We start from the raw sequence: 57,671 nt of genomic DNA on the forward strand, positions 1-57,671 counted from the left end.
CGCCATGAATCAAATCTACAAAGTAATCTGGAATGTCAGTCGCCAAGTCTGGATGGCGGTGGGAGAACTCAGCAACTCACGCGGCAAAAGCAAAAGTGCTGTCACTGCCATAACATCCCCCCAAAAGCATTTAACACTAGTCGCATCTGCATTGGCACTGGCCTTAAGTGTGGGGCCGGTATGGGCGGTAGTAGAAACAACTGGAGATACGAATCCTTCACTGTCTGGCCCACTCACTGGAAGCTGGAACGCTTCGGTAGTTGATCTAATTATTGGAAATAACGCTGTCGGCACACTGGCCATAGATAGTGGAAGTACGGTGAGTAATAAAAACGGCTACATTGGTCAATCTTTAGTCGGCGATGGTAGCGTGACAGTTGACGGCACGGGCTCCAGCTGGACTAATAGCAGTGGTTTGTTTGTGGGTGATAACGGCACTGGTAGCCTGTCCATTAGCAATGGCGGCGTGGTGAGTAATACTTTAGGCTACATTGGTAGGGGTTCTGACAGCACCGGCACAGTGACTGTGGATGGCACGGGCTCCAGCTGGGACAATAGTCTTAGTTTGTGGGTGGGCGAGAGTGGCACCGGTAGCCTCACCATCAGCAATGGCGGCGCAGTGAGTAATGCCACCGGCTACATTGGCAGGTTTTCTGGCAGTAATGGCAGCGTGACAGTGGACGGCGTTGGCTCCAGTTGGACTACTAACAGCAGTGATTTGTATGTAGGCTACGATAGTACTGGCAGCCTTACCATCAATAATGGCGGTACGGTAAGCAGTAATCTTGGTTTCATCGGCAATAATGCTGGCGGCAATGGCACGGTGACGGTGGATGGCACAGGCTCCAGCTGGTCTAACAGCAATAATTTGTATGTGGGGCGTTCCGGCACTGGCAGTCTCACCATCAGCAATGGCGGTGTAGTGAATAATGGTATTGGTATCGTTGGCGCTTCTTCTGGCAGCACCGGCAGCATGAGCGTGGATGGTGCAGGATCAAGCTGGATTAACAGGAGTAATGTGTTTGTGGGCTCTGCTGGCACCGGCAGTCTTAGCATCAGCAATGGCGCAGTGGTCGAGACGAATTCTGGCGCTGGCACACTAACGATAGCGAATCAGGCTAGTGCCACCGGCACCGTAAATATCGGTGCAGCAGCGGGTGAAGCGGCTGTTGCGGCTGGCACCCTGAGTGCGGCGAGCCTGGTCTTTGGAGCAGGTACGGGTAAGTTGGTGTTTAACCACACGGAGGCAGCGTATGAGTTTGCCCCAACTATATCTGGAGCGGGGAGTGTCGAACTACATTCTGGCAAAACCATTTTTACTGGAGCGAATACCTACAGCGGTGGTACCAGTATCAACGCAGGTACACTGCAAATCGGCAATGGTGGTACCAGCGGCAGTGTCATTGGAGATATCAGTAATAATGGCTCGTTGGTGTTTAATCGCTCCGATTCCGTTACGTATGCAGATGTGATTAGCGGCACGGGCAGTTTGACCCAGAGTGGCGCTGGGTCTTTAACCTTAACTGGAAATAATACCTACAGCGGGGTTACCAACATCAACGCAGGTACACTACAAATCGGCAATGGTGGTACCACTGGCAGCATCAGTGGAGATATCAGTAATAACGGCTCGTTGGTGTTTAATCGTACGGATAGCCAAACTTTTGCTGGTGATATATCAGGAGCGGGCTCGATTAATCTTGCATCTGGTAGTACTCGATTTACTGGCAACTTAAGTTCTTATACTGGTACTTTTAGCAACGATGCGACCTTATCGGTGGCTGATGGCGAGACCTTAACGTTAGGCGGCAACTATAGCCAAACGGCTGATGGTATCTTCAACATGGGTGCCTCTTCTAGCAGCAGTTTCGGTAAACTTTTGGTGAACGGCATAGCGACGTTTGCTGGGGACTCCAAGATTAATGTGGATGTGACTAGCGAAAAAAACCTTGCCAATGGTGCCACATTATCCGGGGTGATTAGTGCTGGCACCCTAGATGCCAGCACCTTCAACGTGACCGATAACTCTGCCTGTTTAATTTTAGTGCGGCAATCAACGGCAATCAGGTGGATTTAAAGGTATCGGCAGCATCGAGCAGCGGCGTCACCAAAAGCGTGACAGCCACCGGCTTTAATCCCGGTCTTGGCGCGGCTCGCGTGTTGGATGGCTTTGTTTCTGGCGGCACCACCGGAACCGATATGGATAACGTCGTGGAAGCATTCGGTCGGCTTTCTACCGACCAACAAATCAGTGATGCGGTTGCCGAAACACTGCCGCTTTTAGTCAGCGGCACCACCCAAGTTGCGACCGGCACGTTACGCAGCACCAACCGCGTGATTCAAGCCAGACAATCGGGCTTTAGCGGCCTGTCTTCTGGCGACGGTTTTTTCACCGACAAAAATGTATGGGTCAAACCGGTGGGAAGCTGGACAACCCAAGATGAACGAAACGGCGTCTCCGGTTACCGTGCAGAAAGTTACGGTCTGGTCGGCGGTATGGATGGAGAGCTCAATGCACAAACCCGTCTAGGTTTTGCCCTCTCTTACATGAGCAGCGATGTCAAAGGTCGCGACAGCGCCTCCGGCAACAAAGTCGATATTGATGCCTATCAAGCGATTTTCTATGGCAGTCGAAGCTTACAAAACCATCCCGATATCGAACTCAACTGGCAAGCCAGCCTTGGCATGAACAAAAATGAAGGTAAACGTACGATGCGTTTTATCGGCCGCACCGCCAAAGCCGACTATGACAGCTACACTGCACAGATTGGCGTAGGCGCCGGCAAACGATTTGAGCTAAATGACACAACGACAGTCATACCCGGTATCCGGTTAGATTATGCCTACATCAAAGATGAAAGCTATACCGAGAAAGGTGCTGATGCCTTAAACATGAAGGTAAACAGCCTCCATGTAGACGAGCTGATTGTCATGGCGCAAGGCCACATAAGTCACCAACTGAACGACACCACCAGCCTCACCGCCAACGCGGGGCTCGGTTATGACTTTATCAACGACACCACCAGCCTCACGGCCAGTTACAGCGGCGGCGGTGCAGCGTTTACCACCAAAGGCATTGACCCAAGCCCTTGGTTGGGCAGAGCCGGTGTTGGTCTGAACTTCATCACCAGTGATACCAGTGAAATCACTGCACGTTATGACGTTGAAGGCAGAGAAGACTTCCTCAATCAGACCGCATCGGTGAAGTTCCGCTGGATGTTTTGATCGTAGGCCCCACGTGATTCGTCGGGATAAGTAAGGCTTTAGCGATTATCCCGATAGCTGTTGCAGGGTATCGGGATTTTAGTTATCTACACCCGATAAGGGATCGAAGAGGGTGGGTTTTAATTGTAAAGGGCCGACGAAGGATCTCTAAACCCTGCTCGCGCGCTAATGCGTGGAAACAGTTATGCTTCAGAAATGAGATTGAGTAAGATCCCCACGCAGGGCCATGGGAATCAGCAGATCATAGCTGCGAAGTTAATCTTAGTAGCGCGAGGCCTGTTCTCGCGCTGCTGTTGCACCCGCTCCATCTCCCGCTTTGAGGCGAATATCGACTAACAATAACCAAAAACGTTTCTGCTCGGCATAATTACCTTGGGCGTAGGAAACGCCTTTTAAAGCGACTTGTTCCGCGAGTCGATAATCTTCCAATTCATAATGTGTTTGGGCTAACTGGTAATAAATTTTTGGGTCTCGCGGCGCAATGCGTTGTGCGCGTTGTAAACGGGACTGGGCTGCTGCCATATTACCTTGTTGCTGATATTTTTCAGCGTCACTCAATAATGCCAATACTGCTGGGTTACTTGGTGTGGGAGCAGGTTGAGTTGCTGGCAGATCGGTCGATGTAGATCCGGGAGGTGGTACTGGCAATGCCTGCGGTGTGGCTGCTTGTGCTGGTTCAGGTCTGGTTTGCGCTGTCTCAGGTGTTTGTGAGCGAGAAGGTATCTCTCTACTTTCACCGGTGGTTTGTAACTGACGGGCGCGGTCGAACAGGCGGATAAAAACATGACCATCAGGGTCATGATAAAAAAGGGTTTTGTTACGTTTTTTAACATTTTGAAGCCTATCTGAATATGTCTTTAACCCAATCTATCGAGCGTTTAATCGGGTTTTCGGTAAATGTTTCTTCCGGCATGGCGCAGGCGGCTGTTTCGGTTGGTTGGGTGCCCGCGATAAAGGGTATTTGAGTTGCATTCTCGCACAAACCATCGGCAAGTTTTCCGCTTAACGGGTCAATCCAAAACATCACAACACCTTCAGGAGTTGCCGGTTCAAACGATTGTAATGGTTCTTGGGCAATATATTTTGTCCAGGCACGTAATGCACCCGATGAGCCGGTAATCGGCATTGGGCTGTTATCATCCAACCCCAGCCAGACAACGGCAAGACGATTGCCGGTAAACCCGGCAAACCAGCTATCACGCTGTTGATCCGAGGTTCCGGTTTTACCCGCAGAGTTAATATTCATCGGTAATTGTTGATAAATGCTACGTGCGGTTCCACTACGAGTGACTTGCTGCAAATTGTATTGCAGCAAATACATTGGTTTTTCATCAATACTTTGCTGCAACTGAAACGGATAACTGGAAAGTGCTTCGCCAGCACTGTCTGTTACTGTTCGAATGGTGCGCGGTGGAATTTGAAATCCAGACGCAGCAATAGTCTGATACATTGCTGCGACTTCTAGTGTCGACAGGCTTTGAGCACCTAACAACAAGGACGGATAAGCATCCATTTGGCGTTCAACACCAAGTCTTTTTAAGGTATGAATGACTTTATCTACCCCCAGCTCCATGCCTAACTGTGCTGTCGATAAATTATAGGAATGGGTCAACGCAGCATGCAGCGGCACCCGGCCATAGGATTTACCATCAAAGTTTTTAGGCGTCCAGGGTGGTTGGTTTGGCAGCGTCAGGCTAAAAGGGGAGTCATCCAATTCACTGATTAAGGTATATCCCTGTTCTAATGCAGTGAGATACACAGCGGGTTTGACCAAAGAACCAATCGGACGACTGGCATCTAATGCGCGATTAAAGCCTTGAAAACGGGTGTTTCGATCACCGATTAATGCCAGCACTTCACCGGTTTGTGGATCGGTAACCACCATACTGCCCTGCAGTTTGGACAGTCTTTCACCATGGGTTTTACTCAGATCATCAATGGTACTGATAAGCGACGTTTCGGCTTTGTGCTGACTAATAGGATCCAGGCTGGTAAATATCTGCAAACCTTCTGAACCCAGATCTTCATCTTTATATTCACGGCGTAACTGACGTTTCACTAAATCAATATAGGCTGGATAAGCCTCTTTCATGGAGCTTCCAGCTGCTACAACTTCCAACTCGGCTGTCGAAGCCAACATATATTCTTCATCGGAAATAGAGCCTTGCTGATGTAAAACACTCAGTACCAGATTGCGGCGTTGCTTGGCGCGCTCCGGATTACGACGCGGGTCATAATAGGAGGGGCCCTGACCAGGCCGGCCAGTAATGCCAATTGATGTAATTTGAGTTCTTGTATCGGCTGAGCAAAATAATGTGCCGCGCCCAAGCCAAAACCGTGGATGGCACGGTTACCGGATTGGCCGAGGTACACTTCATTTAAATAGGCTTCGAGAATTTCCTCTTTGCTGTAATGCCACTCCAGGATCATCGCCATCGGCACTTCAAGCATCTTGCGCATTAACGTGCGATCCGCAGTGAGATAAAAATTCTTTATTAATTGTTGAGTTAAGGTGCTGCCACCTTGTACGAATGCGCCCGCTCGAATATTGGCTAATGTGGCACGAGCAATACCTTTGGGTGAGATGCCAAAATGATCGTAAAAATCACGATCTTCAATCGCGATCAGTGCATCAATAAAAGCTTGTGGCGCATCTTGCAGCTGGATCAAGTCCCGATCTTCGTTATTCAACGGATAAATTCCGCCAATCAGTGCAGGCTCTAAACGAATTAATGTCAGAGCTTGCTGATCGGCTGAACGGATCTGACTTAAGCTTTCGCCACTGAACTCTAAAACAAGCTGTCGAGCCGGTTCATGCTCATCGGGAAAAAGAAAACCTCGTGTTGACAGCGTTGCGCTGGAGGCAGAAAAAGCGACTTGTCCCGGTAGGTTAACCTTATCGACAAATTGATAACCCAAGGCTCTTAATTCAATCTTCAGATCGTTGATAGACAAAGGCGCGCCAATATAAAGTTCGAGTGGTCTGGCATATACTTTAGCGGGTAATGCCCAGCGTTTCCCCTCAAATTCACTGCGTACTCGAAAGTCTAATGTGGCGATGGAGACAGCCGCCGCGACAGTAATCAGCAACAACAAAGTTATAATGACTTTTGCGCTTATCAAGCGGCGAAAAACAGATTTTGATTTTTTGGTTTTGGACGATTTATGTTTGGTCACAATGGGTTCTTAAAGTATTAAGTTTATATAAATAGTATGTAGCTTAGGTCTGCAAAGCTTAATGTAAGTTCGTCACGGTTTTGGTTAATGTGTTCTTGCCATTCTATTTTTGGTTTAAGGCAAATAAGACTTGCTGACAAACTTTGCTGGCAACATATTGTAAACTGATTCGACATTGTCGCCATCTGCTACTAAGTTCTGGTTTCTGCTGAGATTCCTAATTTAGCGTTGTTAAATTTTTTCTGGTACGATCCCGAGTCGCAATTTATTTCCATAACGGTCATTTTCGGCTGAATGTGCGTCGAAAATCTTAAAAAAATCTAACGGAAGCCTATGGTTAGTACAGAAACACCAATATGTGAATTTGGCCAGCCAGCCATCGACTTTTCTTTGCCAGGCACTGATGGCAAGATTTGGACGTTAGACAAATGTCGTGGCGAAAATGGCCTATTGGTTATGTTTATCTGTAATCACTGCCCGTATGTTAAAGCCATCATGGACAGACTGGTTCGCGATACCAACGAACTCAAACAACTTGGCATCAATTCTGTGGCGATTTCTGCCAATGATGTCGCTGATTATCCTGAAGACTCATTCGACAATATGAAACTGGTTGCCGAACAAAACGGGTTTTCTTTCCCTTATCTGTATGACGAAACCCAAGAGGTTGCTCAAGCCTATGGCGCGGTATGCACACCGGATTTTTTTGGATATAACCAAGATCTGACGTTGCAGTATCGTGGCCGCCTTGATGCCAGCCGCAAAGAAGCCGCTCCAGCGGACGTACGCCGTGATTTATTTGAAGCAATGCAGCAAGTTGCTAAAACAGGTCATGGTCCAGAACAACAGATACCAAGTATGGGCTGTTCCATCAAATGGCGGGCAGCTTAATTTTTTTTAATAGGAGAACGTAGATAATGGCTACACGTAGACATTTAGCAAATGCAATCCGTGCGTTAAGTATGGATGCAGTGCAAAAAGCGAATTCCGGCCATCCGGGTGCCCCTATGGGTATGGCGGATATCGCTGAAGTATTGTGGAATGACCACATGAAACATAACCCGAACAACCCGAAATGGGCTGATCGTGATCGTTTCATCTTGTCTAACGGCCACGGCTCTATGCTGATTTACTCATTGTTGCATTTGAGTGGCTATGATTTGCCGATGGAATCCATCAGCACATTCCGTCAGTTGCATTCACAATGTGCGGGTCACCCTGAATACGGTTATGCACCAGGCGTAGAAACCACTACTGGTCCATTAGGTCAAGGTATCACCAACGGTGTTGGTTTTGCGATGGCTGAAAAATTAATGGCTGACCAGTTCAACAAACCAGGCCATGACATCGTTAACCATCACACCTATGTATTCATGGGCGATGGCTGCTTGATGGAAGGTGTTTCTCATGAAGCATGTGCTTTGGCTGGTACTTGGGGCCTGGGCAACCTGATCGCATTCTGGGATGACAACAATATCTCTATCGATGGTCACATTGATGGCTGGTACACCGATGACACCGTAAAACGTTTTGAAGCTTACGGCTGGCACGTTCAATCTGTTGATGGTCACGATGCTGATGCAATCAACAAAGCCATTGCAGAAGCTAAAAAAGTCACTGACAAACCATCTTTAATTTGCTGTAAAACCATTATCGGTTACGGTTCACCTAACAAATGTGCAAGCCATGATTGCCACGGCGCTGCATTAGGTGAAGAAGAAGTTGCACTGACTCGTAAACAATTGGGTTGGGAATACGAGCCATTTGTTATTCCAGAAGATGTTTATGCTGGTTGGAATGCAAAAGATAAAGGCGATGCTGCAGAAGCGGCATGGAATGAAAAATTTGCAGCGTATGAAAAAGAGTATCCAGAATTAGCTGCAGAATTCAAACGCCGTATGGCGGGTGAATTACCTGCTAACTGGAAGCAAGCCACTGATGCATTCATTGCTGAAACCAATGAAAAAGCGGAAAACCTGGCTTCACGTCAAGCTTCTCAAAAAGCAATTGCTGCTTTGGCGCCGATTTTGCCTGAATTCCTGGGTGGTTCAGCTGACTTGACAGGTTCTAACCTGACAAGCTGCTCAAGCTTCAAACATGTTTCTGGTAAAGAGCCAGGCAACTACATTTCATACGGTGTTCGTGAATTTGGTATGTACGCGATCATGAACGGTATGGCGTTGCACGGTGGTTTGCTGCCATTCGGTGGTACTTTCCACATGTTCTCTGACTATGCGAAATCAGCTCTGCGTATGGCTGCGTTGATGAAACAACGTACTATCGCTGTGTTAACGCATGACTCAATCGGTCAGGGTGAAGACGGTCCTACTCACCAACCAATCGAAAACACTGCTGGTCTGCGTTACATTCCTAATATGGATGTATGGCGTCCTGCGGATTCTGTTGAAGTTGCGGTTGCGTGGACATGTGCCGTTGAGCGTATGGATGGCCCGACTAGCTTGGTACTGAGCCGTCAAGGCATTCCAGGTCGTAAACATGAAGCGTCTGACTTTGATGCTATCCGTAAGGGTGCATACGTTCTGTCTGAAGCAAAAGGCGGTAAAGCTGATGTCATCCTGATTGCAACTGGTTCAGAAGTGGATCTGGCTGCTAAAGCTCAGGAAGCTTTAGCAGAAGAAGGCATCAACGCTCGCGTTGTATCTATGCCTTCAACCAACGTCTTTGATCGTCAAGATCAAGCTTACAAAGACAGCGTTCTGACACCAGGTGTAAAACGTGTTTCTGTTGAAGCCGGTGTAACTGACTTCTGGCGTAAATACGTTGGTCTGGAAGGCGGCACTGTTGGTATCGATACCTTCGGTGAATCTGCTCCAGGCGGTGTTTTGATGAAACATTTCGGCTTTACTGTCGAAAACGTTGTAAAAACAGTTAAATCAGTTCTGTAATAAAGAGCTGTTCTTAGCGAAGTAAAAGGAAATGGCCAGTAGATTCATATCTACTGGCCATTTTTATATACAGACCCTAGTCTGTCTGATAACTGTGGTTTTTATTAAGATTGTAGTTATGAGACAGAATAATAAAACTGATTCAGAGGAAATAAGATGACTATCAAAGTGGGTATTAATGGTTTTGGTCGTATTGGCCGTATGGCATTTCGAGCTGCAGCAAAAGATTTTCCTGAGATAGAGATTGTGGCAATCAACGATTTGCTGGACCCGGAATATCTGGCTTATATGCTCAAATATGATTCCGTTCATGGCCGCTTTGATGGCGATGTCGACGTTAAGGATGGCCATCTGGTTGTTAATGGCAAGACCATTCGAGTTACGGCTGAACGTAATCCTGCTGATTTGAAATGGGATGAAGTCGCGCCGATTTGATTATTGAATGTACCGGCTTTTTCCTGACGGAAGAATCCTGCCAGGCGCATATCGATGCTGGCGCTAAGAAAGTGGTGCAATCAGCGCCTTCTAAAGATCACACACCGATGTTTGTCTATGGAGTGAACCATGAGTCTTATGCGGGCGAAGCCATTGTTTCAGCCGCTTCCTGTACCACCAACGCATTGGCACCCGTTGCCAAAGTGTTGCATGACAGTTTTGGTATCAAACGTGGCTTAATGACTACCGTACACGCTGCAACAGCGACCCAAAAAACCGTTGATGGGCCGTCAATGAAAGATTGGCGCGGTGGTCGCGGTATTCTGGAAAATATCATTCCTTCCTCTACTGGCGCTGCTAAAGCAGTTGGTAAGGTGCTGCCGGAATTAAATGGCAAATTAACAGGTATGGCGTTTCGTGTTCCCACATCGGATGTTTCAGTGGTCGACTTAACTGTTGAGTTAAACAGTGACGCCAGCTATGAAGCGATTTGCGCGGCAATGAAAACCGCTGCCGAAGGCGAACTGAAAGGCGTATTAGGCTATACCGACGAAAATGTAGTATCAACCGATTTCCGTGGTCATACCGCTCCATCAAACTTTGATGCAGGCGCTGGTATTGCGCTGGATAGCACGTTTGTCAAAGTAGTTGCATGGTATGACAACGAATATGGCTATACCTGCAATATGATGCGTTTGGTTGAACATGTAGCTGGATAAAACAACGAGCGTCTTTTCGACCACTATTTCAAGGCTTCCTGTAAAGGAAGCCTTTTTTTATGTAACGTGAAGGCTATAATCAGAACTAGTTCACAAAAATTACCTACTAGAGGGCAACACTTTATGTCAGTAATCAAGATGGCCGATTTGGATTTGGCAGGAAAACGCGTGCTAATACGCCAGGATTTGAATGTACCGCTCAAGTCTGGCGTTGTGGCAGATGGCACTCGCATCCTTGCCTCCTTGCCGACCATTAAACTGGCATTGGAGAAAGGTGCAAAAGTGATGATCATGTCGCACCTTGGGCGGCCGATCGAAGGTGAATATGAGCATAAATATTCTTTGGCGCCTGTTGCCAATTTTCTTTCAGCCCTACTGGAAATGCCTGTTCGCCTGGAACAAAACTGGCTAGAACCCGAATTTATTCCGGTTGAAGCGGGTGAAGTCGTGCTTTGTGAAAACGTGCGTTTTAATATTGGTGAAAAAGCCAATGATGATGCGCTGGCAAAACGTATGGCCAAAATGTGTGACGTATTTGTAATGGATGCCTTTGGTACCGCGCATCGTGCCCATGCTTCTACCCATGGTATTGCCAAATATGCTGGTATTGCCTGTGCAGGCCCGTTATTGTCGGCTGAATTGGAAGCGCTATCAAAAGCACTGGATAATCCTGCCAGACCGATGGTTGCTATCGTCGGTGGTTCCAAAGTTTCCACCAAACTTACCGTTCTCGAAACCTTATCGAAAAAAGTTGATCAATTGATTGTGGGTGGTGGTATTGCCAATACCTTTATTGCCGCGGCCGGTCATAATGTGGGTAAGTCACTCTACGAACCTGATTTAATTGATACCTGTAAAAGATTATCTGCAGACGCTATCAGTCGCGGCGGTAATATTCCGGTGCCCAAAGATGTCGTTTGCGGCAAATTTTTTGCTGAAAATGCCGAAGCAGAATTAAAAGCCGTTGATCAGGTGACTGATGAGGATATGATTTTTGATATCGGTCCTAAATCCGCAGCTGAACTGGTTGAAATTATTAAAAACGCTGGTACGGTAGTATGGAATGGTCCGCTGGGTGTATTTGAATTCAGTCAATTCAGCGAAGGCACCAAAGAAATTGCGATGGCGATCGCTGAATCCAAAGCTTTTTCTATTGCTGGTGGTGGAGACACATTAGCCGCAGTGTCGAAATACAAAGTTTGTGATGATGTTTCTTATATTTCAACTGGTGGTGGCGCCTTCCTGGAATTCCTTGAGGGTAACAAATTGCCGGCAGTGGAAATTCTGGAGCAACGTGCCCGCGAGTAATCAATGAGTATTTAATATGTCTGCCCGTCGAAGAACGAAAATTGTTGCAACCTTAGGCCCCGCGACAAAAGATCCTGCTGTTCTTGACGCGATGATATCGGCGGGTATGGATGTGGTTCGCCTAAATTTTTCTCATGGCTCTGCTCAATCACATATTGAGATGGCTGAACGGGTACGTAATCGCGCCAGAGCCTTCGGTCGACAAGTGGGTGTTTTGGTTGATTTACAAGGTCCAAAGATTCGCATTGCTCGCTTTAAGCATGCTGGGGTAAAACTGATTGAGAATGAGATGTTTATCCTCAATGCGGCGCTGGCGGATGATGTAGGTGACAACACTCAGGTCGGGGTTGACTATAAAGCGCTACCCCAAGATGTAAAACGTGGTGATACGCTACTGCTTGATGATGGTCGCATTGTGTTATGGGTGGACTCGGTCATTGACCAGCAGATCCATTGCCGTGTAACAGTTGGCGGTATGCTGACGGATAACAAAGGTATCAACCGTTTAGGTGGAGGTTTGTCTGCCGCAGCTCTGACTCCGAAAGATATGACTGATATGCAAACTGCTGCCGATATGCAGGCAGATTACGTGGCGATATCTTTTCCTCGTTGTGCCGATGATATTCATTTAGCGCGTCGTTTATTGCGTGAGGCCGGTGGTTATGGTGGCATTATTGCCAAAATTGAACGGGCCGAAGCACTTGATGATATTGATGCCATTATTGAAGCATCAGAAGGCATTATGGTTGCTCGCGGTGATTTGGGTGTTGAAATGGGTGATGCGGCATTACCACCTATTCAAAAACAAATAATTGCCAAAGCAAGGCGAATGAATAAGCTGACCATTACGGCGACCCAGATGATGGAGTCGATGATACTCAGTCCAATTCCCACCCGCGCAGAAGTGTTTGATGTTGCCAATGCAGTACTGGACGGTACCGATGCGGTTATGTTGTCGGGAGAAACAGCAGTGGGTCATTTCCCGGTCAAAGTCATCGAAGCCATGGATCGCATTTGCCTGCAGGCCGAACGGCAGCGTGAAATACGTGTTTCACGCCACCGGATGGATTCACAATTTGAACGCATAGATGAAGCCATCGCTATGGCAGCCATGTACACCGCTAATCATCTGGACGTTAAAGCGATTGCCGCATTAACAGAATCCGGCTCTTCAACGTTATGGATGTCACGAGTCAGCTCGGGCATTCCTATTTTTGCATTAACGCCGCACGTCGCAACAAGGCGTAGAGTGACCTTATATCGTGGCGTCTATCCGGTAAGCTTTGTTGTTGAACATACCGATCATGCGACATTAAACAAAGAAGTCATTGAAGAATTGCAACGTCGTGGCGTAGTGAACGATGGTGATATAGTCATCATCACCAAAGGTGATCTTGAAGTGCAAGGCAGTACCAATGCCATAAAAATTGTACGTGTTGGGGAACTGGTAGAACCAAGATCCAAAGCAAATCAAACTGAATAATCAGCTTCAATCGGAGAGCAGCAAATGGCATTAGTTTCAATGAGACAACTATTGGATTATGCAGCAGAGCACCAATTCGCCATACCTGCATTCAACGTCAGTAATATGGAACAGGTTCATGCCATCATGCAGGCGGCTGATGCAGTTGATAGCCCGGTGATTATGCAGGGCAGTGCCGGGGCCCGCGACTATGCCGGCGAACCATTTCTTCGCCATCTTATTCTGGCGGCAATCGAGGCTTATCCGCATATTCCCCTAGTCATGCATCAAGATCATGGTGCGAATCCGGCTATCTGCGCGCGATCCATTCAATCGGGTTTCAGTTCGGTGATGATGGATGGCTCATTGATGGAAGACATGAAAACGCCTTCAGATTTTGACTATAACGTGAACGTCACTCGCAAAGTCAGCGAAATGGCGCATGCCTGTGGTGTATCAGTAGAGGGTGAGCTCGGTTGTCTGGGATCGTTGGAAACCGGCATGATGGGTGAAGAAGATGGTCATGGTGCGGAAGGTAAATTGGATCACAGTCAGTTATTGACTGATCCAGATGAAGCGGTGGAGTTTGTCAAACTCACCCAGGTGGATGCCTTGGCAGTTGCTATTGGAACCAGCCATGGTGCTTATAAGTTTACCCAACCGCCTACCGGCGATGTTCTGGCCATCAGCCATTTAAAAACCTTGCAACAACGTTTGCCGACTACCCATTTTGTGATGCATGGCTCCAGCTCCGTGCCGCAGGACTGGTTGGAAATCATTAATACCCATGGTGGGGATATCGGGCAAACCTATGGTGTGCCAGTCGAAGAAATTGTCGAAGGCATTAAATACGGTGTGCGTAAGGTGAATATTGATACCGATTTACGAATGGCTTCTACCGGTTCTATCCGCAAGTTTTTAACCGATGAAAAAAATGCTGCGGTGTTTGATCCGCGTAAGTTTTACAAAGAAGCGACCAAAGCAATGCAGGCGATTTGTCAGGCACGTTACGAGGCATTTGGCAGTGCTGGACATGCCAGTAAGATCAAACCAATCTCACTACAAAACATGGTCGAACGTTATCGCAGCGGAGAGTTGGCACCCAAGTTAAATTAAGGTTGATTTGCTTGGGATACATTCGCTGCCAGTCTTTATCACGATTCAGGTAAAATACCTCACTTAGTCTTTTCAGGGCTTGTACCGTGTTACAAATTTTCGCTATCGCTGTTGGCGGCGCTGCTGGTGCTCTATTGCGTTTTTTTATGTCCAACGGTGTTTATAAAATGCTCGGCCGTGATTTTCCTTATGGGACATTGGCGGTTAATGTTTTAGGCTCTCTGCTTATCGGAGTACTGTTTATTCTGTTGATTGAAAAATTGGCGGTTGCAGCAGAGTGGCGGGCAGGTTTGATGGTTGGATTGCTTGGCGCATTTACCACCTTTTCCACCTTTTCTCTGGAAACCTTTAGCCTGTTAGAAGATGGTGCATTTCTCAAAGCGGGATTAAATGTGTTTTTAAGCGTGGTGTTGTGCCTTGCCGCTACCTGGGTAGGCATAAGCCTGGGAAGACAGTTATGAACTTGATATTGGTTAGAATTTATTTATCTGATGGACGTAATGAAGTAAGACAAGTCCTTAAATGGCTGGAACAGAATAAAATCCGTTTTACCGTATTCCGGGGAATAGCCGGCTTAGGTTCTGACGGTCTGGTGCATAAAGCATCGTTATTAGATCTGTCATCAGATTTGCCAATGGTTATCGAGTTTTTTGATAAACCAGAACAAATAAACGATATCATCAACACAATAAAAACTATGGTGGAAGCTGATCATATTGTCAGCTGGCCAGTACAAAGCGGAATTTAACATGTTAGACCTCAAATTATTACGAACTGAACCGCAGTTAGTGGCGTCAGGTTTGGCTCGTCGCGGCTTTCAACTGGATGTGAGATTGTTGGAAACGCTGGAAGCTGAGCGCCGTCAGGCGCAGCTGGATGCGCAGACATTGCAAACGGAACGTAATGCGCGTTCCAAAATGATTGGTAAAGTCAAAGCTTCCGGTGAGGATATTGCTCCATTGCTGGCCGAAATTGATGATTTAGGCGATCAGCACAAAGCCGCTGAATTAAGACTTGCCAAAGTGTTGGAGCAATTGAACGAATTGGCGATGGGCATTCCCAATATTCCACAGGACGATGTGCCAGTCGGTAAAGATGAAAATGACAATGTTGAAGTCTCACGTTGGGGCACACCAAGACAATTTGATTTTGCACCAAAAGATCATGTGGATCTGGGCGCTGGTTTGCAGCAGATGGATTTTGAAACGGCGGCTAAGATCACCGGTGCGCGTTTTGTCACCTTAACCGGACAACTTGCAAGACTGCAACGAGCGTTAATTCAGCTAATGCTCGATACTCATATAACCGATCATGGTTATACCGAGACTTATGTTCCTTATCTGGTCAATGCCGACTCTTTACGCGGAACCGGACAGCTGCCCAAGTTTGCCGAAGATTTATTTGCTGTGGATGATGGCCAGCTCTATCTGATCCCTACCGCTGAAGTTCCGGTAACCAATATAGTGCGTGACAGTATTGTTGATGCTGCACAGATGCCATTGAAATTTGTTGCACATACGCCATGTTTTCGTAGTGAAGCCGGATCACATGGCCGTGATGTCCGTGGTTTGATTCGTCAGCATCAATTTGAAAAGGTCGAGCTGGTTCAGATTGTTGCGCCAGAAAACTCTGCTGAAGCGCATGAACAATTGACCGGCCAAGCCGAAAAAATCCTGCAAATGCTCGAGCTGCCTTATCGTAAGATGCTGCTCTGCACTGGTGATATGGGCTTTGCCTCAAGCAAAACCTATGATTTGGAAGTTTGGTTACCGAGTCAGAATACCTATCGTGAAATATCTTCATGCAGTAATTTCGGGGATTTTCAGGCGCGTCGCATGCAGGCACGCTGGCGTAATCCTGAAACCGGTAAGCCTGAACTGGTTCATACGTTAAATGGATCAGGACTGGCCGTTGGCCGGACCTTATTGGCTATTCTGGAAAACCATCAGCAAGCTGATGGCAGCGTGATTATTCCTGAGCCACTTCGTGCTTATATGGGCGGTGTGGATAAACTTCATGGGTGATGAGTTTACACTGATCCAGAAGATCATCATCTGGACATTACCAGTGTTGTTTGCCATTACCGTACATGAAGTTGCTCACGGTTGGGCCGCGTTAAAACTGGGCGATAAAACTGCTCAGATGATGGGCCGTCTGACACTGAATCCAATCAAACATATTGATCCTCTGGGCACGATTCTGGTGCCCGGATTGTTGCTGATGTTTACCGGTTTTATGTTTGGCTGGGCCAAACCGGTTCCCGTTACTTTCCAAAACCTGCGAAATCCAAAAAGAGATATGGCTTGGGTGGCTTTGGCTGGTCCAGGAGCCAATTTAGTGATGGGATTTTTCTGGGCAATGATTGCCAAGATTGGTTTATTGTTGGCAGTGAATGATGTGCTTATTTCCGGACCGATGATTTATATGGGCGTGGCCGGTGTATTGGTCAACGGCATGTTGATGTTATTGAATCTACTGCCATTGCCACCACTTGATGGTGGCAGAGTATTGGTCAGTATTCTGCCGCCGCATTTGGCCTGGCGGGTTGAAAAAATAGAACCTTACGGCTTTTTTATCTTATTGGCGTTACTCTATTTTGGCATCGTTATGATGATTTTATGGCCTATGATGCAGGCGTATATGGGATTGCTGGCATTTATCTTTGATATGCCGATGCAAGTATTTTTTATTCTGTAAAACACTGAATTGAGCAAGCTCATCAGGAGATTATTTTGGACACGGTAGCGTATCAGTCACGTCGCATTGTTTCAGGCATGCGCCCTACAGGGCAGCTGCATTTGGGGCATTATCATGGTGTACTGAAAAATTGGATTAAACTACAACACGAATTTGATTGCTTCTTTTTCGTTGCTGACTGGCATGCCTTAACCACACACTATGAAGATAGTCGGGTGATTGAAGACAGTGTCTGGGAAATGGTGATTGATTGGCTGGCGGCGGGTATTGAGCCTTCATCAGCTTCATTGTTTCTGCAATCTCGGGTGCCTGAACATGCCGAGCTGCATTTACTGTTGTCCATGATCACGCCTTTATCTTGGCTGGAACGCGTACCGACTTATAAAGATCAGCAGGAAAAACTCAAAGAAAAAGATCTGTCGACTTATGGCTTTTTGGGTTATCCCTTACTGCAAAGTGCTGATATTTTGATTTATCGTGCGGGCCAGGTGCCGGTCGGTGAAGATCAGGTGGTGCATGTTGAGTTAACTCGTGAAGTAGCGCGCCGGTTTAATCATATCTATGGCCGTGAAAAAGACTTTGAAGAGAAAGCTGAAGCGGCAGTATTAAAGATGGGTAAGAAAAACGCCAAGTTGTATAACACTTTGCGTAAAGCCTATCAGGAGCAAGGCGATTCAGAAGCTTTACAAACTGCTCGTGAGTTATTGAAAAACCAGCAAAATCTGGCACTTGGCGATATGGAAAGGCTGTTTGGTTTTCTGGAAGGTGGCGGTAAAGTTATTTTGCCTGAACCCAAAGCCCTCCTAACACCTGCTTCGAAAATGCCAGGACTGGATGGACAGAAAATGTCCAAATCTTATGGAAACACGATTTCGTTACGTGAATCAGATCAGTCTGTTGCTGAAAAAATTAAACGTATGCCAACTGATCCTAACCGTGTGCGTCGTACCGATCCGGGTGAACCGGATAAGTGTCCAGTTTGGCAATTACATGAAGTTTATTCTGATGAAGATCAGAAGCAATGGGTTCAACAAGGCTGCCGTACTGCTGGGATCGGTTGCCTGGATTGTAAAGGTCCGCTTATTGATTCGGTTATTGCCGAACTTAAACCTATCCGCGAACGGGCGGATGATTTCAGCCGGCATCCAGAAGATGTACGACGTATTATTGATGATGGCAGTGCTGCAGCAAGAGAAGTAGCTCAGGAAACATTGAGTGAAGTTCGTGCAGCAATGGGTCTGGCTTATAAATAGCCCAAATAAATAGCCTAAGGAAAAATTATCATGGCTGAAAGAATACAAAAAGTACTGGCGCGAGCCGGTTATGGTTCACGTCGATTAATCGAGAGCTGGATCAAAGATGGCAAATTACTCGTTAATGGGGTGGCTGCAACGCTAGGTGATCAAATTTCTGAAAAAGATAGAGTAACGCTTGAGGGCAGGCCTTTATCATCCAAGCGGATCTGGCAACAAAGCATGCCGCAGGTTTTGCTTTATCACAAGCCGGTAGGTGAAGTATGTACCCGCAGTGATCCCGAAGGTCGCAGAACGATCTACCAATCTTTGCCAGTACCGGAAGAAGGTCGCTGGGTGAGCGTTGGCCGACTTGATTTAAATACCAGTGGCTTAATTATCCTGACAACGGATGGGGAACTGGCGAATCAGTTAATGCATCCATCCAACGAAATGGATCGTGAATATGCGGTTCGTGTTCTCGGTGAAGTCACGTCGGAAATGATGCAGACGTTGCGCGATGGGGTCGAGTTGGAAGATGGTAAAGCTCATTTTTCTGATATTCAGCCCGGTGGGGGAGAAGGTGCTAATACCTGGTTTCATGTGGTGATTCAGGAAGGTCGTAACCGTGAAGTAAGACGCTTATGGGAAAGCCAGGGTGTACAGGTGAGTCGCTTGGTTCGTTTGCGTTACGGGCCTGTCATTATGCCTAATAAGCTTAAGCCTGGCCGCTGGATGATGCTGGAAGGTAAAGAGCTGGAATATTTGTATGAAGAGGCGGGATTAAAAGCTAAAGCCACTAAACGCGGAGTTCCAGCAGAAAAGATTTCGGGTAAAAAGGAAGCGCCAGCGCCCGTCGAAAAAGAAAAAGCAGCAAAATCTACAAAGTGGCCGGATAAATCCGCAAAAGCGGCAAAAAAGACTGCTCCAAGATCTGCTGGCAGCGACACATCACCAAGCAAAAGAGGTCCGCGTATTCGTGGACGTAGTGATCGCTAAGCTGTCACTCGGGATGTAACAACCTGATTGCGACCGGCAAATTTTGCCTGATATAACGCTTCATCGGCTTTTAGAAACAAACTATCTGCTGATTCGCCTACGCACAACTCTGCCAGACCAATACTGATTGAAATGGGAAACTTTTGATCGGTATTGGATTGGTTCAATTCGTAAATAGCTGTCCGAAGCCGTTCTGCAGCAAGCAGAGCCGCTTCATGATGGCTGTGGCTTAGCACTATCGCGAATTCTTCACCACCGATACGAAACAGCGCATCGCTACGTCTTAAGCTGGCGAGTAAAGTATCTGCAACACGGCATAAAGTTTCGTCACCGACCTGATGACCGAAACTGTCGTTGATATTTTTAAAGTAATCAATGTCCAGTACTAATAATGACAATGGCAATCGCAAACGATGGGCCAGGTCAATTTCACGTTCAATAGTATTTTTATAGGCTTGGCGATTAGGAAGTTGCGTTAAGGTATCAGTTAATGCCGCATCCAATGCTCGGGCATATTGCAGGCTGTTCCGCAGTGGATAGATAAGTTTGCAAAGCAAATCTTCTAACAGCCGGATCTCATTATCAGAAAAGCGATAAGCACGACTAAAGGTTAATTGCCCAAGATACTCTTGGTCTATCTCGAGCTGATAGTTGCATTTATGGTGGCGGTTGTTTCCCAGCCTGAATTCAAACTTGTTATCAGGGTGGGTAAATTGCAAACCATTGTGGGCGAGTAAGGGTTTTATTTGTTCATCAAACAATCTGAGTAACTGTCTGGTATCGAGCGATGTCTGCAAAATCAATGGCAGTTTGGCTAAAGCATCGTCGCGTTCAGCTGAAATCGGACCTGCTTGGATGACGGAAACAGTGTTTTGCTCTAAACGTCGCAGATTTGTTGTGTCTGAATGCAGTAAATGAACCATATAACACGCTCGTAAATAAGAAAATTTACAATAACCATGCTAAAAATATGCCATGGTGTAAATTGTCAATAAATACAGTGTGTTAGATTGTTACGCCAAAACCTTGACGGGTAATTCCATCTGTGCATTCAAGCATTGGCCATGTAAATGGCCGCTTTGGTCGCTGGCAAGGTAAAGATATGCCGGTATTACAGCAGTCGGTTCTGGTAAATGTTGAGGGTCTGCAGCAGGGTAAACTCTAGCATGCAATTTGGTTTTAACCTGGCCGGGGTCGATACAATTGACTCTGACTTTTCCAGCGGCTTCCATTTCGAGAGATAACTGATGACAGAAACATTCTAAAGCTGCTTTGCTAAGACCATAGGCACCACGGTAGGCCTTATCATGTTGGCTGTCAGTGGTGAAAATGATAAAACTTTGTTGCTCGGTGGATTGTAATAAGTTTAGACAAGCATGCGTCAGCAAATAAGTGGCAGTTAAATTTACCTGCAGTGTCTCGGTCCACTGTCTGATATCTTGGTTGGCAATTGGAGCTAACTGACCCACATCTGCAGCACAATGAACTAATCCATCTAATCGTCCAAAGGTATTTTTGATTGTTTGAGCCAGCTGCTGGTAATCGTCGGCATTTGCGCCTTTGAAGTCCACAGGAAAGATTGCAGGTTCAATACCGGTTTCCTGCAGGATAACGTCGTACAGCTTTTCTAGCTGAGCAATATTTTTATCGAGCAGAATGATGGTTGCACCATGTCTGGCGTAGGCCAAAGCAACTTCGCTACCGATGCCGCCAACGGCACCGGTAACCAAGACAACCTTATTACTGAGTATGGATTGCTCAGCTTGGGACAGCATCACAGACTTTATTCAGATTTAGGAACGATACGACCGTAAGTTACTTTGCCATCTAATAATTGGGCAATGATCAAAGCATCATCATTGTGCCATTCCAGTGTTTCCATATTCATTTGATCTAATGTTCTTTCTTGAGCAATATCAGGTTCGCCGTAAGCTGAGATAAGTTCATCTCTTGTCATACCCGCTTGGATGGCATTTGCACTTTCGTCACCAGTTGCTTCGGTAGCTTCAGGCGCTGATTCGACAGCTGCAGGAGCAGTAGTTTCTGTTTCACTGCTATCGGTAACAGCGTTATCGCTTTCGTTACTGCAGGCAATCAGTGCCATGCTCAGAAAAAGACCGGTAAAAATTAAACGCATACGATTTAACATGACATCCCCTCTTTAGGTTTAAATAGACTAATTGGCGAGTATAACAAGCAATTACAAGTATATCGACAGGTTGTTAGGGTAAATTTCCCACTAAAATATTTTCTGCTGCACGATAACCATTCATCACAGCACTTTCCAAAGTGGCTGGATAAGGATTCTCAGCATAGTCTCCACCGATCCATAGCCCCTGAATGGCTGTTTTGCAGCTGGGTCGCTGGCTGTTTTCAACCACCCCACAACTAAAAGTTGCTCTTTTTTCCCGAATCACATGAGCTGCCAGATAAGTATCAGGTAGATAAGGTAAAACTTTTTTTAAATCGACAATCACCTCATCAATCAGCTGTTGTTTAGTGAAAGATTCATGAGCGCCGGGACCACTTATCACTATCGCGATCATGCCGGGGGATTGTTCAGAGCGATCAAATATCCATTGTGACAGCATGTTACTCAACCCAATAATTGGATGATGAAGTCTTACCTGTGACGGATATTGTAAATACAACGTCGTAATAGGGTATTCCGTTACCTTGGATAAATTAAGCTGCTCAGCTAAAAGTTTATGCAGTGCATTTGGTGCTAAGGCAACAATTATATTTTCTGTGGCAATAAAGTCATCGTCAGCAGTCACAATGCCTGTCACTTTGCCCGCATCGATTACAATCTTCTCAATTCTGGTTTGGATTTTTATGTCGCCGCCATGCTTGAGAATAAATTCCTTGCAGGGTTCTGGTAATACATCACCCAAAGGCTTTTTGGGGATAAGCAAGTCGGCAGAATGACGTTTTGAAAGCAGGCTATCACGTAAGGTGGCTGCAAACACATTGGCAGATGCCTGATTTATAGGCGTGTTCATAATCGCCAGACATAATGGTGTCCACAATTGTGAGATGAGCCGTGAGGATTGTCCTGTTGCGTTGCACCATTGAGACACTGTCAAATTATGCATTTTATCGGGTGAATTCAGTTGCCGAACCAGGGACCAGAAGTTCAACAAGTCCCGCCAGCCAAGACTGGAATACAGTTTAGGTAACATGGCCAATGGCCAGGCTAATAAAGCATGAGCTTTCAAATGTAATGGCTGGAAATGCGGATCGAGGATTTGCAGATCTAATGACTTGCGTTGGAATACTTGGTTTTCTTCTACGCCAACCCGATGCAGAAGATCCAACATTTGTTGATAAGCGCCTATCATCAGATGCTGGCCATTATCAATCTCAATATTTTGCCATTTGACTGTTCGGGCTCGGCCGCCAAGTTGTTTGGCTGCTTCAAACAGTATGGGGTTTTTTCCCGCTTCAGCTAAACGTACTGCTGCCGCAAGCCCACTCCAGCCACCACCGATAATGATGGGTGACATATTACGGGTGACTTTTGGCGAGCTTTTTTTCACGTCGCAAAGTACGCCAGGCTAGCCATAATTTACGGATGGGGGTGAGTGAAATACGCTGCTTCATCACCTGAAAATTATCGCGGGAAATTTCCTGCAAAGTAGTACGGTAGATTTCAGCCATTATCAACGCAGTGCATTGATGATGTCTGTCTTGTGGCGGCAATAGCTGCATAGCCTCCTGATAATACTGCTCCGCACGTTTTGCCTGGAACTGCAGTAATGCGGTTAATTCATCAGTTTGCTGCAAAGCCAGAATGCTTTGTTCGCTAACCCCAAATTGTTGCATTTCATCTAAAGGCAGATATATACGACCACGTTCAGCGTCTTCCCGTACATCGCGGATAATATTAGTGAGTTGAAAAGCGAGACCCAGTTTCTCGGCAAATTTTAAAGTTTGCCGATCTGAGAAACCGAAGATCTGTGCTGAAAGCAGGCCGACAACACTGGCAACACGGTGACAATATAAGGCTAGGTTTTTATAGGCTGGATAACGATGTTGGCTTAAATCCATTTCCATGCCGTCAATGATCTCGTGGAAATATTCTTCATGCAGATCAAAATCTTGCAAGGCATCAGCTAAAGCTTTACCAACCGGATGTGTGGCTTGTCCGTTAAACGTATTGGAGATTTCCTGACGCCACCAAGCCAGAGTTTGTGCTGCAACCAATGGATCACTGATTTCATCGACAGCATCATCTACTTCGCGGCAAAAAGCATATAACGCCATAATGGCGTCACGTTTTTTGGTGGGTAAAAAAAGAAAACTATAGTAGAAACTGGAGCCGCTTTTCGCCGCTTTATCCCGGCAATACTGCTGAGGTGTCATTTTAACAAGCGCTCAACAATTTTACCGTTCACTAAATGGGTGTCGATGATTTCGTCAATATCGGCTTTATCCTGATATTGATACCAAACTCCTTCGGGATAAATCACCATAATCGGGCCTAGTTTGCAGCGATTAAGGCAACCGGAATTATTGACGCGGACTTTTTTTAATTTGAGATCTTTGACCCGTTGCTTGGCGTAGTCGCGCAGCGATTGCGCGCCATGTTCTTCGCAATAATCAGTGCCATCATCACGTTGATGAGTGCAGATGAACATGTGATATTTATATATTTCAGCCATAGTTATTAGCCTAACCAAGCTGGTTCAAATAGACAAAACGGATAAACAATCATAATTCAGCAACTAAAATTGACGTGACACAGCAAAATCGGCCAAACCTACTAAAGCCGCTTTGTACTGTGAATCTGCAACGATATTGAGATTGGCTTTAGCCTGTTCGGCTTCTTTACGTGCCGCTGCCGCTGTGTAATCAATTGCGCCAGTACTGTGGATGATTTCGATAATGTCATTGATTTTATCGCGTTGGCCTTGTTCAATTGCTTCACGAATAATAGCTGACTGATCAGCGGAGCCATGTTGCATCGCATAGATAAGTGGCATGGTCGGTTTACCTTCGGCCAGGTCATCGCCAATGTTTTTACCAATGGTTTCACTAGATGCACTGTAATCGAGTAAGTCATCAACCAGCTGAAATGCACTGCCAAGATGCATCGCATATTGAGCTAAAGCCATTTCGATTTCATCAGATGCATTACTGATTAATGCGCCTAACTGACCCGCAGCTTCAAATAATTTGGCGGTTTTGTGGTGTATCACTTGCAGATAACGTTCTTCAGTGGTGTCGGCATCATGCACATTCAATAACTGTAAAACTTCACCCTCAGCGATGACATTGGTAGTGTGCGACAGGATTTTCATTAAACGCATCGAATCCAATTCCACCATCATTTCGAATGCGCGGGTATAGAGAAAGTCTCCTACTAATACACTGGCTTCATTTCCCCAAACGCTGTTGGCCGTTTCCTGACCTCTGCGCATCGTTGAGTTGTCGACTACATCATCGTGCAGCAAAGTCGCGGTGTGAATGAATTCGATAATGGTAGCAAGATTAATATGCGCAGATGCCTGATGATTACATGCTCTAGCACTTAATAAAGCGATAGCTGGGCGCAAGCGTTTACCACCACTATTAATGATGTAATGTCCGAGCTGATTAATAAGTACAACATCAGATTGCAGCCGATGTTGTATCATTGCATCAACTGCTTCCATATCCTGCTGGATAAGTGCGTAAATGGATTGTATATCCACGGGGCGTTTGTCTGCCTGTCTAGATTAATTAAACGCGTACTTTCTCATGGGTCACGGTGATTCGCAAATAATTCAATTTGCATTTGATCTGTATGTAGAAAGCGGTTAAAATTCCCGGTCTTTTGTTGGGTTACCCACAATAACATTTATTTTTTTGGAGAAAGCGATGTACGCTATTGTCGCGACTGGTGGTAAGCAGTACCGTGTTAAAGAGGGCGAAAAGCTCCGTGTTGAAAAATTGCCAGGTGAAGTGGGTGATACCATTGAACTGGGCGAAGTTTTATTGATCGGTGAAGGCGAAGACATTAAAGTTGGCGCACCCTTCTTAGACGGCGCTAAAGTCACAGCAACAGTGGCCTCAGTTGGTCGTGCGGACAAAGTCAAAATCATCAAATTCCGTCGCCGGAAGCACCATCGGAAACAGATGGGACATCGCCAATCTTATACAGAAATCGAAATCACTGGCATCACTGCCTAAGATTTGACAAATTTAAAGAGGATTTAACATGGCTCATAAGAAAGCTGGTGGTAGTACCCGCAACGGTCGTGACTCCGAGTCGAAACGCCTTGGTGTTAAACGTTTTGGCGGTGAAGCAGTATTAGGCGGCAACATTCTGGTTCGTCAACGCGGCACTCGTTACCATGCAGGTCGTAACGTTGGTATCGGTAGAGACCACACATTGTTTGCGACAGCCAATGGTAAAGTTGTATTCGAAACCAAAGGTGCGAACAATCGCATGTTTGTCAGCGTTATCGCTGAATAAAGAATTTGTTAGCCCGTTGGGGCAAACAGCTGAAAGCCCGCTGATGCGGGGTTTTTTGTTTGTGGCAATTATTAAAAAATTATCTGGTCGGCAGTATGAAATTTGTTGATGAAGCGAAAATAAAAATCAGCGCGGGTGCCGGCGGTAATGGTTGCCTGAGCTTTCGTCGTGAAAAATATATCCCCTTCGGTGGTCCGGACGGCGGTGATGGTGGCGACGGGGGCGATGTGTATTTGCTGGCAGATACACAAGTAAACACCCTGATTGATTTCCGCTATAAACGTAACTTCAAAGCGCAACGTGGCGAACATGGCCGCGGTAAACTTTGTAGCGGTGCCCGTGGCGAAGATTTGATTATTAAAGTTCCTGTAGGAACCGAAGCTTGGGATGAAGACACCAACGAACTGATTGGTGATCTAGCCAAACACGGTGACAAACTGATGGTGGCTAAAGGTGGCTGGCATGGTTTAGGTAATGCCCGCTATAAATCCAGTATCAATCGTGCGCCGCGTCAAACATCCGATGGAACCCCTGGCGAAGAGCGTACTTTGCGTCTGGAAATGAAACTATTGGCCGATGTTGGTTTATTGGGTTTACCTAATGCCGGAAAATCGACATTTATCAGTCAAGTTTCTGCCGCGCAGCCCAAAGTAGCCGATTATCCTTTTACAACTTTGCATCCTAATCTTGGTGTAGTAACACTTAAAGATGTGCGCAGCTTTGTTATTGCCGATATTCCTGGGCTGGTTGAAGGCGCGGCAGAAGGTGCTGGTTTAGGTATCCAATTTCTTAAGCATTTAACCCGCACTCGATTGCTTTTGCATCTTGTTGATATGGCACCAGTCGATGTCAAACAGGATCCGGTTGAAAGCGTTAATATCATTAACCGCGAATTACTCCATTACAGCGAAGCGCTAGGTAAACAGCCGCAATGGTTGATTCTAAATAAAATGGATTTGGTCCCGGATGATATCCGCGACGAACTCACACAAGAAGTGTTGACCCGGCTTAATTGGCAAGGTCCTGTCTACAAAATCAGTGGTCAGACTGGTGAAGGTTGCGCGAAGTTGTGTGAAGATATCATGCAATATCTTGATGATTTACGTCAGAGTGAGCAGCCTCCCGCTAACCCCATTGAGGAATAATTGTGGAACATCCGCATCAGCAACTTTTATCAACCAAGCGTTGGGTGATTAAAATTGGTAGTGCTTTATTAACCAAGCCGGGAGAAGGCTTGGATGTGGATCGTATTCGCTGGTTAAGTGGTGAAATTGCCGAGCTGAGAAGTCAGGGCAAAGAAATCGTTCTAGTCACCTCTGGCTCGGTCGCCGCAGGTATGCAAAGACTGGGCTGGCGTCGACGCCCACATGCTTTGCATCAATTACAAGCTGCAGCCAGTGTGGGTCAGATGGGACTTATTCATGCTTATGCCACTGCTTGTGAGCAACATGGCATTCATACCGCCCAAATTCTACTGACCCATTCTGACTTGGCTGATCGTGGTCGCCATTTGAACGCTCGCAGCGCATTACATACTTTGCTTGAGATGGGTATTCTACCTGTCGTTAATGAAAACGATACCATCGCCACTGACGAAATCCGTTTCGGTGACAATGACACGTTAGCCGCAATGACCGCCAATCTGGTTGAGGCGGATGTATTGGTTATCTTGACCGATCAGGATGGCTTGTTTGATAGTGATCCTAGATTGAATCCTGATGCCAGAATGTTGGCAGCTTCTGCGGCAAATAATCCAAATCTGGATGGTATGGCCGGTGATAGTAAAGGCGAGTTAGGTCGCGGTGGTATGGCAACTAAATTAGCAGCGGCCAGACGCGCGGCACGGTCCGGTGCAACTACGGTGATTCTATCTGGTAAACATCCTTTGAATTTACGTCATCTAGCGGCTGGTCAGGGCGTGGGCACATTATTATGGCCTGATATCAAACCGATTAAAGCGCGTCAGCAGTGGCTTGCCGGACATTTAATTCCTAAAGGTCGATTGATGTTGGATGACGGTGCTGTGGCGGTGATCAAGGAGCATGGCCGCAGTATTTTACCGGTCGGTGTGCGTCAGGTGGATGGCCAATTCACTCGTGGTGAACTGGTTTTATGTACTGATCTGCAGGGTCGGGAAGTTGCTCGTGGTCTGGTAAATTACAGTGCAGATGAAGCAGTACGAATCATGGGCAGCCCAGTCAGGCGATTCAAAGCTTATTGGGATATGTAGATGAACCGGAATTAATCCATCGAGATAATTTGGTGGTGACTGGATAAATGTCAGACATAAAAAACGGCGAGAGCCGGTTTTTTTTAGCTGATTCTATAGAACAGTCAATTACATTGCGCGGACAGCGTTATTTAAACGACTTTTGCCACGAGCAGCTGTATTTTTATGGATAATGCCTTTGCGGGCCATACGATCCAGAACGGGTACAGCAGCTTTAAACGCAGCTACGGCTTGTTCTTTATCGCCAGCAATAATTGCTTTTCTAATTGCTTTTACTTTTGTACGCATCGCAGAACGCTGACTAGCGTTTAACTGACGGCTAACTTCTGCCTGACGGGCGCGTTTTTTTGCTTGTGCTGAGTTTGCCAAAGTATTTCTCCTAAGAATCAGCTATTTGTATATGAACCGGGCATTATCCTGATTTTGCTACCATTTGTAAATGGTATGATGCCTTCTTTTTTCAAGCACGAGTGAATGATGCGAATTATAACAGCGAATTTGAATGGGATCCGAGCCGCTGCACGAAAAGGTTTTTTTGTCTGGTTAGCCAAACAAGACGCGGATGTAGTGTGTATTCAAGAGACTAAAGCGCAAGTACATCAACTGGAAGATAAAATTTTTACTCCCGAAGGCTATCATTGTTATTACCACGACGCGGTCAAAAAAGGTTACAGCGGTGTGGCAATATACAGCCGTCAACAGCCCGATGAAGTTATTACTGGCATGGGCAATGCCGAGTTTGATATCGAAGGTCGTTATATTGAAGCCAGATTTGGCAATTTGAGCGTAATTTCCTTATATCTGCCGTCAGGTACTTCTGGCGATGAGCGGCAACAGGTCAAATATCGCTGTATGGCTTATTTTGAAACCAAGATGCAGGAAATGAAAGATTCAGGCCGTGATTTAATCATCTGCGGTGACTGGAATATCGCCCATAAAAACGAAGATATCCGTAACTGGAAAGGCAATCAGAAAAACTCCGGTTTTTTACCAGAAGAACGCGCCTGGCTGGATAAATTATTTTATGAGATGAATTTTGTCGATGCGTTCCGTGAACTGCCGCAAGCTGAACATGAATACACCTGGTGGTCAAATCGTGGACAGGCCTGGGCTAATAACACCGGGTGGCGCATTGATTATCATATTCTGAGCCCAAGCCTAAAAGGCAAAGTTAAAGCCACCGATATTTATCGTGATGAACGTTTTTCTGATCATGCGCCAATGACCGTGGATTATGATTATTCGATTTCAAAATAATACAAAATAATATATGAACTTTAGCGACGTGATTGCCTCTGAATAGCACATCTATCCAGAGGCAACGTTCATGTTTTCATTTTTAAAATCAGATCCGGTCAAAAAACTAAAAAAGCAACTTGCTGAAAAACAAGAGCAGGCGATGTTGGCGCAGCGTAATGGTGATATGCGAAAGTTTGCTGTGCTTACTGAGGAATCTCAGGAGTTGGTGGATAAAATTAAACGGCTTGAATCCTAATCCAGGGTAGGTTGGGTTGAGGTACGAAACCCAACAATCAGCAATTGAATTTTAAAAGTGCTGGGTTAGTAATAAAGTTTATTTCGACTTAATGTCGAGTCAGGGGAATGCGTGCCCATTCCCCTAACAACCCCAGGGCACCCCTCGTGCTGGCCTGCGGCTCCACTGCGTTGCGTTTTTTGTCAGGGAGACTCACCAAACTCGCTTCGCTCAAACAGGTAAGTCTCTAATCCTGACAAAAAGCCGCTACTCGTCAACACAAAAGGGGGATCCTTTAGCCTCACGTTTTGGGACCTTACCTAAATGCCTTTGTGCGATGCTAGGCTTCGCATAAGGGCACTATCAACGCTTTCCGTAGGTTGGTGCTGAGCTTGCAAAGCCCAACGTTTGGAATTTCACGCAAAAGATTGTTGGGCTTCATTTCATTCAGCCCAACCTACAGCCATTCCCAAATTCCCCTTTTGTGCTGCCGGTAAAATGGTTAACTCAGGATAAGAAATCGGAATGTTTGAGCGCAGCGAGTTTTTTCGATTTCCCTGAGATAACCATTTTTATCGGGGAGCCGCAGGCCAGCACAAGGGGTGCCTTTTCTTTTGGTTCGTTTTCTTTGGGCAAACAAAGAAAATGAACTCGCCTCATAGGGCGAAACCTTCAAAGCCAAACATCTTCAATTGTTAGGCTTCATTGAATTCAATCCAACCTACGGAAAATGTTGATATCGCCGAGTGGTGGCGTATGTGAAAAGTCAGAAGCCAAACAACTTTACAATTAAAAAATTTAATAAATCGAAGCCCTAACACAACGAATCACCCCATAATCATAGGCTTCATCCAATGCTTCAAAAACGTTTTTTAAGCTATCAGCTTCATCACCCAATGATTCAATGGTTGAGATGATTTCATTAAATTCGTTATCTTGCAGATCCAGCACGTTTTTAACATCCAGCAGCCCGGCTTCAATGCCATCTGACAGGTGACTGTATACCGTGCTCACTTTCAATTCGCGGTGTTTTGCAATCTGCTCAGGATTCAAACCTTGTTCATGTAGCATCAACGTTTGATTCACCGTGTCGCGTAAGCCGTTATTTAATAATTCTGATAATGGATGTTGCTGAATGACGGATAAAAACCGCTGACCATAATTTTCCAGTTTTTGTGCGCCAACACCTGAAATACGTGCCATGGCTTGCATATCTTTAGGGCGGGTCTGACACATTTCCTGCAAGGTTGAATCATGAAAAATTACAAAAGGCGGCACGCCATTTTGTTGGGCGATCTCGGTTCGTAACTGACGTAAAGCTTCCCACAGATCATGATCCTGTGGACGCACGCTCGTCTGTTTTTTATCCTTTTTGCTGAGAGTCTGTTTTGCTTGTTGTTTGCGCAGCAGCAATTTTTGTTCACCGCGTAAAATCGCCCGGCATTTTTCTGTAAGGCGCAACGCACCATAGCGATTGATATCAATATCCAGATATCCGGTGGCAATAAGTTGCCGGAAGATACCGCGCCACTGTGTGGCGGTCAGATCTGAGCCAATGCCGAATGTACTGAGCTGATCATGCTGGTTTGTCTTGATGCGTTCATCGTCACTGCCTACCAACACATCAATTAAGTAATTCACCCCAAAGCGCTGGTCGGTGCGATAGACACACGACAAGGCTTTCTGGGCAACTTCGGTGGCATCAAAATGCTCTGGCGGATTCTGACAGTTATCACACTGGCCACAGGTTTCTGGTGACGTTTCATCAAAATAGGCGAGCAGGGCATGCCGCCGGCAACTGATGGATTCGCATAAGCCCAACATCGCATCGAGTTTGTGATGTTCAACACGTTTGATGATCTCCGGTGCATCTGAGTTCTGCATAAACTGCCGCAGTGTGATGACATCCTGCAGTCCATAAGCCATCCAGGCATTGGCTGGTAAACCATCACGCCCGGCCCTGCCGGTTTCCTGATAATAGGCTTCGATATTTTTTGGTAGATTTAAATGCGCGACAAAGCGTACATCAGGTTTATCAATACCCATACCAAACGCGATGGTGGCGACAATAATCACCCCTTCTTCGCGTAAAAAACGCTGCTGATGATGCGCCCGCATTTGTGAGGTTAAACCTGCGTGATAAGGCAAAGCGACTCGGCCCTGATCGGTCAGCCACTCAGCAATTGCCTCGACCTTTTTACGCGACAGGCAATAAACAATCCCGGCATCGTTGGCATGCTGAGTTTCAATAAACTGCCAAAGCTGTTGTTTGGCCTGATTGGCCTCGGCAATGGCATAAAAAATATTGCTGCGGTCAAAACTGTTCAGATACACATTGGCGTCATGCAGATTGAGCTGTTCGATGATCTCAACACGAGTGCGTTTATCGGCGGTGGCGGTCAGGGCAATACGTGGAATATCGGGAAAACGTTCATGCAACATGCGCAGTTGCTGATATTCAGGACGGAAATCATGGCCCCATTGCGACACACAATGCGCTTCGTCTATCGCAAAAAGTGAAACCTGAATCCGCGATAGCATTGCCAGAGTGCGTTCATTTAATAAACGCTCGGGAGCTACATACAGCAAATCTATCTGGCCGGCTTCAAGCTGTGTCTCAACAGCATTGGCTTCAGCAACCGATAAACTGGAATTCAAAAAAGCCGCGTTTACGCCCAGTTGTTGCAACGCCATCACCTGATCCTGCATTAAGGCAATCAAAGGTGAAACCACTACGCCAGTGCCCGTACGAATTAAAGCCGGAATTTGATAACACAAAGATTTACCACCGCCAGTCGGCATCAACACCAGCGCATCACCACCGGCAATCACATGCTCGACGATGGTTTGCTGGTTATGACGAAAAGCATTGAATCCAAAAACGCTTTGTAAAACATTAAGCGCTGTCTGTCCGGTAGTTTCCATGAGAAATTCAGTTAACAAATAAAAGCTATCATTATGGCAAATTGCCCTTGGTCAAACATTGAATGTGGTCGATAAATTCGGTTTATCGATAAAAGGTAGGCAAAATAGGGCGAGCAAAAACGATCTCTCATCTCAGAACCTTCTGATTTGGGAGGTAAATCTAACTTTAGGAATGAAAATGAAAGAAATTACAGTTGATAGCAACCCGAGTGAAGCAGTATTAAAAAAATTGGGCGTTGCTCACTGGCCAACATGGGAAAAAGGCGTATCAGTTTTCCCTTGGGCGTTTGTCACGACAGAAATCGCTTATATCATTGAAGGTGAGTGTGTCATGACGCCTAACGATGGTGGCCCAGCTACGACCTTTAAGGCGGGTGATTTGGTCGTCTTTCCGAATGGGTATAAAGGCACTTGGGAAGTTAAAAAAGCTTTGAAGAAGCAATTCAAACATAAAGACGGCAATTTTGTGAAATGTGCTCTTAGTCGTTTTAAAATTTTAAAAATAAATTAAAATCAAACGCTTAAAATATAATTTGTTGCCTGTTAATTGGGTTGAAGTATGAAACCCAACAATCTGATTGATGTTTTTGACCTTGTCGCTGCCGCTGGGCGTTCATTTATTTTGCTTGCCCAAAATAAACGAACCAAACAAAAGGCAGCCCATGCTCGCCCTGCGGGTCCCCTGCGCTTCTCGATCTGGTCGGGCATGACGGAAACTCGCTGCGCTCAAACAGCCGTCATGCTGTTCCGACCAGCTCTGCGATGCTCGGCTTCGCATAAGGGCGATCAGGGAAGGAATGTTCAGCCAAGTCCCCGAAATCCCCTTTTGTGCTGCCGATAAAAATGGCTCTCTCAGGATCAGAAATCGGAATGTTTGAGCGCAGCGAGTTTTTTCGATTTCCCTGAGATAACCATTTTTATCGGGGAGCCGCAGGCCAGCACAAGGGGTGCCTTTTCTTTTGGTTCGTTTTCTTTGGGCAAACAAAGAAAAAAATGAACTCGCCCCATAGGGCGAAACTTTGTGCCAAAACATTTTGATTTGTTGGGTTTCGCAGGCTCAACCCAACCTACGGGCTTGCCTCCAATGCTTTTCCAACCTCAGTTGCTTGCACCGAAGACAAATACTCTAACGGACACTTCTCCATCCGGCGTTTTCCTCATACCTTCTAAATCTGAAGCTAGGCCGGCAGGGTTAGTCAGTAGGTGAAGTGGGTCGAAGATTACACACCAAAGCCTATTGCACTGGTTATGGCGGCGGTAGTGTTCAATATCAATGATTAACTCGTCACCTATCTTGGCTGCATGCGACTTGTCGCGCACGCGCTTTAATTCTAGGACCAATTTGTGTTCGGGTATAAGAAAATCCATTCTTGTACTAGAACCTGCATAACTTGGAGTATATTCCTCGGGCCGAATATCATTAATCCACGGTCTTAGTTGTGAATGAAGCAAATCTTGAATGTCATATTCAGACTCGAATACAAGGTTTGTTGAGCCCTTTCTGCGATGTGTGAGAGGGTGCATTGCACGTGGTAGGCCACGGATAATCACTTTTAGAAGATCTTCCACATGGGTTGGTTTAACAGGTCCGGCTGTGGGAGTAAGTGGTTCGGGTTCAACATGTATTGGGAGTACGCGTCCACCTCTGAAATAACGGAGCCCATGTTCTTCCATGACTTTGATTAAGCGATTACGTTTGGCTGTATAAATTTCCATTGGATCCGGAAACTTCACTCCTAAAAGCTCGGTCGGCCCAGTCGAAACAGGCTGTAAATCCATAAACTCTTCTATAAGGTTTCCAAGTACCGCAAGACTATCGACTTCAGGATCGTTTCCGGCACGTTGAAGCCAATTTTTCCACTTCGAGTGATGAGCTAGTTCGGGGGGAGGTCCCGGTGCACCCGCGGCTAGAAATAGCTCGTTAAGTACCTCATGGGAACCATTCAATATTTCTGCAACGGCAGCACACACTGCAATTGGAATTCGAATGTTTGTAGAGCTTGAATTATTCATAACGTTTATTGAACATAAGAGACTCTTAATAAGGGCATGATTTTGCCAGATAGTAAGACGATTGCTATGTTCGTTCTTAGCATAAAGTGTGAAACTACAATCATGAAAAACTTCTTTATTTAAAATCAAACATATATTAGTCACTTGAAATACAAAAACAACAGAGTTATTGGCTTAAAACTCATTAATTAGAGCCAAATCCAACTGTGCCTGCCCCTTCTCAACAATAACCCCCAAATCAAACCCACTCAAACTCAACCCCACCAACCTGACCGCTTTATGACCCGCTTCAGTTCTAGCTAACAATTTCGGAATCCATTCCAGCAAATCAGCAAAGCCAATACTGTGATCCAGCGTTTGTGCTCGGGTCACTTGCTGAAAGTCGGCGTATTTCACTTTAACGGTGACGGTTCTGCCTTGCATATTGTGTTTGTTAAGACTGTCGATCACTTGTTCGGCGAGGTCGAGCAGGATGTTGGTTAACTCTGGGACGGACAGAATATCTTCGGCAAAGGTGGTTTCCTTGCCGAGTGATTTGCGGATACGTTGACTGCGGACTGGTCGTTCATCAATGGCTCGGGCGATGTTGTAATAATACTGGCCGGATTTGCCGAAGCGTTCGCTCAGTTCGGCCAATGTTTTCTGCCGTAAGTCATTGCCGGTATGGATGCCGAGGTTTTTCATTTTGGTTTCGGTGGCGGGGCCGATGCCGTGAAATTTGCCGATGGGTAGTTTGTTTACAAATTCCTGGCCCTGTTCTGGGCGGATCAGATAAAGGCCATCGGGTTTATCCATATCGGAGGCAATTTTGGCGAGAAATTTATTGTAGGACACACCAGCCGAAGCGGTGAGTCCAGTCTCGGCGAGGATTTCAGCTTTGATGGCTTTGGCAATTAAGGTGGCAGAGCCGTTAAACGATTCAGTGTATGTGACATCCAGATAGGCTTCATCTAACGAAAGCGGTTCAACTTCTGAGGCATAACGCCAGAATACTTCGCGGATCTGGTTGGATACTTCTTTATAGGCGTCAAAACGGGGACGGACAAAAATGGCTTCGGGGCATAAGCGATAGGCCCGCGATGAGGCCATGGCAGAATGAATGCCAAATTTGCGCGCTTCATAGCTGCAGGCAGCAACTACGCCTCGGCTGTCAGGTTGACCACCGACAATCAGCGGTTTGCCTTTCAGCTCGGGAAAGTCGCGTTGTTCAACCGATGCATAAAATGCGTCCATATCCACGTGAATGATTTTTCGTTGTTTAGCCATTAAGAATTAGTGTTGATGAGTTCTCGGTATTTTCTCATAATCCACATGCAGATGTGCCAGTAGATATTGCTATCTTGATCCGACAGTCATTTCAGAGTGGATTGCAGGCTGCGCCAATGTTACTTTAGCGAATTAAACCCCATCAGTGAGCTTACGTTTGATTGCAAGTATCCGTTCCTGGCAGGAAAGTCTGCGGGCTTTTTTTACCCCCCAAGTTGTCACCATGCTGTTTCTCGGCATTGCAGCGGGGTTGCCGTTATTACTGATTTTTTCCTCCCTCAGCCTATGGTTACGTGAAGCGGGCGTTGATCGCAGCGCAGTTACCTATTTCAGTTGGGCGGCGCTGGGTTATTCCTTCAAATTTGTCTGGGCTCCGCTGCTGGATATTTTGCCGTTACCGATTTTGCATCGGCTGTTAGGGCGGCGACGTAGCTGGTTATTTCTTTCACAGCTGATGATTATTACCTCGATAATAATGATGGCAATGGTTGATCCGGCGACACATTCCTTAACCTTAATGGCTGTCGCCGCAGTATTACTGGGCTTTTCTGCCGCGACGCAGGATGTGGTGATTGATGCCTATCGTATCGAGTCTGCGGATACCCGTTTGCAGGCATTAATGTCTGCCAGTTATATCGCAGGATATCGAATCGGCATGCTGATGGCTGGGGCGGGCGCGTTGATGCTGGCCAGTTATTTTGGCTCGGAAATGGGTGAATATGATTATCTGGCGTGGCGTCAAAGCTATTTAATTATGGCCGCGTTGATGTTGATTGGTGTGGTCACTACCTTGTTAAGCCCAGAGCCGGAAGTAAATAAAAAGGTTCATGAGGATCGCAAGCGTGATTATCTTGGGTTGATGCTGACATTTGCATTGTCGATAAGCGGGTTTATCGGTTGTTTTTATCTCACCGGTGACTGGGCGGTTCAGGCAAGATTGCAATTACTTTCGGTGTTGAATAATGGACCTTTGGCGGCGGTAGCGGTTGAGATGGTGCGTTTGGTGCTGGCAACCATTGTGGCAGTGATTATCGCCAGAATGCTGATATTAATGGGCTGGGTTCAGCAGAGTATTGTGCATCGCAGTTATGTCGAGCCGGTGCAGGATTTCTTCAAGCGTTACGGCATGTCGATGGCGTTGTTATTGTTGTTGCTGATTGGCTTGTATCGTATATCCGATATTGTGCTGGGCGTTGTGGCGAATATTTTTTATCAGGATATGGGCTTTACCAAGCCTGAGATTGCTACCGTGGTGAAAACCTTTGGTTTGTTTATGACCATTGTTGGTGGTTTTCTCGGCGGTATTCTGGCCTTGCGTTTTGGGGTGATGCGCATTCTGTTTATCGGAGCCGTGTTATCTGCACTGACCAATCTGCTGTTTATGTTACTGGCCCAAATGGGTAATGACATTGTGATGCTGTACATCGTTATATCTGCTGACAATCTGTCCGGCGGTATGGCCAGTGCCGCGTTTATTGCATTTTTATCCAGCTTGACCAATATCTCTTTCACGGCAGTGCAATATGCCATTTTCAGTTCGCTGATGACCTTGTTGCCGAAAATACTCGGCGGCTATTCCGGGACAATGGTGGAGAGTATTGGCTATGAGCAGTTCTTTTTGCTGACCGCATTAATGGGAATACCGGTGTTGCTGCTGGTATTCCTGGCTGCCAGGCGTTTTCGAATTGATGGTTAGCTAGGCATCGTTATGTGGCGCTGGCTATTAATTATCGTAGTGATTTTTTTCGGCTGGCGTCATTGTTCAACGGCTGAGATCAGCTATGCCGCTCCTGACAAAGTCATTGATCAAGCCCCTCAGCAATCTGAGGTGTCAGGTTTGCAGCCAATTCCTTTTGATAAGTATGCGATTCAGCCTGTAGCGGAATTTGCTCTGGAGGCCAGAGTCTTGGCTCGGGAAGAATATTGGTTGGGGCGTGAAGCCGATTTATCTCCCACCGATTTGGTATTGGGCTGGGGAGAAATGGCGGATCCCCAAGTTGTTAAACAGATTAATATTCGCCAGTCCGGTCGTTGGTATTTCTGGCAGGTTGATTCATTTCCGATTCCGCGCCGGAGTATTGAAACGCAAAGTGCCAATATGCATTTGATTCCGGCTAATGATGAGGTCGCCAGAACGCTTAAGCAGATTCGTCCCGGACAATTAATTACGCTGCAGGGCTATTTGGTAAATGTGAATGCTGATGATGGTTGGCGTTGGCGCAGTTCGCTTAGCCGCGAAGATATCGGTGCCAATGCCTGTGAGTTGATTTACGTAAAGCAGTTAAAAATCATTTCCTGACAACCGTTTTAAGTGATCTTGTAGCGGGAAATATCCCCGAAAAGTTTATGTTATGTTGGACAGATTCCTAACCAACAAGGAGATTTCCATGTCCAATACCGCTACTTCAATCAGTGATTACGAAGCTATCACCAAAGTCATACAGCACTACATAGATGGTGCCGTTTCAGGCCGTGGTGAGCTTATGAAACCAGCCTTTCATCAGGATGCCACCATTTACGGTTATGTTGGTCCGGATTTATTTGCTGGTCCCATTCAGGGCTTATATGACTGGAATGATGAAAATGGTCCAGCCAAAGATATGCAGTCGAAGATTACTCATATCGATGTGGTTGGCACCGCGGCCAGCGTCAGGCTCGAATCAGATAATTGGACCGGTCATCGTTTTACCGATTTTTTCAATTTGTTAAAAATTGATGGCAAATGGCAGGTGATGAATAAAGTATTTCACCTGCATGACGAGGCCTAAATAGCCCCTAAGCTGCTGGTTTAATCCAGCAGCTTGTAACAGGTTTGTAGCATTTTCGTCTTGTCCCAGTTTCATGCGTTTTTCGCGGACAAAGATACGTAACAAGTCATCAATGGCTCGCATTAAATCCGGATCGCCGTTGATGATGTAAGGCCCGTGTTTCGCCACTTCGCGAATACCAAATGCTTTAACATTACCGGCAACAATTCCTGAAAATGCTGAACGTAAGTTGCTGGCTAGTTCATGACGCGGCATATCCGGATATAACCGTAGAGATGCCATATTTTCATGAGTGGGAATAAACGGCTGTTGCAACATCGGATCAATATGCAACTGCCAGTTAAAGTAATAGGCATCCTGTGATTCCCGACGCGCTTGATGCACGCTATCCACAGCTTCGCGAATGATATGTCCAACAGTTGCCGGTTCGCCGATAACAATTTGATACAACTCAGCAATTTCATCGCCCAGACAACGACGCAGGAATTTATCCAGCGTATCGAAATACTCGCGACAGGATTCCGGACCGGCAAATACCAGTGGAATACCTTGTTTGTTTTCCGGATGCAGCAAAATGCTCAGTAAATAGAATATTTCCTCGACTGTGCCGACGCCACCTGGAAACACAATAAAACTGTGACCCAGACGGACAAATGCTTCGAGGCGCTTTTCAATATCCGGCATGATCACCAGTTCATTGACGATGGCATTAGGTGATTCGGAAGCAATAATACCCGGTTCACTGATGCCGATATAACGGCCGGTTTTTACCTGTTGTTTGGCATGACCTACCGCCGCACCTTTCATTGGGCCTTTCATAGCACCGATGCCACAGCCGGTAATGATATCGAGATTTCTTAAACCCAGTTCATATCCCACATGTTTAGCGTAATCATATTCTTCACGAGGAATTGAATGACCACCCCAACAGACCACTAGATTCGGGGTGGTATTGGGTTTGATGGCATCTGCATTTCGCAGAATCATAAACACACTATCGGTTATCTGTTCTGAGGTTGGTGAGGTTTGCCCGGCAAGGATTTTGAAATCTGTATAAACAATGTCACGCAACGCCGATGATAAATGCTCCTGAATACCACGAATAATCTTATCGTCAACAAACGATTGGGCCGGTGCATTCTTGATTTCCAGTACAACGCCACGTGATTGCGGCACCAATTTGATATCAAAATCGGCATAGGTATGCAGGATTTGCTCGGCATCATCCTGATAACTGTCAGTATTTAAAATTGCCAGAGCACAATCGCGAAATAAACGATGCAAATCTTCGCTGCTATTGCTGATGCGTTGAATTTCTTCCTGGGACAGCAGATTTAAGGTTCTTAATGGGCGAATCGTGGTGTATTCAATTTTGTTCATAGACTTCTATTGATAAAAAAGGCGAGCCAACATACTCCCACTGTTACGAGTGGGAATCAATGGAAGAGTCGATGCCCGTAAAAATAGCGGTCAGTTTTTTTGCTGCAGGAAAGCCAAGCCGGATTGATTCCGGCTCGGTTTGTTTTAAAAATGAAGCTGTTTATTGCTGCTGAACGTAAGTCCGCCAGCCTTTAAGATGACTGATATCGGTGGCATTGGTGATGGCATATGGTTCACAGATAAAGCCCGTGTACCATTGCTGATCGGCCAGTTGCACCTTGCCAATACCTAACGGGGCAGGGATCCCAGCGACAAAAGAGCCAAAGCTGGCGGTAGGTAATTCCCATAACTCAACTTCAATCGCTTCCCCTTGGTGTTCATCTCTGACGAGGCCAGGTCGGGCGGGAGGTCCGCCGGGTAAGGCATAAAGCCGATAATCGGGGCTGGTTTGTGTGGCGCGTATTAACTTGCCACCGCGCTCCCGTAATTGCCAGTTGAGCGGCTGTCCTTCTAAATGTGCTCCACAGACAACGACCTTTATCCGATCAGCCACTCCGGCGTTTATTGCGCGTGAATCAGGTAATGGCAACGCGGTCGCGCCCAACGGTAATTTAAATGTTTGTTGCAGTTGATTGGCATAAGACAATAAGCGGGTATCACTGAAGGCTCTGGAAAACAGTGTCACGCCAAACGGCAGCCCGTTTGCGTTGAAGCCTGCCGGAACAGCAACGGCGCTGCAGTCGAGCAGATTCATAAAGTTGGTGTAATACCCAAGCTGGCTATTAAGTTTAATCGGCTCTGCCTGAACCTCTTTGATTTTGTAAATCGTGCCGGCGGTAGGCGTCACAATAAAATCGAATTTTTCCAGGACTGGCGTGACCTGCTGTTTGCAGTGTTGCAATTGATACTCGGCGCTGAACAGATCCTCGGCTGAAGCGGTGTTATTGCTGGCGAGGATTTGTTGTAAAACCGGCAGCATATCTTCACGTTTGACACCGGTTGTAGCAATGCGCCGTTCTGCCACCCAAGGGCCTTCGTATAACAATCTGGCAGCGGTCAGAAAGGGCTCAAAATCTATTTCATGACAGATGCCGCCAAGATTTTTCAGTGTTTCAAGGGTTTTATAAAAGCCCTGCTCAGTTTCCTGGTCGCCAAAAAACGCTAATTGCCCAGCTTGCGGAATGGCGAAGTTAAAGCTATCAGCTGTAAGTTGGCCATAATTTCGTCGGTTGGTCTCTTTATTTGGCCGGGAATAATCATCCTTGAAATCAAACGCGGCAGCGACCTCAAATACCCGGTTTGCATCATCCGTTGTCAGACTGAAAATGGAAACACAATCCAGACTTTTACAGGCTGGCACCACTCCATGATTACTGAGCAAACCTCGCGAAGGTTTTAAGCCAATAAGATTATTGAATGCAGCCGGTACCCGACCAGATCCGGCAGTATCGGTGCCCAAAGAAAAACTCACTAGTCCCAATGCGACCGCTACCGCCGAACCTGAACTTGAACCACCGGAAATATACTCAGGATCAAAACTGTTCTGACAGGCTCCCCATTTATCCGGTGAACGCACACCGACCAGTCCGGTAGCAAACTGATCCATATTGGTTTTACCAATCGGAATCGCCCCGGCAGCAATTAATAGATCCACCACATGAGCAGATTGCTCTGGCGTGTAACGATAGGCTTCGCAACCAGCGGTGACATCCACACCGGCCAGTTCGATATTGTCTTTTATCGCAAATGGAATTCCGTACAACGGCAATTTATCAGGTGATTGACCGATTAAATTATCCAGATAAGGCTGAATAGCCTCCCGCGATAACAGGGTTATCCAGATATTTCGATCAGCATAGGTGGCGGCGCGTTTTAGCACCTCATCAATCAGTTTATGCGGAGAGAGCTTGCCATCACGATAGGCCTGATGGATGGCATCAATGGTCATGTCCATTATTCAGCCTCCCCAGAAATAACGACCAGACGATCACCCATACCAACTTGCGCACCGGCCTGTCGTTTAATTTCTGTGACGGTACCGGCTTGAGTTGCGGTTATCTGGATCTCCATTTTCATTGCCTCAAGAATCATCAACACATCGCCTTCTTGTACGAACGAGCCAATTTCCACTTCCACTTTCCAGACGCTGCAATTGAGCGGACTATCAACGGAAATAGCATTTTCCGGCAAAGGCGCACTTTCCTCATCGATGATCTGGGCTTCATTACCACTATCAAAATGTAAAAGACCCTCGCGTTTCCAGTGTTCCAGCTCCTGTTCAAAGGCAAGTTCACGCTGTCGGGTAAAGCTGTCAATCGACTCTTTATGTTGCTCAATAAACTGGTTATAGCGTTTGAGATTGAAGGTGGTTTCTTCAATCTTCAGCGGATAATTGCCTTGCGGAAAATCCCGGCGGATCTGTACCAATTCATCGTGAGTGACTTCATAGAATTTGATTTGATCAAAAAACCGTAACAACCAAGGTTTAGTGAATTCAGTGGTTTGCAGATAACGATTCCACATCTGCAGGGTCCGGCCGATAAATTGATAACCACCTGGACCTTCCATGCCATAAACGCACAGATAGGATCCACCGATACCAACGGAGTTTTCGGCAGTCCAGGTGCGGGCAGGGTTATATTTGGTAGTGACCAGACGGTGTCTGGGATCCAGTGGTGTCGCGACCGGCGCCCCCAGATAGACATCACCCAGTCCCATCACCAGATAACTGGCTTCAAACACAATACGTTTCACTTCATCGATCGAGCTGAGCCCATTTATCCGGCGAATAAATTCAATATTATCCGGACACCAGGGCGCGTTATGTCGTACCGATTGCATGTATTTCTGGATGGCTTGCTGGCAGGCTTCATCATTCCAGGAAATCGGTAAATGCACGATACGTGCAGGTACATCCATTTCTTCGATATTGCTGATTTCCTGTTCGGCCTGTTTGAGAATACCGACCAGAGTGTCCAGTGAAATTTGCAGACCATCGTAGTGGATCTGCAGCGAACGAATACCCGGGGTGAGTTCACGTAATCCTTTGATATTTTGTTGCTGTAACCACAACATCAACGCGTGCACTTTAAAACGCAGATTGATATCCAGTTTCAGTTCGCCGTATTCGACCAGCAGATAATGATCTCCCGCCAACCGGTAGCAGACATCGATACCGGTATCCGGCGACACCAGCGTGTCGTAGATTGGCGAACCAATTTCTGTGGGGATGACCTCAACAGTTTGTTGCGTCAAATTGCTTAGCGATTCCAGTTGAGCCCGTTCCATGGCTCTGGCGGTTTCTATCGATACTGGAATAAAACGCACGGTATCGCCAGCTTTTAATTGGCCTATTTTCCACAGTTCTGCTGTGATCACGGTGGCCGGACAGACAAAGCCGCCTAACGACGGACCATCGGGACCAAGGATAATCGGCATATCACCGGTGAAATCAATGGTGCCCACCGCATAGGCATTATCGTGAATATTGGAAGGATGTAATCCTGCTTCACCGCCAGTGTTTCTGGCCCATTCCGGACGTGGGCCAATCAGCCGTATGCCGGTTCGGCTGGAGTTATAGTGAATTTTCCAGTCAGCAGCAAAAAACGTTTCAATATCCTGTTCTGTAAAGAAATCCGGCGCGCCATGCGGGCCGTAAATAACCTTAATTTCCCAGTGAGTGGTTATCTCTGGGATTAATTCGGCAGGCGTTGTTGTTAAATCAACGACTGCTATTTCGTCTGATAAATGAAGAACATCACCGGTTTTTAAAGTACGACCGACATGGCCACCAAATTGCCCCAGGGTAAAGGTGGAGCGTGAACCCAGGTAATTCGGGCATTGAATGCCACCGGCAACCAGCAGATAAGCCCTTGTGCCGGCTGCTTTGATTTGCCCGAGCGTTAGTTTGTCGCCGCTAGACACTGAATAAATTTGCCAGCAATCAATCGGCTCACCATTGAGTTTGGCCTCAATGGTGGCACCGGTGATGATAATTTGGCTGCTGCAGTTAAATACCAGTTCCGGGCCGCTCAACGTAATTTCCAGTCCAGCACAGTCTTCGGTATTGCCAAGCAGACGATTACCCAGCCTGAACGACCAGTTGTCGTAAGGCCCTGAAGGCGGAATGCCGATATCCCAATAACCTTGCCTGCCAGGATAATCCTGCACTGTGGTCATGGTGCCCGGCGATAAAACGCTAAAGGTATTGGGGGAGTAGACAAAACTGTCCAGATAACGGGTGGTGATGCTGGCGGATAAAAAGGCCGCATCATTCAGAATATGGCTGAGATAATCGGTATTGGTTTCAATACCGTAGATACTGATTTGTTTCAGTGCTGTAAGTAGTTTGGCATGCGCTGTTTCGCGTGTTTCTGCAAAGCTGATCACTTTGGCTAGCATCGGATCAAAAAACGGCGAGATCTCGATGCCGGGTTTAATCCAGTGATCAATCCTTAAGTCGGGCAATTGTGGAAATACGACTTCGGTTAACAGTCCGGCAGAGGGTTGGAATTTTTTGAATGGATCTTCGGCATACAAGCGCACTTGTATTGCATGACCATTAGGTTCAGGTGCAACTTTGGGTAACGTATTTTCCTGCGCACCGACCTCAATCATCCAGCGAACCAGATCGACCTGATAAATGGCTTCGGTTACTCCATGCTCAACCTGCAGCCGGGTATTCACCTCCAGAAAATAAAAATCATGTGACTGGGCATCGTAGACAAATTCGACGGTACCGGCGCTACGATATTTGACTGCTGCCATCAAGCGAACCGCAACCTCGTGCATAGACTGACGAACATTGTCTGGAATATTTGGCGCCGGAGCTTCTTCGATAACTTTCTGATTACGTCGCTGACTGGAGCAGTCCCGATCACCCAGTGCCAGCACATGCCCCTGACCATCACCAATGATCTGCACCTCGATATGTCGTGCCTGTGTGATAAATTTTTCGATAAACACGCCATCATTGGAAAAATTATTGGCACCCAGCCGTTTAACTGAATTGAAAGCATTTTTCAGCTCATCTTCGTTATCACAACGACTCATGCCGATACCACCACCGCCGGCGGTGGATTTCAGCATCACCGGATAACCAATGGTTTGGGCAGTGGTTATGGCCTGTTCAATATCTTCAAGCAATTCTGAACCTGGCAATAACGGAACATCGTTCTGCTGAGCCAGTGCTCTGGCACTGTGTTTCAGGCCAAAGGCTTCCATCTGCTCCGGTGTCGGTCCCAGAAAGACCAGATCGTTTGCTTCACAAAGCCGGGCAAAGTCGGGGTTTTCGCTTAAAAAGCCATAACCGGGATGAATGGCTTCTGCACCGGTTTCTCTGGCAATTTCGAGAATGCGTTGCTGATTCAGATAAGTGTCTGCAGCGCGGCCTTCTCCAAGTGAAAAGGCTTCATTGGCAGAACTGACATGCAATGAGTCACGATCGGCTTCGGCATAAATCGCTACGGCCTGAATGCCCATTTGATGCAGGGTGCGGATAATCCGGGTGGCAATAGCCCCGCGGTTGGCAATTAAAATCTTCTTGAACATGGTTTTTTCATCTCAAGGTGTGGGTCGTCCCACTTAATTCCGGCGTGTTTCAAGTCGTCTCAAAACACGTAATTGCTGTTGTTTTTAATCCCAGATGTAAAGGCCTATAGGAGTCGGGTTATAGGCATTACAGGGGTTATTGAGCTGTGGACAATTGGAAATCAACACGATGACATCCATTTCGGCCTGCAATTCAACGTATTTACCGGCTTCTGAAATACCGTCAGCAAATGTCAATCCACCTTGTTCGGTAACCGGTACATTCATGAAAAAATTAATGTTATGAGTGATATCGCGTTTGCTGATGCCAAACTGTTCATTTTCAGCCACAGCCAGCATCCAGCTATCACGACAGGCGTGCATGGTTTTCTTTTCCAGGGCGTAACGCACAGTATTGGATTCGGTAGCACAGGCACCACCCAACGTATCGTGGCGACCACAGGTATCAGCGATAATGGTTAGCATCGGATTGCCCATATTGCTCAACAATGTCGTACCGGCAGTCAGATACACATTTTTCTGCTCACGTATGGTGTCCATTGCGCTATAGCGTTCTGCAGGATCAGCGGCGCTATAAAACAGAATGTCGGCTGCCTGATTACCGTGCAGATCGACGATACGCAGCGTTTGGTTTTTCAGCAGTGGCTTCATCCAGTAATCACCGGCCAGTACTTCTTCGTAACGGGCGGCTTCATTGGTATTCAAATGACTTTCTTTAATCACGTTCTGTTTGTCCTTTTTTAATGATGTCCACACAGGTGATAGAGACGGTTGTTTTCAAAACCACGCTGGTTTTCGGCACAGGCATTCAGGCACACATCGTCTTCAGTGACAGCGGCAGCATTACGGATTTGATAGGTAACGGAGTTTTTCGGATAGGTCGCTGCCGTATTCATCGGGTGCGGGCAGGTGTGGAACAGCACCAGGGTATCCATTTCAAAGCGTAAATCTATGTGATCTCCGGCCTTACTGTGATTTTCCACAAAGGTCAGATTGCCTAGGTCATCGGTTTTTATGCAGCTGAAAAGATTCAGGTTGGCTGCCATATCGCGTTTATTCAGACCGTATTTGGCTAACTCGACTAAAAACGCCTGTTCGCCACTAATGGTCCATTCATTACGAAACTGCTGATAGTTCTTGATGCCCCAGCGAGATTGCAACGCCGTGTTAGTCAAATTGCCGCCAACCGTGTCGTGCCAGCCAACGGTATCTTCAGTGATCGAGCAGAAGATACGGCCCATATCGGAATAAAGACAGTGACCTTTGGTCAGTTTAAATGTGTGCTGACATTTCAAGGTATCAGGAGCGTTGTAGCGTTCCAGCGTATTCTCCGGGTTATAAAACAACATGCCGACATTGGCGCCGCCATCCTGATCAATCAGCCGCAGGGTGGTACCTTTGCGCATCAGCATTGACCAGTGGGCGCCGCCTGGTAGGGTGTCCTGATATAAAACATCTTTGTCTTGGTTAATTTCAGTCATTTTGATTTGCCTGTTGCGTCGTTAATTTTTCTTGAATGTCACTTATTGATTGTTTTCTGGATCGTCCTACCGGTATGTCATAGGTGATCGACGCGCCATAGCGGTTTGGCTGATCCTGATCATGTCGTTGTTTATCAAACACCAGCAGTTGGGTGCCCAATGAGAAACCTTCAGACAAGTCATGGGTGATCATAAAAATGGTGATATTGGTCTCGCGCCAGATATCCAGAATCAACTCATGCATATCGGATCGAATACCTGGATCAAGTGCACCAAACGGCTCATCCAGTAACAGGATCTGCGGTTGTTTAATTAAGGCCTGAGCGATTGCCAGGCGTTGCTGCATACCACCTGACAATTCGCTGGGATATTTGGTTAAAGCGTGGTCGAGACCAACCTTTTCCAACAAAGCAACTGCTCGCTCACGAATGGCCTGACGTTTTTTACCAAAGCAGCGACCCAGTATTGGAGATTCCTTAAACTGTTCACCCAGCATCACGTTCTCTACAACGTTGAGATGAGAAAATACCGAGTATTTCTGAAACACAATGCCTCGATCAGCGCCCGGTTCACTGGGTATCGGTTTACCATTAACAGTAATTCACCCCGAGTGGGTTGTTCGGTTCCTAACAGCATTTTCAGAAAGGTGGTTTTGCCGCAACCTGATGCACCAACCAGCGTGACAAACTCGCCGGCTTTGACATCCAGATTGATGTTTTCCAGCACGATATTGTCGCCATATTCCTTCCAAAGGTTTTTGATTTTAATATCGTTCATTTGCCTTCCCCTTGGTCAGTCGAATGCCAGGGGAAAACGCTTTTTGACAGGCGTCTTAATAGAAAATCCATTAGAAATGCCAACAGCGTGATCCACACTACGTAGGGCAAAATGATGTCCATCGACATATAACGTCTAACCAGGAAAATCCGATAGCCAAGCCCCTCAGTGGAGGAGATGGCCTCTGCAGCAATCAGAAATAACCATGCCGAGCCCAGACTCAAGCGAACCGCGTCAATCAGCTTTGGTAATACTTGAGGTAACACCACCCGCAGAATCAGTTGCCAGCTGTTGGCACCTAATGTCTGGGCTTTGATAATGATTTCATTGGGTAATGCCATTACCCTGAGTTGTACGTCCCGAATCAGAAAGGGCGTAATACCCAGCACGATAAGCATCACTTTTGAAAGTTCACCAAGGCCAAAAATGATGAACAATATCGGCAGAATGGCTAAAGGCGGCACTAGTGAAATGATAGTGATCACCGGCGCTATTCCTGCTCTGACGAGAGGAATAATGCCGATCATAATACCAACCACCAGACCAATCAGCGCGCTGATGGCCACACCTAACCCCAGCCTTTGTAAACTAGCCGATGTATCTGCCCACAGTAAGTACTCACCTGTACGTTTGTTCGGCTCGAACGCCATATAGGAAATGGCATTTACAAAAGACTGGAATGACGGCATCAGCTTATCATTCGGGTTAATCGCCAGCCGTTCATTGGAAAAGTAAAAATACACCAGTCCAATGACAATGAATGGCAACAGACCCAGAATGCATTTCCCTAATATGCCCGGACGCTGATTGATAATTCTCTTCACGAGAAACTCCCTGTTTTACTTACTTTAGAGAGCGTTATCCGCTGCCATTTTCATAAAGCTGGAATCAAACCGGAGTTTGACGTTATTTGTATCACCCGCCACCTCACCGTTGGGATAGGCAATACCGATAAAGTCAGCATTCATTGCTCCATCACCCAGCAAACCATGATCAAAAGAAAAATCAGTGATGTGTTTCATGGTGGATTGTAGTTGTTCGCTCTCAGTAAAACTGACGGCTTCAGCTGCGGTGTAGAACATGTTGGTGGCATCGAGTTGAGCTTTGTAACCAGCGAGATCGGTTCCCGAAGCTTCCGCCATCATGGTCAAAGCTTCTTCATCGCCAGCTTGCATTTTGGCCATGATTTCATACCAGGCACCGGTTAATGCTTTACCAAACGCCGGATTTGCTTCAAGCGTTTCAGTGTTAACCACTAACATATCGATGATTTCGCCCGGGATATCAGATGAATCAAATACCTTGGTGGTATTCGGCACAGCAGTGATTTCAGAGAGTAACGGGTTCCAGGTCACTGTGGATGTGACATCGGCGGCATTAAACACGCCCACCAAATCAGCATCAGAAGTGTTGACCACGGTCACATCGCGTTCACTCATTTTTACGCTATCTAAAGCACGTGCTAACAGGTAATGCGAAACTGATAATTCGACCAGATTGACGCGTTGACCTTTAATATCGGCAAGCGTTTTATCGGAGCCTTTCAGCACAATACCGTCGTTACCATTTGAGAAGTCGCCGATGATTAAAGCTGTGCTATCTACTCCGCCTGCGGCAGGAATAGTGAGCGCATCCATATTGGTCATGGTGCAGCCATCAAACTGACCAGCAGTATATTGATTGATGGATTCGATATAGTCGTTGATCTGCACGACATCGATTTCGATATCGTATTTATCTGCCCACTTTTTAACGATGCCTGCGTTATCAGCATAATCCCAAGGCATCCAGCCGGCATAAATGGTCCAGGCGATACTGAATTTATCTTTGGTTTCAGCATGTGCTGATAGCGGGGAAAGCAGAGCAGAAAAAGAAAGCAGCAATACACTGCAAATACGGAAGAATGAATGCTTCATTTGGGTAATACCTCACAGCTTAAGGTTAAAAACACGGTGAAAGAGATGTTTTATTCAAACAATCTCCCGGGCTTTTATCCCTCCGTGTAACCTTCGCTGTGAAGGTCGGTCACTCTCGGTCCAGACGTTATTTGCATAACCGGAACCCTAGAGACCTATTGCTGTTCTTTTGGTGTGATTAAAACACCTCTGACACGCTGTGATTATTAAGGCATGATTCAGGCCAACCCAATTAAAAGGTTTTATAGTTAATAAAAACAAAGGTTTGATTGGATTGGCAGGGCGAATGAGTTTATTTAACGCACCTTATTTGTGCGTTACTTAGTGTTAACGCCCAATTATGGAGCGGTTTGAGTGGTGTTTCCGGTTCATTTTCCAAAAAAAGCCCTATTTTCAGGGGCTGTTTTGTAAGTATTTGTTGATGATCAAAAAGGAATATCATCATCATAATAATCTGCTTCACACCGGAGCCATAATCCGGTCCGGCAGAAGCTGAGGCCGGCTGCGGGTTGTTATAGTTACTTTTCGCTGCTGGTTGAGAAGGGCGGCCTTGATTGTAATCTTGATTATCACTGCTACCGCCACTACCGGCGCCTTTGCTGTCCAGCATGGTCATTTCATTGGCAATAATTTCTGTAGAGTATTGATCCTGGCCTTGCTGATTTTGCCATTTACGCGTTTGAATGCGGCCTTCAATATAGACTTGCGAGCCTTTACGCAGATATTGCTGTGCAATTTCACCCAGCTTATTGCGTAACACGACCCGGTGCCATTCCGTACGCTCCTGGCGCTCACCGGTTTGTTTGTCACGCCAGCTTTCTGAAGTAGCAATCCGCAAATTACAGATCGAGCCGCCATTAGGAAAAGCCCGGCTTTCAGGATCGACCCCGAGTCTGCCAACCAGAATAACTTTGTTTACTGACATGGTGAATTCCTTTACTAATTCAAATTGTTGTTCATTTTACGCATAAATCAGACACGCTTCGAGCTCTTCTAAATCGACATCATCGGCGAGATATTTAACGTAGGCAATACGTTCATCCAACACAATCACAATCTCGGCCACACCTTTGATGGCATTCAGCCGTTCAACAAACTCATCTGCTGTTTCTGCCGTCACTTCGTTTAACGGAATAATCCGACTACTGTAATGTTTTGGCGCTTGCATGGGTAGCATCAGCAGCAACCACAAAGAACTGATGATTCCGGCAGACCAGAAGATCCAGCTGATATCGCCAAAACTATAGATTATTCCGCCTAAAATACCGCCAAGAAAGGCTCCAATAAATTGGGCGCTGGAATAAATGCCCATCGCCGTGCCTTTGTTTTTAATCGGACTCAACTTAGACATCATCGAAGGCAGACTGGCTTCAAGAATATTAAATGCGGTAAAAAATAACCATAAGCAAATCATCAGCATGGCTAATGAGCTTGGCAATAACGCCCAACCAATTTGAGCAACAGCCAGGACAGCAATTGCCCCGATAAACACCATTTTCATTTTGCGCTGTTTTTCTGCGATCAGAATAAACGGCACCATGCTGATAAATGCCAGTAATAAAACGGGTAAATAGGTTAAAGCTAAATCGGCTTTAGCCACACCGGCAAAATCCTGTAAAGCGATGGGCAAAGCAAAAAAACTCAAGGTAAGTAATAAATGCAGTATCAGAATGCTGACAACCAGTCGCATAATTGAAGTATTGGCTAATACCTCACCAATTTGCGCGCGGGCTGGTTTCATATCCTGATGTTGCTTGTGTTTAAACGGAGTGGGCACCCACCACCGAAGCACAATCATGCCAAAAATGGCCATCAGCGCAGTGGCCCAGAAAATACCATCCAGACCAATCCAACTTTCTAAAGCTGCGCCGCCGGCTAATGCCACCGAAAATGATAAACCGATACTGATACCAATTGCGGCCATGGCTTTGGTGCGATGTTGATCGCGAGTCAGATCCGCCGTTAAGGCCATTACCACCGCAGCAATCGCGCCACTGCCTTGTAACAGGCGACCTAATATGACGGTATAAATGGAATCGGCCATAGCAGCCAGCAAACTGCCTAATGCGAACAGAATCAAACCTATATAAATGACCTTTTTACGACCAATTCGATCAGAGAGCATGCCAAAAGGAATTTGCAACAAGGCTTGAGTTAATCCATAGGCACCAATCGCGAGACCTATTAATAATGGTGTGCTGTGTGAATATTGTTGGGCGGAGAGTGAAAATACCGGCAGAATCATAAACAACCCAAGCATTCGCAGGGCGAATATGAGTGATAAACCGGAAATAGTGCGTTTCTCCAGCGCACTGAGTGCGTCAGATGTGGCTTGCTTTTGCGTCATGATAGGGTGACAGAGTATATTGATCCGTTCGATTTTACTACGGAACAGGCATGAAAAGTATCAGTATTCGCGGCGCCCGTACTCACAACCTGAAAAACATTGATCTGGACCTGCCCAGAGATGCGCTTATTGTGATTACCGGCTTGTCTGGATCAGGCAAATCGTCACTGGCTTTTGACACTTTGTATGCGGAAGGTCAGCGGCGTTATGTTGAATCTCTGTCAGCTTACGCCAGACAGTTTTTATCGATGATGGAAAAACCGGATGTCGATCATATCGAGGGGCTTTCACCTGCTATTTCCATAGAGCAGAAATCGACTTCGCATAATCCACGTTCCACCGTCGGCACGATTACTGAAATCTATGATTACCTGAGGTTATTGTTGGCTCGCGCCGGTGAGCCACGTTGCCCGAACCATCATTTGCCGTTGGAAGCACAAACCGTCAGCCAGATGGTTGATACCGTGTTAGCCATGCCCGAAGGCAAGCGCTTAATGCTCTTGGCACCAGTGATTCAAGACCGTAAAGGCGAGCATCTGTCAGTGTTTGAGGGGCTGCGAGCTCAAGGCTTTGTTCGTGCCCGAGTCAACGGAGAAGTGGTTGAACTGGATGATCCGCCGGAGCTGGAATTACGCAAAAAACACACGATAGAAGCCGTAGTTGACCGCTTTAAAGTGCGTGAAGATCTTCAACAACGACTGGCAGAATCATTTGAAACGGCTCTGAAATTAGCCGATGGTGTGGCCAAAGTGGTGTCGATGGATGATGATACCGACCAAACTCTGTTTTCTGCACGGTTTGCCTGTTCCGAATGTGGTTATTCGATTGCAGAGCTTGAACCACGGATGTTTTCGTTTAATAACCCCGCCGGGGCTTGCCCAACTTGTGATGGTCTGGGCATTAAACAGTTTGTCGATCCCTCACGCGTCGTTGCTCATCCGGAGCTGAGTTTGGCCGCTGGTGCGATTCGCGGTTGGGATCGTCGCAATGCTTATTATTACCAAATGATTCTGTCATTAGCAGATCACTTTCAATTCAATATTGATGCGGCATTTGACTCATTGCCTGAGAATGTCCGCCAAGTGATTCTGTATGGCAGTGGTCGCACTGAAATTGATTTCAGCTATATCAGTGATCGTGGCAAACGAGTCAGCCGTAAACATGCATTTGAAGGGATAATTCCTAACCTGCAACGCCGATACCACGAGACTGAATCTGGCAGCGTTCGTGATGAACTAGCCAAGTTTCATTCAATTCGAGCATGTCCCGATTGCCATGGCACACGTTTAACCGAATCTGCACGTAATGTGTTTATTAATGAAACCAATTTGCCCGAAATTACTGCGATGCCAATTGGTGAAGCCACCCGCTTTTTCCAGCAATTAGAATTGCCTGGTAAGCGTGGAGAAATCGCCAGCAAGATTGTCAGCGAGATCAGTGCCCGTTTGAGTTTTCTGGTCAATGTCGGATTGGATTATCTTTCGCTGGCGCGTAGTGCCGATACCTTATCAGGTGGTGAAGCCCAGCGTATTCGTCTGGCCAGTCAGATCGGTGCCGGTCTGGTCGGTGTTATGTATATCCTCGATGAACCGTCAATTGGTCTGCATCAACGTGATAATGATCGGTTGCTGGCGACGCTGACTCGACTACGTGATCTGGGGAATACGGTAATCGTAGTTGAGCATGATGAAGATGCGATCCGCAGTGCCGATTATGTGCTGGATATCGGGCCGGGGGCCGGGGTACATGGCGGTGAGATTGTGGCACGTGGTACACCACAAGACATTATGGATAGTGAGCATTCGCTCACCGGCCAATACCTGTCAGGTCGTCGTAAGATCGAAATACCAGCCAAACGCGAAGCTGCTCACGCCGGCAAGTCAATTGGCTTGCGTGGTGCCTGCGGCAATAACCTTAAACAGGTCGATGTGGATATTCCAATTGGTTTAATGACCTGTGTCACCGGCGTATCAGGTTCTGGTAAATCTACGCTGATTAATGAAACCTTGCTCAAGTTGACCTCCAAAACGCTGAATGGCGCTTCGGAGGAGCCGGCTCCGCATACAGAAATTCTTGGATTAGATCAGTTAGATAAAGTTGTGGCGATTAACCAAAGCCCGATTGGCCGGACACCGCGATCCAATCCGGCGACTTATACCGGTTTATTTACCCCGATCCGAGAATTATTTGCCGGTACTCAGGAAGCACGAGCACGCGGCTATGGGCCAGGACGTTTCAGTTTTAATGTCAAAGGCGGTCGCTGTGAAGCCTGTCAGGGTGATGGCCTGATTAAAGTGGAAATGCACTTTTTGCCCGATATTTATGTGCCTTGTGATGTGTGTAAAGGCCAGCGCTATAACCGTGAAACGTTGGATATTCGCTATAAAGGCAAAACCATTACCGAAGTGCTGGATATGACCATCGAAGATGCCAATGTGTTTTTCGAAAATATTCCGGTGGTAGCGAAAAAACTGCAAACACTGATTGATGTTGGCTTGACCTATATCAAGCTGGGACAAAACGCTACAACACTATCTGGCGGTGAAGCACAGCGGGTTAAATTGGCCAAAGAACTGTCAAAACGCGATACCGGTAAAACGCTGTACATTCTGGATGAACCAACCACGGGTCTGCATTTTTACGATATCGAGCAACTGCTGAAAGTGCTTCACCATCTGCGGGATCGTGGCAATACCATTGTGGTGATTGAACATAATCTGGATGTGGTGAAAACCGCTGATTGGGTGATTGATATGGGACCTGAAGGTGGTGCTGGTGGTGGTGAAATCATTGCCGTGGGGACGCCCGAACAGATTGCCGAACATCCACGTTCGCATACCGGACATTATTTAAAGCCGTTACTGAAATGAGTCTTGAACAGGAAATGAAACTCGCCGTGAATGGCGATAGCAAACTCAACCTTGCTGATTTGGATTGGTTGCAAGCGATGACCCATGAGCAGAAACAGTTGCAGTTGCGTACCGAATATTTTGATACGCCACAATTGAAACTGAAACAACAGGGCATTGCCTTACGGATGCGGCAAATTGATGACCAGTGGCTGCAAACAGTAAAAACCAGCGGCAAAGTTCAGGATGGCCTGCATCAGCGTGAAGAATGGGAGCATCCCATTATGAATGGCGAGTTTGATCTACCATTGTTACGTCAGACACCATTGGCACCTATCGTTGATGACAGTGGCAGCTGGAAGCAGTTACAACGTTTGTTCTTCACCGAATTTAAGCGTGACATTCGTTTGCTGGAAGCCTCTGATGATACCTTGATTGAACTGGCCTACGATTTTGGCGAAGCCGGTTCGGGCGACCGTCGTGCGATGATTCATGAGATTGAACTCGAATTACGTCACGGTTCACTTGAGGTGCTGCAGCAAGTGGCAGAACGATTGAAAACAGAATTGAACTTGGCCTATAACAATCGCAGTAAGGCCGAAATCGGTTATCAGTTATATCAGCAAAACCAAGCGAGTTAGCTTCATTTAACGGGCTGACATACCCCTAGCACTTTCAAATTTCCAGGTACGGATAATGGTCAGCATATCGCTGCCTTGAAGCACATCTTCGGGGATAGCAGCATAGGGTGCGCCTAAACGCACAATGCGAACTGCGGCGTCATCCAACACTTTATGCCCGGATGAGCGTGACACAACAATGCCATCCGGCGGCACGCTGCCATCCGGTTTAATATCAACGGACAGCATCAAACTACCATTAATGCCTTGATCCTTGGCTTCCTGTGGATAATTCATATTGCCGATCCGTTCGACTTTCATTTCCCAGGCCCGCATATACGCTGCAGCGGAATATTCCTTAGTCGCTGCTGAAATACGACGCTTTTTCGGGGTTTCACTTAGCGACTTACTGTTGTTCTCCATGGCGCTTTGTAAGGAACCAATTTCATTGCGCGCCCGGGCAATAAGCTCTGAACCCGATAACTTGGGTGTTTCCATCTCGATGGTTTCGATCGCATCAACAACAGACTCGGTAACGATTTCCGTTGTTTCAACTTTACGCTCGGCGTTTTCGGTAGTGACTTTTTTGCTGGCAGTTTCAGGCTCTGGCTTAGGTTCAAGAGGTTCTGCAGGTGTCTCAACCACGGGTGGTTCCGGCGCTGCTTCAACCACGACAGGCTCAGTTACGGCTGGCACATCTTCAACTATGGGTGTTTCATCCAGAACCGGTTCAGGGGCAACAGTTTCAACCGGCACAGGAACCAGTTCAGTGATTGGAGCAGGTAATGGATCAGTTGATGCCGGTGGTTCTTCGGCAATCGGTACAGCCATGTCTGGTGTAGGTTCTGGCGATTTTTCTTGAGTTTCACCGCCACCTTCATTGGTGACTTGCGCCAGATAACTGGGTTCTTCCGGAGCTTGTTCGGTTTGCTGTTTGACCAAGGTGATATCCAGCTGATTGACCGGCGCATTGGTCGGCGGAGAGGTCACATTAAAGCTGACGGCAAGCACCACGATCGCATGCAAAATTACTGAGCCAATAATGGTCAGAATAAAGCGATCAGTGGCGCTTGAGGTGCGAATCATTTAATTACTCTTGCGGAATGTCGCGGATAATAGGTTCACGATCATGTCCGGTTAGTCTGACACGTTGCTGCATCGCAGGACTCATTTCAACTTCGCCATCTGCTGTGACCAACATCACCATATTCAAACCCATTTCAGCAGCAACTGTGGGCCAGTCTCTTCCCGCCACAAAAATCGCGGTAGCAGCAGCATCTGCCAACGAAGCATTCTCATGAATCACGGTGGAAGACATCGCTTGATCGGCAGGATAGCCAGTGCGTGGATCCAGAATATGTGGGTAACGTTTGCCTTCATAAATAAAAAATCGTTCGTAATCACCAGAGCTGAAAACACTTTCATCATCGCTGACTGCAACGGAAGCCAGAACTCTGTCATGTCGAGGGTGGCGAATACCAATAATCCAAGGCCGCTCACCATGTTTACCGATAGCGCGTAAATCGCCACCTATGTTAACTACAGCATGTTGAATGCCCTGTTGTTGCAATATGGCGATTGCATTATCAACAGCATAGCCTTTGGCAAAGCCGCCAAAGCCGAGGCGAACATTGGTGTTGTTACTGGTTAACAGACCATTTTCGATCTGAATATCTTCCATAGTCGGGCTATCAGCAAGCCAGGCATCAATGTCATCCTGGGCTGGCGGTGGACGCGACTCAAACCAGTTATCCTGCTCATAGCCCCATAGTTTGAACAGATTTCCGGCAGCTGGATTAAACAATTGACCACTCTCACGGGCCAAAGTCTGTGCCAGTAAAATAACTGAGGCGACTTTGTCATCGACTTCAATTGGTTCGCCAGCAGCGATGGCATCATTGATTTTTGTCAACACACTGGGTTGCCATGCATGCCACAGATCATTTACATCGGAAAAGGACTGTTCCAACGCATCAATGGTTTTGGCTGCGGCCTCCTGATCAACACCATAAAGACTGACGTCAATTTCAGTGCCAAATGCATAAAACTTGGCTTGTAACGCCCGATCGCTGTCACCGCAAGCAGTTAACAAAGTTAGACCAATAACCAATAAAAGGCTGTGTAAAACAGTCTTCATAAATGCGCCTCAATACAATTCATTAAATCCCCGGCAATATTCAGATTGAATTGCCGATCCAATTCGCGGATACAGGTCGGACTGGTGACATTGATCTCGGTAAGATAATCACCAATCACATCCAAACCAACAAATAACAAACCTTTCTCACGTAATTTCGGGCCGACCTGTTGGCAGATCCAGCGATCTCTCTCGGTTAATT

50 protein-coding genes, 4 pseudogenes and 1 riboswitch (1 of these 55 cut by a window edge) are annotated in these 57,671 nt (G+C 46.6%); of the genes and pseudogenes, 26 read left to right on the forward strand and 28 right to left on the reverse strand.

Annotation, left to right across the window (positions count from 1 at the left end; all coding sequences use genetic code 11):
* The first annotated feature begins 4 nt into the window (after positions 1–4).
* Together E8Q33_RS11325 and E8Q33_RS11330 are read left to right on the forward strand one after the other, a co-directional pair.
* The gene (locus E8Q33_RS11325) at positions 5–2,077 is read left to right on the forward strand and encodes an autotransporter-associated beta strand repeat-containing protein (protein WP_136554842.1); all 2,073 of its coding nucleotides are present in this window, start codon (positions 5–7) and stop codon (positions 2,075–2,077) included.
* A 122-nt stretch (positions 2,078–2,199) separates the two neighbouring features.
* A complete protein-coding gene (locus E8Q33_RS11330; protein ID WP_168800202.1) occupies positions 2,200–3,225 on the forward strand; it encodes an autotransporter domain-containing protein in 1,026 nt (341 codons plus the stop codon).
* A gap of 261 nt (positions 3,226–3,486) precedes the next feature.
* On the opposite strand, the gene E8Q33_RS11335 is transcribed toward E8Q33_RS11330, so the two are convergent.
* From E8Q33_RS11335 to E8Q33_RS16155, 3 genes are all read right to left on the reverse strand, one after another.
* Positions 3,487–3,873, reverse strand: coding sequence for a tetratricopeptide repeat protein (locus tag E8Q33_RS11335; RefSeq protein ID WP_136554846.1), 387 nt, complete (start codon positions 3,871–3,873; stop codon positions 3,487–3,489).
* 193 nt (positions 3,874–4,066) lie between these two features.
* Complete coding sequence (locus tag E8Q33_RS16150) at positions 4,067–5,365, reverse strand: penicillin-binding transpeptidase domain-containing protein (RefSeq protein WP_247870067.1); 1,299 nt, start codon at positions 5,363–5,365, stop codon at positions 4,067–4,069.
* Positions 5,366–5,406: 41 nt separating this feature from the next.
* Positions 5,407–6,402 carry a transglycosylase domain-containing protein gene (locus E8Q33_RS16155; protein ID WP_247870068.1) on the reverse strand — a complete coding sequence of 332 codons (996 nt, stop codon included), beginning with the start codon at positions 6,400–6,402 and terminating at the stop codon, positions 5,407–5,409.
* 333 nt (positions 6,403–6,735) lie between these two features.
* On the opposite strand from E8Q33_RS16155, the gene E8Q33_RS11345 reads away from it, so the two are divergent.
* The 12 genes and pseudogenes from E8Q33_RS11345 to rluB all read left to right on the forward strand — a co-directional run bounded on the left by E8Q33_RS11345 (position 6,736) and on the right by rluB (position 19,276).
* Positions 6,736–7,293, forward strand: coding sequence for a thioredoxin family protein (locus tag E8Q33_RS11345; protein WP_136554848.1), 558 nt, complete (start codon positions 6,736–6,738; stop codon positions 7,291–7,293).
* A gap of 26 nt (positions 7,294–7,319) precedes the next feature.
* Entirely contained in the window at positions 7,320–9,308 is a 1,989-nt protein-coding gene (gene tkt, locus E8Q33_RS11350; RefSeq protein WP_069295438.1) for a transketolase, read from the forward strand.
* A 156-nt stretch (positions 9,309–9,464) separates the two neighbouring features.
* Positions 9,465–10,462 (forward strand): annotated as a pseudogene (gap, locus tag E8Q33_RS11355) (type I glyceraldehyde-3-phosphate dehydrogenase).
* 123 nt (positions 10,463–10,585) lie between these two features.
* Positions 10,586–11,770 (forward strand): phosphoglycerate kinase, encoded by a 1,185-nt coding sequence (locus E8Q33_RS11360; RefSeq protein WP_136554850.1) that lies wholly within the window; start codon positions 10,586–10,588, stop codon positions 11,768–11,770.
* Between the two features lie 16 nt (positions 11,771–11,786).
* Positions 11,787–13,253: a pyruvate kinase gene (pyk, locus tag E8Q33_RS11365; RefSeq protein ID WP_136554852.1), complete on the forward strand. Its 1,467-nt coding sequence runs from the start codon at positions 11,787–11,789 to the stop codon at positions 13,251–13,253.
* Positions 13,254–13,277: 24 nt separating this feature from the next.
* Positions 13,278–14,348 (forward strand): class II fructose-bisphosphate aldolase, encoded by a 1,071-nt coding sequence (gene fba / locus E8Q33_RS11370; protein WP_069295442.1) that lies wholly within the window; start codon positions 13,278–13,280, stop codon positions 14,346–14,348.
* Between the two features lie 86 nt (positions 14,349–14,434).
* Positions 14,435–14,809 (forward strand): fluoride efflux transporter CrcB, encoded by a 375-nt coding sequence (crcB, locus tag E8Q33_RS11375; protein WP_136554853.1) that lies wholly within the window; start codon positions 14,435–14,437, stop codon positions 14,807–14,809.
* On the forward strand, positions 14,806–15,096 hold the full coding sequence (locus tag E8Q33_RS11380; protein WP_069295443.1) for a DUF190 domain-containing protein: 291 nt from the start codon (positions 14,806–14,808) through the stop codon (positions 15,094–15,096). Before crcB ends, E8Q33_RS11380 begins: the two co-directional genes overlap by 4 nt.
* Before the next feature lies 1 nt (position 15,097).
* Positions 15,098–16,372 carry a serine--tRNA ligase gene (gene serS, locus E8Q33_RS11385; protein WP_136554855.1) on the forward strand — a complete coding sequence of 425 codons (1,275 nt, stop codon included), beginning with the start codon at positions 15,098–15,100 and terminating at the stop codon, positions 16,370–16,372.
* Positions 16,365–17,045 (forward strand): site-2 protease family protein, encoded by a 681-nt coding sequence (locus tag E8Q33_RS11390; RefSeq protein ID WP_069295445.1) that lies wholly within the window; start codon positions 16,365–16,367, stop codon positions 17,043–17,045. Before serS ends, E8Q33_RS11390 begins: the two co-directional genes overlap by 8 nt.
* A gap of 35 nt (positions 17,046–17,080) precedes the next feature.
* Positions 17,081–18,298 (forward strand): tryptophan--tRNA ligase, encoded by a 1,218-nt coding sequence (locus E8Q33_RS11395; protein WP_211116148.1) that lies wholly within the window; start codon positions 17,081–17,083, stop codon positions 18,296–18,298.
* Between the two features lie 30 nt (positions 18,299–18,328).
* The gene (rluB, locus tag E8Q33_RS11400; protein WP_136554857.1) at positions 18,329–19,276 is read left to right on the forward strand and encodes a 23S rRNA pseudouridine(2605) synthase RluB; all 948 of its coding nucleotides are present in this window, start codon (positions 18,329–18,331) and stop codon (positions 19,274–19,276) included.
* Here rluB and E8Q33_RS11405 read toward each other — a convergent pair.
* The 7 genes from E8Q33_RS11405 to ispB all read right to left on the reverse strand — a co-directional run bounded on the left by E8Q33_RS11405 (position 19,273) and on the right by ispB (position 24,972).
* Complete coding sequence (locus E8Q33_RS11405; protein ID WP_069295447.1) at positions 19,273–20,199, reverse strand: GGDEF domain-containing protein; 927 nt, start codon at positions 20,197–20,199, stop codon at positions 19,273–19,275. The two genes, rluB and E8Q33_RS11405, sit on opposite strands and share 4 nt — an antisense overlap.
* Before the next feature lie 90 nt (positions 20,200–20,289).
* Complete coding sequence (locus tag E8Q33_RS11410) at positions 20,290–21,051, reverse strand: SDR family NAD(P)-dependent oxidoreductase (RefSeq protein WP_136554918.1); 762 nt, start codon at positions 21,049–21,051, stop codon at positions 20,290–20,292.
* A gap of 8 nt (positions 21,052–21,059) precedes the next feature.
* Positions 21,060–21,425, reverse strand: coding sequence for a hypothetical protein (locus E8Q33_RS11415; protein ID WP_069295449.1), 366 nt, complete (start codon positions 21,423–21,425; stop codon positions 21,060–21,062).
* Between the two features lie 73 nt (positions 21,426–21,498).
* Positions 21,499–22,815: a hydroxysqualene dehydroxylase HpnE gene (hpnE, locus tag E8Q33_RS11420; protein WP_136554859.1), complete on the reverse strand. Its 1,317-nt coding sequence runs from the start codon at positions 22,813–22,815 to the stop codon at positions 21,499–21,501.
* A complete protein-coding gene (gene hpnD, locus E8Q33_RS11425; protein ID WP_136554860.1) occupies positions 22,784–23,641 on the reverse strand; it encodes a presqualene diphosphate synthase HpnD in 858 nt (285 codons plus the stop codon). The genes hpnE and hpnD overlap by 32 nt, the downstream gene beginning before the upstream one ends.
* Positions 23,638–23,940, reverse strand: coding sequence for a ferredoxin (locus E8Q33_RS11430; protein WP_069295451.1), 303 nt, complete (start codon positions 23,938–23,940; stop codon positions 23,638–23,640). The genes hpnD and E8Q33_RS11430 overlap by 4 nt, the downstream gene beginning before the upstream one ends.
* Before the next feature lie 63 nt (positions 23,941–24,003).
* A complete protein-coding gene (gene ispB / locus E8Q33_RS11435; RefSeq protein ID WP_069295452.1) occupies positions 24,004–24,972 on the reverse strand; it encodes an octaprenyl diphosphate synthase in 969 nt (322 codons plus the stop codon).
* Between the two features lie 166 nt (positions 24,973–25,138).
* Here ispB and rplU point away from each other — a divergent pair, with 166 nt between their 5' ends.
* The 4 genes and pseudogenes from rplU to proB all read left to right on the forward strand — a co-directional run bounded on the left by rplU (position 25,139) and on the right by proB (position 28,013).
* Positions 25,139–25,450: a 50S ribosomal protein L21 gene (gene rplU / locus E8Q33_RS11440; protein ID WP_069295453.1), complete on the forward strand. Its 312-nt coding sequence runs from the start codon at positions 25,139–25,141 to the stop codon at positions 25,448–25,450.
* 28 nt (positions 25,451–25,478) lie between these two features.
* Positions 25,479–25,736, forward strand: a complete 258-nt coding sequence (gene rpmA / locus E8Q33_RS11445; protein ID WP_014705802.1) for a 50S ribosomal protein L27 — start codon at positions 25,479–25,481, stop codon at positions 25,734–25,736.
* Between the two features lie 95 nt (positions 25,737–25,831).
* Positions 25,832–26,881, forward strand: coding sequence for an Obg family GTPase CgtA (gene cgtA, locus E8Q33_RS11450; protein WP_069295497.1), 1,050 nt, complete (start codon positions 25,832–25,834; stop codon positions 26,879–26,881).
* Between the two features lie 2 nt (positions 26,882–26,883).
* A pseudogene (proB, locus tag E8Q33_RS11455) lies at positions 26,884–28,013 on the forward strand (glutamate 5-kinase).
* A gap of 61 nt (positions 28,014–28,074) precedes the next feature.
* On the opposite strand, the gene rpsT reads toward proB, so the two are convergent.
* Complete coding sequence (gene rpsT / locus E8Q33_RS11460; RefSeq protein WP_136554862.1) at positions 28,075–28,335, reverse strand: 30S ribosomal protein S20; 261 nt, start codon at positions 28,333–28,335, stop codon at positions 28,075–28,077.
* Between the two features lie 108 nt (positions 28,336–28,443).
* Here rpsT and E8Q33_RS11465 point away from each other — a divergent pair, with 108 nt between their 5' ends.
* Together E8Q33_RS11465 and E8Q33_RS11470 are read left to right on the forward strand one after the other, a co-directional pair.
* Positions 28,444–29,223, forward strand: coding sequence for an exodeoxyribonuclease III (locus tag E8Q33_RS11465; RefSeq protein ID WP_069295456.1), 780 nt, complete (start codon positions 28,444–28,446; stop codon positions 29,221–29,223).
* Positions 29,224–29,293: 70 nt separating this feature from the next.
* Positions 29,294–29,461, forward strand: a complete 168-nt coding sequence (locus E8Q33_RS11470; RefSeq protein WP_136554864.1) for a DUF6435 family protein — start codon at positions 29,294–29,296, stop codon at positions 29,459–29,461.
* A gap of 777 nt (positions 29,462–30,238) precedes the next feature.
* Here E8Q33_RS11470 and recQ read toward each other — a convergent pair.
* Complete coding sequence (gene recQ, locus E8Q33_RS11475) at positions 30,239–32,365, reverse strand: DNA helicase RecQ (RefSeq protein WP_136554865.1); 2,127 nt, start codon at positions 32,363–32,365, stop codon at positions 30,239–30,241.
* Positions 32,366–32,543: 178 nt separating this feature from the next.
* On the opposite strand from recQ, the gene E8Q33_RS11480 reads away from it, so the two are divergent.
* Positions 32,544–32,876 (forward strand): cupin domain-containing protein, encoded by a 333-nt coding sequence (locus tag E8Q33_RS11480; RefSeq protein ID WP_136554867.1) that lies wholly within the window; start codon positions 32,544–32,546, stop codon positions 32,874–32,876.
* Positions 32,877–32,978: 102 nt separating this feature from the next.
* Here the strand turns inward: E8Q33_RS11480 and E8Q33_RS11485 are convergent, their stop codons facing one another.
* The 3 genes from E8Q33_RS11485 to dinB all read right to left on the reverse strand — a co-directional run bounded on the left by E8Q33_RS11485 (position 32,979) and on the right by dinB (position 35,644).
* On the reverse strand, positions 32,979–33,398 hold the full coding sequence (locus E8Q33_RS11485) for a hypothetical protein (protein ID WP_136554869.1): 420 nt from the start codon (positions 33,396–33,398) through the stop codon (positions 32,979–32,981).
* Between the two features lie 65 nt (positions 33,399–33,463).
* On the reverse strand, positions 33,464–34,507 hold the full coding sequence (locus tag E8Q33_RS11490) for a hypothetical protein (RefSeq protein ID WP_211116149.1): 1,044 nt from the start codon (positions 34,505–34,507) through the stop codon (positions 33,464–33,466).
* 45 nt (positions 34,508–34,552) lie between these two features.
* A complete protein-coding gene (gene dinB, locus E8Q33_RS11495; protein ID WP_136554871.1) occupies positions 34,553–35,644 on the reverse strand; it encodes a DNA polymerase IV in 1,092 nt (363 codons plus the stop codon).
* 157 nt (positions 35,645–35,801) lie between these two features.
* On the opposite strand from dinB, the gene E8Q33_RS11500 reads away from it, so the two are divergent.
* The 3 genes from E8Q33_RS11500 to E8Q33_RS11510 all read left to right on the forward strand — a co-directional run bounded on the left by E8Q33_RS11500 (position 35,802) and on the right by E8Q33_RS11510 (position 38,412).
* Complete coding sequence (locus tag E8Q33_RS11500; protein WP_247870069.1) at positions 35,802–37,340, forward strand: MFS transporter; 1,539 nt, start codon at positions 35,802–35,804, stop codon at positions 37,338–37,340.
* Positions 37,341–37,352: 12 nt separating this feature from the next.
* A complete protein-coding gene (locus E8Q33_RS11505; RefSeq protein ID WP_136554873.1) occupies positions 37,353–37,943 on the forward strand; it encodes a hypothetical protein in 591 nt (196 codons plus the stop codon).
* A gap of 88 nt (positions 37,944–38,031) precedes the next feature.
* Positions 38,032–38,412 (forward strand): nuclear transport factor 2 family protein, encoded by a 381-nt coding sequence (locus E8Q33_RS11510; RefSeq protein ID WP_069295461.1) that lies wholly within the window; start codon positions 38,032–38,034, stop codon positions 38,410–38,412.
* Here the strand turns inward: E8Q33_RS11510 and ppnN are convergent.
* From ppnN to E8Q33_RS11560, 10 genes and pseudogenes are all read right to left on the reverse strand, one after another.
* On the reverse strand, positions 38,350–39,792 hold the full coding sequence (ppnN, locus tag E8Q33_RS11515) for a nucleotide 5'-monophosphate nucleosidase PpnN (RefSeq protein ID WP_211116150.1): 1,443 nt from the start codon (positions 39,790–39,792) through the stop codon (positions 38,350–38,352). The genes E8Q33_RS11510 and ppnN overlap by 63 nt on opposite strands.
* Positions 39,793–39,952: 160 nt before the next feature.
* Positions 39,953–41,746 carry an allophanate hydrolase gene (atzF, locus tag E8Q33_RS11520; protein WP_136554875.1) on the reverse strand — a complete coding sequence of 598 codons (1,794 nt, stop codon included), beginning with the start codon at positions 41,744–41,746 and terminating at the stop codon, positions 39,953–39,955.
* Positions 41,746–45,342 carry an urea carboxylase gene (gene uca / locus E8Q33_RS11525; RefSeq protein WP_136554876.1) on the reverse strand — a complete coding sequence of 1,199 codons (3,597 nt, stop codon included), beginning with the start codon at positions 45,340–45,342 and terminating at the stop codon, positions 41,746–41,748. Before uca ends, atzF begins: the two co-directional genes overlap by 1 nt.
* A gap of 84 nt (positions 45,343–45,426) precedes the next feature.
* Positions 45,427–46,065: an urea amidolyase associated protein UAAP2 gene (locus E8Q33_RS11530; protein WP_069295465.1), complete on the reverse strand. Its 639-nt coding sequence runs from the start codon at positions 46,063–46,065 to the stop codon at positions 45,427–45,429.
* A gap of 17 nt (positions 46,066–46,082) precedes the next feature.
* Positions 46,083–46,823, reverse strand: coding sequence for an urea amidolyase associated protein UAAP1 (locus E8Q33_RS11535; protein ID WP_136554878.1), 741 nt, complete (start codon positions 46,821–46,823; stop codon positions 46,083–46,085).
* A pseudogene (locus tag E8Q33_RS16460) lies at positions 46,816–47,600 on the reverse strand (ABC transporter ATP-binding protein). The gene E8Q33_RS11535 and the pseudogene E8Q33_RS16460 overlap by 8 nt, the downstream one beginning before the upstream one ends.
* Positions 47,597–48,424 (reverse strand): ABC transporter permease, encoded by an 828-nt coding sequence (locus E8Q33_RS11545; RefSeq protein WP_136554880.1) that lies wholly within the window; start codon positions 48,422–48,424, stop codon positions 47,597–47,599. The pseudogene E8Q33_RS16460 and the gene E8Q33_RS11545 overlap by 4 nt, the downstream one beginning before the upstream one ends.
* Positions 48,425–48,448: 24 nt before the next feature.
* Positions 48,449–49,516 (reverse strand): putative urea ABC transporter substrate-binding protein, encoded by a 1,068-nt coding sequence (locus tag E8Q33_RS11550; RefSeq protein WP_069295469.1) that lies wholly within the window; start codon positions 49,514–49,516, stop codon positions 48,449–48,451.
* Between the two features lie 61 nt (positions 49,517–49,577).
* Positions 49,578–49,678: riboswitch (guanidine-I (ykkC/yxkD leader) on the reverse strand.
* Positions 49,679–49,941: 263 nt separating this feature from the next.
* Positions 49,942–50,441, reverse strand: a pseudogene (gene ssb / locus E8Q33_RS11555) (single-stranded DNA-binding protein).
* 36 nt (positions 50,442–50,477) lie between these two features.
* Positions 50,478–51,863 (reverse strand): MFS transporter, encoded by a 1,386-nt coding sequence (locus E8Q33_RS11560; RefSeq protein WP_136554882.1) that lies wholly within the window; start codon positions 51,861–51,863, stop codon positions 50,478–50,480.
* Positions 51,864–51,913: 50 nt separating this feature from the next.
* Between E8Q33_RS11560 and uvrA the strand changes: the two genes are divergently transcribed.
* Both uvrA and E8Q33_RS11570 read left to right on the forward strand, forming a co-directional pair.
* Positions 51,914–54,733 (forward strand): excinuclease ABC subunit UvrA, encoded by a 2,820-nt coding sequence (uvrA, locus tag E8Q33_RS11565; protein WP_136554884.1) that lies wholly within the window; start codon positions 51,914–51,916, stop codon positions 54,731–54,733.
* Positions 54,730–55,353 carry an inorganic triphosphatase gene (locus tag E8Q33_RS11570; protein WP_136554886.1) on the forward strand — a complete coding sequence of 208 codons (624 nt, stop codon included), beginning with the start codon at positions 54,730–54,732 and terminating at the stop codon, positions 55,351–55,353. Before uvrA ends, E8Q33_RS11570 begins: the two co-directional genes overlap by 4 nt.
* Before the next feature lie 6 nt (positions 55,354–55,359).
* Here the strand turns inward: E8Q33_RS11570 and E8Q33_RS11575 are convergent, their stop codons facing one another.
* The 3 genes in view from E8Q33_RS11575 to gshB are tightly spaced (at most 4 nt apart) and all read right to left on the reverse strand, a layout consistent with a single transcriptional unit that may run on beyond the window.
* Positions 55,360–56,418, reverse strand: coding sequence for an energy transducer TonB (locus E8Q33_RS11575; RefSeq protein WP_136554888.1), 1,059 nt, complete (start codon positions 56,416–56,418; stop codon positions 55,360–55,362).
* Between the two features lie 4 nt (positions 56,419–56,422).
* Positions 56,423–57,469, reverse strand: a complete 1,047-nt coding sequence (locus E8Q33_RS11580) for an FAD:protein FMN transferase (RefSeq protein WP_136554890.1) — start codon at positions 57,467–57,469, stop codon at positions 56,423–56,425.
* Positions 57,466–57,671: the 3' end of a glutathione synthase gene (gene gshB / locus E8Q33_RS11585; RefSeq protein ID WP_136554892.1), read on the reverse strand. 739 nt of this gene lie beyond the right edge of the window; the window shows 206 of its 945 coding nt (coding positions 740–945); its start codon lies beyond the right edge, outside the window; the stop codon is at positions 57,466–57,468. The genes E8Q33_RS11580 and gshB overlap by 4 nt, the downstream gene beginning before the upstream one ends.

This window comes from Methylophaga sp. SB9B (assembly GCF_004832235.1).
Lineage (GTDB): Bacteria > Pseudomonadota > Gammaproteobacteria > Nitrosococcales > Methylophagaceae > Methylophaga > Methylophaga muralis.

Excerpts from the sequence above, each read along its gene's own strand:
- E8Q33_RS11410 (WP_136554918.1), bottom strand. The coding sequence starts at position 21,051 with ATGCTGTCCCAAGCTGAGCAATCCATACTCAGTAATAAGGTTGTCTTG.
- tkt (WP_069295438.1), top strand. The coding sequence starts at position 7,320 with ATGGCTACACGTAGACATTTAGCAAATGCAATCCGTGCGTTAAGTATG.
- rluB (WP_136554857.1), top strand. The coding sequence starts at position 18,329 with ATGGCTGAAAGAATACAAAAAGTACTGGCGCGAGCCGGTTATGGTTCA.
- uvrA (WP_136554884.1), top strand. The coding sequence starts at position 51,914 with ATGAAAAGTATCAGTATTCGCGGCGCCCGTACTCACAACCTGAAAAAC.
- E8Q33_RS11415 (WP_069295449.1), bottom strand. The coding sequence starts at position 21,425 with ATGTTAAATCGTATGCGTTTAATTTTTACCGGTCTTTTTCTGAGCATG.
- E8Q33_RS11470 (WP_136554864.1), top strand. The coding sequence starts at position 29,294 with ATGTTTTCATTTTTAAAATCAGATCCGGTCAAAAAACTAAAAAAGCAA.
- fba (WP_069295442.1), top strand. The coding sequence starts at position 13,278 with ATGGCATTAGTTTCAATGAGACAACTATTGGATTATGCAGCAGAGCAC.
- E8Q33_RS11575 (WP_136554888.1), bottom strand. The coding sequence starts at position 56,418 with ATGATTCGCACCTCAAGCGCCACTGATCGCTTTATTCTGACCATTATT.
- E8Q33_RS11430 (WP_069295451.1), bottom strand. The coding sequence starts at position 23,940 with ATGGCTGAAATATATAAATATCACATGTTCATCTGCACTCATCAACGT.
- E8Q33_RS11380 (WP_069295443.1), top strand. The coding sequence starts at position 14,806 with ATGAACTTGATATTGGTTAGAATTTATTTATCTGATGGACGTAATGAA.
- uca (WP_136554876.1), bottom strand. The coding sequence starts at position 45,342 with ATGTTCAAGAAGATTTTAATTGCCAACCGCGGGGCTATTGCCACCCGG.
- dinB (WP_136554871.1), bottom strand. The coding sequence starts at position 35,644 with ATGGCTAAACAACGAAAAATCATTCACGTGGATATGGACGCATTTTAT.
- E8Q33_RS16150 (WP_247870067.1), bottom strand. The coding sequence starts at position 5,365 with ATGTTGGCTTCGACAGCCGAGTTGGAAGTTGTAGCAGCTGGAAGCTCC.
- E8Q33_RS11405 (WP_069295447.1), bottom strand. The coding sequence starts at position 20,199 with ATGGTTCATTTACTGCATTCAGACACAACAAATCTGCGACGTTTAGAG.
- E8Q33_RS11560 (WP_136554882.1), bottom strand. The coding sequence starts at position 51,863 with ATGACGCAAAAGCAAGCCACATCTGACGCACTCAGTGCGCTGGAGAAA.
- rplU (WP_069295453.1), top strand. The coding sequence starts at position 25,139 with ATGTACGCTATTGTCGCGACTGGTGGTAAGCAGTACCGTGTTAAAGAG.
- ppnN (WP_211116150.1), bottom strand. The coding sequence starts at position 39,792 with ATGAACAAAATTGAATACACCACGATTCGCCCATTAAGAACCTTAAAT.
- E8Q33_RS11485 (WP_136554869.1), bottom strand. The coding sequence starts at position 33,398 with ATGTTTTGGCACAAAGTTTCGCCCTATGGGGCGAGTTCATTTTTTTCT.
- E8Q33_RS11325 (WP_136554842.1), top strand. The coding sequence starts at position 5 with ATGAATCAAATCTACAAAGTAATCTGGAATGTCAGTCGCCAAGTCTGG.
- rpmA (WP_014705802.1), top strand. The coding sequence starts at position 25,479 with ATGGCTCATAAGAAAGCTGGTGGTAGTACCCGCAACGGTCGTGACTCC.
- E8Q33_RS11465 (WP_069295456.1), top strand. The coding sequence starts at position 28,444 with ATGCGAATTATAACAGCGAATTTGAATGGGATCCGAGCCGCTGCACGA.
- E8Q33_RS11345 (WP_136554848.1), top strand. The coding sequence starts at position 6,736 with ATGGTTAGTACAGAAACACCAATATGTGAATTTGGCCAGCCAGCCATC.
- E8Q33_RS11580 (WP_136554890.1), bottom strand. The coding sequence starts at position 57,469 with ATGAAGACTGTTTTACACAGCCTTTTATTGGTTATTGGTCTAACTTTG.
- E8Q33_RS11360 (WP_136554850.1), top strand. The coding sequence starts at position 10,586 with ATGTCAGTAATCAAGATGGCCGATTTGGATTTGGCAGGAAAACGCGTG.
- E8Q33_RS11535 (WP_136554878.1), bottom strand. The coding sequence starts at position 46,823 with ATGACTGAAATTAACCAAGACAAAGATGTTTTATATCAGGACACCCTA.
- hpnD (WP_136554860.1), bottom strand. The coding sequence starts at position 23,641 with ATGACACCTCAGCAGTATTGCCGGGATAAAGCGGCGAAAAGCGGCTCC.
- E8Q33_RS11330 (WP_168800202.1), top strand. The coding sequence starts at position 2,200 with ATGGATAACGTCGTGGAAGCATTCGGTCGGCTTTCTACCGACCAACAA.
- recQ (WP_136554865.1), bottom strand. The coding sequence starts at position 32,365 with ATGGAAACTACCGGACAGACAGCGCTTAATGTTTTACAAAGCGTTTTT.
- E8Q33_RS11510 (WP_069295461.1), top strand. The coding sequence starts at position 38,032 with ATGTCCAATACCGCTACTTCAATCAGTGATTACGAAGCTATCACCAAA.
- E8Q33_RS11480 (WP_136554867.1), top strand. The coding sequence starts at position 32,544 with ATGAAAGAAATTACAGTTGATAGCAACCCGAGTGAAGCAGTATTAAAA.
- pyk (WP_136554852.1), top strand. The coding sequence starts at position 11,787 with ATGTCTGCCCGTCGAAGAACGAAAATTGTTGCAACCTTAGGCCCCGCG.
- E8Q33_RS11570 (WP_136554886.1), top strand. The coding sequence starts at position 54,730 with ATGAGTCTTGAACAGGAAATGAAACTCGCCGTGAATGGCGATAGCAAA.
- E8Q33_RS11390 (WP_069295445.1), top strand. The coding sequence starts at position 16,365 with ATGGGTGATGAGTTTACACTGATCCAGAAGATCATCATCTGGACATTA.
- atzF (WP_136554875.1), bottom strand. The coding sequence starts at position 41,746 with ATGGACATGACCATTGATGCCATCCATCAGGCCTATCGTGATGGCAAG.
- E8Q33_RS11550 (WP_069295469.1), bottom strand. The coding sequence starts at position 49,516 with ATGAAGCATTCATTCTTCCGTATTTGCAGTGTATTGCTGCTTTCTTTT.
- E8Q33_RS11505 (WP_136554873.1), top strand. The coding sequence starts at position 37,353 with ATGTGGCGCTGGCTATTAATTATCGTAGTGATTTTTTTCGGCTGGCGT.
- serS (WP_136554855.1), top strand. The coding sequence starts at position 15,098 with ATGTTAGACCTCAAATTATTACGAACTGAACCGCAGTTAGTGGCGTCA.
- cgtA (WP_069295497.1), top strand. The coding sequence starts at position 25,832 with ATGAAATTTGTTGATGAAGCGAAAATAAAAATCAGCGCGGGTGCCGGC.